This is a genomic window from Flavihumibacter rivuli (assembly GCF_018595685.2).
GTDB classification, from domain to species: domain Bacteria; phylum Bacteroidota; class Bacteroidia; order Chitinophagales; family Chitinophagaceae; genus Flavihumibacter; species Flavihumibacter rivuli.
The window spans coordinates 4,242,347-4,297,234 of sequence record NZ_CP092334.1 but is presented as its reverse complement, the minus strand read 5'-3'; the positions used below and the strand labels follow the sequence as shown (position 1 = coordinate 4,297,234).

Genomic DNA, 54,888 nt, shown 5'->3' with positions numbered 1-54,888 from the left:
TGGTGAAAAAGCAGTTTATTATAATAAGTTACGAATTCTTCTTCCTGCACTCCTGCGCAACAACGTCTTCAAAGAAATTGGATTGAAAATTTTTCGTAGGGGGACGAATATCAAATTTTTTTGTTGAAAAAAAAATTTTTTACTCACTTGATTTTTCGCCAATAACAACAGTGTGGGAAGCCTCCAAATTTTTCTTCCTATTTCGCTGAAACGCAAATTCCATGCGGCCTAGAACGATTCCACCCCATCCCACCTGATTGACCACAACATCATCACCCGAAATATTTTTATACACAACAGGTGAGTCAAAAAACGTATGTGTATGACCGCCTATTATGACATCAATATTGTCTGATTCCTTAGCTAAAACCACATCACTCACCTTATTTTCCTTATACTGGTAACCCAGGTGGCTCAAACAGATGACCATATCACATTTTTCCTTTGTCTTCAGGTGATGCGCCACCCTGTTAGCCGACTGGACCGGATCGAGGTACTTAGTGGCACCAAACAGGTTATCGGGCACCAGTCCCATTAATTCAATTCCCACTCCTGTCACACCGATCTTCAGCTTCCCCTTCTTAAATATGGTATAAGGCAGGGTCTTGTGTTCAAGCGGCGTACCGGTAAAGTCATAGTTGCTGACCAAAACGGGGAAACCGCCTTTTACCAGCTGGTTGGCAAAATTCTCCATGCCAGCATCAAAGTCATGGTTACCCATCGTACAGGCATCATAACCCATTGCTGCCATGGCCTTCATTTCCGGCTCCCCCTTATAAAAATTGAAATAAGGTGTCCCCTGGAATATATCCCCGGCATCCAGCAACAATACATGCTTGCCTTCTTCCCTCACCTTCCTGATCACCTCAGCCCTGGCTGCAACCCCGCCAAGCCCCTGGTTCCTTGATCCATCCATAGGGAAGGGTTCCAACCTGCTATGTACATCATTCGTATGAAGGATCACGAGCCGCTCCGGCTGTTCTTCTGCTTTCAATTCGTTGAGCAAGGGGCTACCAGCCAGTAATGCCCCACCGGTTAAAGCCGTTTTTTGTATGAATTTTCTCCTACTGAGCATTGACAATCCTGTTTTCCAGTTCTGCATTGATTTTCTTTCCTTCCTGGCCAAGCCTGCTAAAGTATTGGATGAAGGCGTCCCTCACCAGGTAACCTTTATTGATCTGGGGGTATTTCCTCATCATCCAACAATCATCACCGCCATTGGCAATAAAATCAGCATTTGCAATGACATATTCCTTATTTGGATCAAAAGGCTCCCCACCGATCAAAATGGACTCTGCTTTCTTGTCCCTGATCTGGAACTGCACCCCACTGCAGGGCCAGCCGCCACGAGCCGCTATATGGTCCAATAGTTCCTTGACAGTAGAGGCCGGCAGTTTCTGCAACACCAGGATATTATCGAAAGGCATTATTTCAAAAACCTTTCCAATGGTCAGCGGCCCCGCAGGAAGCTGTGTCAACCTTACCCCACCATAATTCACGAAAGCAGCGTCGATGGCCATGCCATACAATCGCTCCCCTTCCTGCTTCATCGCATCCGCCAGCACATTGCCCAGTTTGCTTTCTGGCTGCTTCTTATCTAGGGCGACTTCCACTTCAGCGATCACCTTATTCATGCTTTTGTTCACACTATCCGCATAGGGCAATAGCATATCCTGCAAAGCATTGTCTGCAGGCATGGTATTCCTGATCCGGTAAGCAGTATAATTCATGGAGCCGGCCGTGTATTGACGGGCACAAGCGCCCATCATCAAAGCCAGTGGAAGGCAGCTACTTACCAGGACCCATTTTTTCCAATTATTCATACGAATGATTAAAAGGTACAAATTATTTTTTCTTTCATACCATCCTTTTTGTAAGGGGCGCAAAGTTCCCAAACATAAATGGAAATAAAAAACTCAACCAGCCTGCTATCCAGTAAAAGACAAAGAAAACAGGGTTAAAAATTATTGACTGTAATCAAACCACACATCCTGCTAACAGTTGTTCACAATTGAAAAGCAAGGATCATTACATTATATTGCTCTACACATCGCCCGCCGAAGCTTTAGCGAAGGCGGGTCACCTCGCCCGCCGAAGCTTCAGCGAAGGCGGGCCACTTCCTCCCTCCTTCCTATCTTTGCCCAATCTTTTAGGATAACTACCTAACCATGAAGCAAGTCATCAGTCTACAGGTGAGCCCGGCTGAAGCCGCAGACCACCAGTCCATCAAGCAATATATTGCCAGCGCCAGCTCCCGAAGGCCGGAAGAGGTAACGGGGTTCCATATCCTGAAAAAATCCATTGACGCAAGAGGGAGGAATGTGCGGATCAACCTGACACTGGACGCATTCATAGGCGAGCCCTTCGTGGAAAGGACCATTCCCGGCATCCATTTTAATGATGTAAGCAAGGCCAGCCAAAAGGTGATCATCATTGGTGCCGGTCCCTGCGGCCTTTTCGCCGCCCTGCAACTTATAGAGATGGGCGTAAAACCCATTATCCTGGAAAGGGGTAAGGATGTGCGGGCGAGGAGGCGCGACCTGGCAGCCCTGAACAAGGAAGGTGTGGTCAACCCGGAAAGCAATTACTGTTTCGGCGAAGGCGGAGCAGGCACTTATAGTGACGGCAAGTTGTATACACGCAGTAACAAAAGGGGTAGCATCGACCGTATCCTCCACCTTTTGGTGCGGTTTGGGGCCGATGAACGTATCCTTTATGAAGCCCACCCGCATATTGGCACCAATAAACTCCCCCATATCATCACCGCTATCCGTGAACAGATCCAGGAGGCAGGTGGTGATTTCCTGTTCGAACAAAAAGTGACCGGCTTCCAGGTCGCTGATGGCACCATCAATGGGGTCATAACGGCAAAGGGCGACCGATTCCATGCAGATGCAGTGATCCTTGCCACCGGCCATTCGGCCCGGGATATCTTTACCCTCCTGCATGACCATCAGATCCTTATCGAAGCCAAACCCTTTGCGCTGGGCGTTCGTATAGAACATCCCCAGGAACTGATCGATAGTATCCAATACCATTGTCCTGCCAGGGGTGAATACCTGCCGCCTGCTTCTTACAGCCTGGTGCAACAGGTAAATGGAAGTGGCGTCTTCTCCTTTTGCATGTGCCCCGGAGGCATCATCGCCCCTGCTTCGACCAACCCGGGCGAATTGGTGGTGAATGGCTGGAGTCCTTCCAAAAGAAATAATCCCTTTGCCAATTCAGGCATGGTGGTTGAGATCCCGGTAGGCTCCGAATCGGCTATGCTTTCCCGTGAGTTAATGGGAACACCCCTTTCCGGAATGTTTTTCCAGGAGGCAGTGGAAAGGAAGGCCTTCGAAGCTGGCGGGGGAAAATTGGTAGCCCCGGCCCTCAGGATGACAGATTTTGCCAACAGGAAGGTGAGCACTTCCCTGCCCGATTGCTCATACCTGCCCGGCATTAATGGCGCTGCCCTGTGGGATGTACTTCCTGGATTCGTTTACACCAACCTGGCAGAAGCTTTCAAAGAATTCGGCAAAAAGATGCGGGGCTATTATACCCAGGATGCTGTTGTGGTAGCCACGGAATCGAGGACATCCTCCCCTGTCCGCATTCCCAGGGACCCCCACCGGCTGGAGCACCCACAGGTGAAAGGGCTTTATCCCGCTGGCGAAGGTGCAGGCTATGCAGGCGGCATCATTAGTGCAGCTATGGACGGGGAAAAAGTTGCCCGTGCCATCATTACCGCACTTACCGGAAAAGAATTCTGATCCCTTTGTAATAAACAGCCATTGACGGCGACCAATAAGGAAACTACCCAGTCATCGTGATTTTGGGCAGGGGAATTCCATTGCACTTATTTTTGAATCAAATCAACCTTATGGCCTTATTGGATGTCAGGAATCTCAGAAAGTATTACGCTACCCAGAAAGCGGTGGATGATATCAGCTTTTCCATCCAGCCCGGCAGCATATTCGGACTGCTTGGTCCCAACGGTGCAGGCAAGACCACTTTGCTGCGCATGATCACCGGCATTTTTCTTCCCGATGAGGGAGAGATCATTTTTGATGGCAAACCCTTCGATCCTGCCAACGACATTGTACGCATTGGCTACATGCCTGAGGAAAGGGGATTGTACAAAAAGATGAAGATCGGTGAACATGCCCTCTACCTTGCACAACTGAAAGGATTATCCAAGGCCGAGGCACTGGAAAAAGTAAAGGAATGGTTCATCAAGTTTGACATGCAAAGCTGGTGGAGCAAAAAGGTGGAAGACCTGAGCAAGGGCATGGGCCAGAAACTGCAATTCGTGACCACGGTCCTGCATGAACCCAAACTCATCATCCTGGACGAACCCTTTAGCGGGCTGGACCCCGTGAATGCCAACCTCATCAAGGATGAGATCTACCAATTGGCCAAGCGGGGGTGCACGATCATCTTCAGCACGCACCGGATGGAGCAGGTGGAAGAGATCTGTGACCATATCATCCTGGTGAACAAAGGGAAGAAGATCCTAGATGGCAATGTAGACGGTGTGAAGCAGCAATTCAAGGAGAATATTTTCAAACTGAGCTTTGACAAGGAGACAGCCCTGCATACCTCCTCCGGCTTTGAACTTATCCGCCAGAAAGGCAATGAGGCAATGATCAAACTGAAAGATGGACAGTCCACCAATGATGTCCTTTCCCAACTTATTGGCGAAGGGCATGGTATCAGGGGATTCCAGGAAGTGCTCCCCTCATTGAACGACATCTTTATCAGGCTGGTGAATGATAGCACTGCCACTACCCGCCAGTTTCTTGCCAACTAACCATTAAGCCAATTACAGACCATGAACAAGATATTGATCATCATACAAAGGGAATTTCTTTCCAGGGTGCAGAAAAAAACATTCCTGCTCTCTACGATATTACTCCCCCTATTCATTTTTGGATTCTACGCCCTTATCATTTATTTCAGTGTCAAGAGCGAGGATAACCTGAAGATCGCGATCGCCGACCAGGGTCAACAGATCAGCAACAAACTGCAGAGCGACCCTTCACTGAACTTTATCCAGGTTGACCAGGCCGATGCAGCTGCATTGCAACAACAACTCAATGAAAAGAAATTCGATGGCTATATCATCATCCCGGCCAATTACAATGCAGAGAAAGGGGACACATTGGTCTATGCCAGCAATTCCAACGTGGGCCTCATGACCAAGGAAAAGATAGAACGAAGGATCAATGCTGCTTTTGAAAAGAACAGGCTGAAGAACCTGCTTGCACCAGGGGTTACCCTGGCCCAGGTAGACAGCGCCAAATCATCCGTCAACCTGAAAGTGGCCAAGGGCGGGGAGAAGAGTGGCAGCACAGGATTTGCCTATGCATTAGGATTCATTTGCGGCATCCTCATCTATATGGTCCTCTTCATTTACGGGTCCATGGTGATGCGCGGTGTAATGGAAGAAAAGACCAACCGCATCGCGGAGGTAATGGTAAGCAGTGTAAAACCATTCCAACTCATGCTGGGAAAGATCATTGGTATCGGCGCGGTAGGGCTGGTCCAATTCCTGATCTGGGGTGTCCTGATCTTTGCACTGCAGGCATTGGTGCCGGTATTCTTCCCCGGAGCCATGGAAGTAGCCGCCCAGCATTCCAATGATCTCCCGAATATGAATGGCAATACCAAGCAGGTGGAAATGATCAGGCAGGTCATGCAAAACCTCAACTCCGTGAATATCGGGCTGATCGTCTTTTGTTTCTTCTTTTATTTCCTTGGTGGCTACCTGCTCTATTCTTCCCTCTTTGCAGCGGTGGGTAGTGCAGTTAACGAAGACCCTCAAGATGCCCAATCCCTGATGCTCCCCATCACCATGCCGATCATTTTTTCCTTCGTGATCATGACGCAGGCCATCAACAAACCAGATGGGGCACTGGCCTTGTTTGGCAGTCTTTTCCCCTTATCCTCACCCATCGTCATGATGGCAAGGCTTCCCTACGGTGTACCGGCATGGCAACTGGCATTATCCTTTGTGCTCCTGATCCTTGGTTTCATCTTTACTGCCTGGCTGGCCGCAAGGATCTATAGGGTAGGCATATTGATGTATGGCAAGAAGCCTACCTGGAAAGAATTGTGGAAATGGGCATTTGCCAAGATCTGATCGAATAACCGGCCGAGGCCGGTTATTTTTTTGCCATAATAAGGAATGATAACTTTAGGGAAGATGTCGGGAACCCAATTATATTTCATTGCCATGGTCGCACCGGAACCGGTGGAAACCAGTGTGGGTGGTTTCAAACAGTACATGCTTGAAACTTATGGTTGTAAAGTGGCCCTGAAATCACCGGCACATATCACCCTGGTACCACCCTTCAAAATGGATGAAAGGGAGGAAGAAACCCTTACTGCTACCATGGATAAAATTGTTGCCCCGCACCAGGCATTCCCTATTGAATTGAATGGGTTCGATGCATTCCCACCAAGGGTGATCTTTGTCAACATTTTGTCCAACCCACTTTTAAGTAAACTATTCGACTCCCTCCAACACCAACTGCACCATTTCAGGCCCCTGCTGTTTGAACCGGATAAGAGGCCCTTCCATCCCCATATGACCATTGCCAACCGCGATATTCCCCATCGCCGTTTCAATGAGGCATTGGCCTATTTCCATAGCATGGGTTACCAAAGCAACTGGCAGGCAGAAACAGTTTCCCTGCTGAAATACAGTCCGGGCAAATGGCGCGTCATCCACGAATCCCCGCTGGCAGGCTAAGGCCTTCCCGTCCTGTTAAAAAATCCCCAATAAAGAAAACAACCCCTTGCAATACGAAAAGTATCGTATTTTTATACGAACAAATTCGTAATTAAAACCTTTCGTATGTTACCATTCATGAAAAAAAGGGCTTACCTGACACTTCCATTCATAGCCGGCCTGGCCCTGGCCAATATCAGCTGGACTTCAGAAGTGATCCATACCAGTGCCCTGAACAACTGGTATGATACCCCGGCATCAGATACCGTACCCGGCCGCCAGGGGGAAAAGAAGGGAACCATTACCTGGTCGGGCGCTGCCACCCTGGATGACCATATCAGGAATATTGAGCAAGCAGGCAAGGACCTGGACCGCGAAATGGATAAGGACTGGGGAAAGATAGAAGCAGATATCCAAAGATCCCTGGCCAGTATTGATGATAAGGAATTGGAGCAGCAGATCCAAAAGGCGATGGAAGAAACCGAGAAGGCCATGGCCAGTTTGCAACTGGACCAGAAAAAAATGCAGGAGGACCTTGCCAAAATGCAGGAAGAGATCCAACGTGCCATGGAGGACCTGAAGAAGGAAGGCAGGTCGGCCAATTGGGAAAAGGAAATGGAGAAAGCAGTCGAAAGCGCCAGGATTGCCGCAAAGAATGCAGCCAGGATCAACGAAGATGAGATCAGGAAAGCACTATCAAAAGCAAAAGAGGATATGGCAAAGAACAAGGCCAATCTATCCGTCCACCTGGAATCAGCGCGCAAGGAAATCTCCGGGAACAAGTTAAAGATCAAGGAAAGTCTTCAGGAAGCGAAGAAAAGCCTGGAATCCGCTAAGAAGGAACTTGAAGGGTATAAGACCATGATCGCAGACATGGAAAAGAATGGTTTAATAGACACCAAAAAAGATTACACTATCGAATATAAAAGCGGTAACCTATCGATCAATGGTAAGGAGCAACCCAATACCATAACAGAAAAATACCGCAAGTACTTTAAACATAACGCTACCAGGTTGGAAAAAACCGAAGGCAAATTTGAAATCGAATCCAACCAGTAAATGCAGTTCTGCATCTAAACCTTGTCCAAAGAAAAAAAGCGGGAGTGATCCCGCTTTTCTTATAAATATAAAATCAGATTAAATGATACCATCCACCAATCGCAGTATGGGATGTTCAAATTCATGCATAGGTTCCATTCCAGCTTTCTCAACAGGCATATCCACATTAACCTTGATCACCTGGCCACTCTTCAATTGAACGGCATCTTTCTTCACATTGCGATAACCCTTCTTTTCAAACTGGAGGGAAAGGTCACCGGCTGGCACCTGTTGCAATTTGAAATAGCCGGAAGCATCTGTTGAAACTTCCTTATTGACCTTATTCTTCCCGGTGGAAGCGGAAACAATAACACCGGCTACAGGTTTTTTGGTTGAAGCATCTACAACATATCCGTGCACCACACCTTCGCTTTTCCCAGAATTCCCTTCACTGGCCATGGCGGAGCTGGAAAGCGTCCAACTACCCAAAAGAAACAGCAGGCAACCCAGTTTTCTCATGATGCAATTATTAATGGTGACCAAGCGGGGATTCCAGGGCTTCCTGAAACTCCTGCCATAAATTTCGTACAATTTTCCCAGCTGGAAGAATATCTTTTATCAGGGAACTTACCTGGCCAATTTCGAGCTCCCCCTCATCCATATCCCCCTCAAACATCCCTTTCTTTGCCCTGGCCCTTCCCAATAACTGTTTCAATTCTTCCTCAGAAGCCCCTCTTTGCTCAGCTTCAAACACTTCATGATAGAATTTGTTCTTCAGGAGCCGCACCGGAACCAGTTTTTTCATGCTTAGCTGGGTATCCCCCTCGTTGGAATGGATCACAGCATCCTTGAATGCCTGGTGGCTGGAAGCCTCCTCACTGGCCACAAAACGGGTACCCACCTGTACCCCTTCTGCCCCCAGCACCATGGCCGCCAGCATTTGCCTGCCGGTGGCGATCCCCCCGGCAGCAATAACGGGAATCTCCACTGCCTGTGCAACAGCAGGTACCAATACCAGGGTGGTCGTTTCTTCCCTGCCGTTATGGCCACCTGCTTCGAAGCCTTCGGCCACCACTGCATCACAACCTGCCTCCTGGGCCTTGAGCGCGAACTTGCTGCTACTCACCACATGAACAACCTTTATACCATTGGCCTTCAATACCGGGGTCCAGGTTTTGGGGTTTCCTGCAGAAGAGAAAACCACTTTCACCCCTTCCTCCACAATGATCCTGACCAATTCTTCCATATTGGGATACAAGAGCGGAATATTTACCCCGAATGGACGTTCTGTTGCTGCCTTGCATTTCTGTATATGTTCTTTCAACACATGGGGATACATGCTGCCTGCACCAAGGATCCCCAGGCCACCGGCATTACTAACGGCACTGGCTAAACGCCATCCGCTGGCCCAGATCATACCGGCCTGGATAATAGGGTAATCGATCTCAAATAACCTGGTAATTCGATTGGAAAAAACTGGAGGCATTTGGCAAATTTTATATGGGCGTCGTTATATGAAAACCGCTACCGGTCAAAACCTGCATCGCCGGCAGATTTTACAACAGCCGGCACGCTCACCTTCCTACCCCTTAATGACCATGGAAACCACGCGGGATTAACGTTTCCCAAGGTCAATTTCTGTATTGTCACCTATATTAAGACTACGGCTTTCCCCGCGGACTTCGGTATCACTTCCTATCAATGAATGGGTAAGAACTATATCCTTAAGGTCTGAAAAAGCGCCAATGATGGAGTCCTTGATGATCGAATCATTGATGGTAACACATTCCCCGATAGCCACATTGGGTCCAATAATGGAATTGGAAATATCGCAACCTGCTGCAATGCTGACCGGGGGAATAATGATCGTGTTCGCGAACTGGTGTTCGGCCGAAATATTCTGGCCTATCTTTCTCAGCAATGTGGCATTGCTTTCCAATAAGGTTTCCTTCTTGCCGCAATCGAACCAGTTCTGGACCTTGAAGGCATTGATCTTCACCCCTTTTGTCAACATACACTCCAAGGCATCGGTGAGGTTATACTCCCCATAACTGGTAACACCGTGGCGGATATTCTCTTCCAGGCATTCAAAAAGGACACCCGACTCGCGGATCTTGTAGATACCCACCAGCGCCATGTTCGACTTGGGTATCTGTGGTTTTTCCACTACCCTTGAAATAGAACCATCCTCGCTGATCTCCGCCACCCCAAAATCGCGCGGGTCATCCACCCGTTTTACCCCAAGCAGGGAACGGTCACTGTTCACCACCATTTGGGCATCATACTCGCAGATACTATCCCCCAGTACTACGATCATTTCATCCGACTGGACAATTTCACGGGTCAACAGGATGGCATGCCCTGTACCCAGCCTTTCATTTTGCTGGATAAAATGGGTTTGAAGGTGGGGATATTTTTCTTTCACAAAATCCTGGATCTTATCGCCCAGGTAACCAACAATAAAAATAAAGTCCCTCACCCCGGCCTCCACCAGCTGGTCCACAATGATGCTCAGGATGGTTTTACCGGCCAGTGGGATCAATGCCTTTGGCTGGGTATATGTATGGGGGCGTAGTTTGGTACCTGCACCTGCTACGGGAATGATCGCTTTCATCTGAAATTTTTTCAGTGGCCAGGGTTTGGTTGTAGGCCTTAACAAGGCGTGAAAATAACGAAAAATTACCCAGCCTTCAGTTTATGATGAATCCTAATCCAAATACTGATGAAAATCAGCCATGGAATTGACGGGGATAATTCTTTGTGGGCAAGAAGCTGGCGAACTTTAGACTTCTAAAAAAGGAGGTCTATATGGCAAACCTGACAACAACCAGCAAGTTCCCGTTGGGCAAGACATGGTCCGACTGGCTGGATATGGATCGTATTTTCAACGACAATTTCTTTTCAGAGTTCAACAAAAAAATGCCGGCGATCAATATCGCTGAAACACCCGTCAATTACCAGATTGAACTGGTGGCACCAGGGTTTAAAAAAACCGATTTCAAGGTAAAGGTGGAGGATGATATGCTGCACATCAGCGCTGAATCATCCTCAGAAACCACCAGGGAAGAAAAGAACTATACGCGAAAGGAATACCTGAGGAATAGCTTCAGCCGCTCCTTTACCCTACCCGAGAATGCACAGGATGATGGCATCCAGGCCCAATATGAAGATGGGATCCTGAAACTAATGGTGCCCAAGAAAGCCGTGGCAGCAGAAAAAAAGACAAAATCCATTGATGTTGGATAAATCATAGCAAAAGGGCGTCCTGAAGCTGAACAGCAGGATGCCCTTAGTTTATAGTGGCCATCCCGCGAGTTTGCCGTATTTTTGCGGCAAATTTTTTGACTCATGCAACACGATGCCCTGGTTTTCGACCTCATCCGCAAGGAATTGGATCGCCAACGTCACGGAATTGAATTGATCGCTTCCGAAAACTTCACCTCACTGCAGGTAATGCAGGCAATGGGAAGTGTATTGACCAATAAATACGCTGAAGGTTACCCCGGACGCAGGTATTATGGCGGTTGTGAGATCGTTGACCAGACCGAGCAACTGGCAATCGACCGCATCAAGCAGGCATTTGACTGTGAGTATGCGAACGTACAGCCCCATAGTGGTGCCCAGGCCAATGCTGCAGTAATGCTGGCCATTCTCCAACCCGGGGACAAGATCCTGGGCCTAGACCTGAGCATGGGCGGACACCTGACCCATGGTTCAGCGGTAAACTTCTCAGGAAAACTTTACCAACCCTTCTTCTACGGTGTGGAAAAAGAGACTGGCCTGGTGGATTATGCCATGCTGGAAAAAGTTGCCCGCGAGGAAAAACCCAAACTGATCATCTGTGGCGCTTCTGCCTACAGCCGTGACTGGGATTATGCCCGCATCCGTAAGGTGGCAGACGAGGTTGGCGCTTTTGTGCTTTGTGATATGGCGCATCCTGCAGGCCTGATCGCTAAGGGATTGCTTAGCTCTCCCTTCGAACATTGTCATTTTGTTACTTCTACTACCCATAAAACATTGCGGGGTCCTCGCGGCGGTATCATCCTCATGAAAAAGGACTTCGAGAACCCCTTCGGCCTGAAAGATGTAAAAGGCAATATCCGCATGATGAGCAACCTGCTGGATATGGCTGTTTTCCCCGGCACCCAGGGCGGTCCGCTGGAGCATGTGATCGCTGCCAAAGCTGTAGCCTTTGGGGAATTGCTGAGTGATGAATTCACAACCTATGCCCAGCAGATCGTGAAGAACGCCCAGGCTATGTCGACAGCTTTGGTTGACAGGGGTTACAAGATCATCAGTGATGGAACCGACAACCACCTGATGCTGATCGACCTTCGCAACAAGAATATCAGTGGTAAAAAGGCCGAACAGGTATTGGGCAAGGCGGATATTACCCTGAACAAGAATATGGTACCATTTGATGACAAGAGTGCATTCGTGACCTCGGGTATCAGGGTTGGTGTGCCGGCCATTACCAGCCGTGGCATGAAAGAAGAACATATGGAGTTTGTGATCAACGCCATTGACAAGGTATTGATGAATGCAGATGACGAAGCCATCATTGCAGCCGTAAGGAAATCAGTTAATGAATTCATGGGACAGTTCCCATTGTATCCTGAGTTAGGATAATAGTTCCGAAAGATCTTCCAGGAATGCCATCGGGTTAGCCGATGGCATTTTTTATGTACCTGCTAAGCAGCAGTCCTCACATCGATCAACTAAATGGCCGAAATACCATCATTTCCGGCCAGTATCAATTCTATTTTGTATCTTAAAGAAGAATTGTTTCCTGTCCAATATTCTCCTTCCCTACCCCTTCATTCCGGTCACACTCATTGAAAGCTACATAAGGCCTGAGCACATTAGTCATCACCCCATTTTCAAACAGACCTATATGAAAAAATCATGCATGCCAGCCTTCATTCTTATGCTTTTATTGGCGGCCAACCTGGCCCCTGCACAAGGCATCCTGAACAAAGTAAAGAACAAGGTAAACCAGGCCATTAACAAACCATCCGGGAGCACAGACAACAAATCCTCTTCCGGTAATAACCAGGGCAACAGCAGCCCAAATTCCCCGGAAAGCAACCAGGATAAATTACCCGGAGGCAATGCGTTAACTGAAAAATCTTTGGGACAATTACAAGCGGGAGAATACATCATAAGCGATGAATCACAATTGATCATTGGCAGCAATGGCGTTAATGATTACCTGATCGTTACCAGGACCAAGGAAGGCTTTTTCATCCTTAGTTCCTCCGGCAGGCAGGGTCCATTCAAGAGCCTTAGCAAAGAACAATTGGGATCAAAAAAATCTACAGGCATGGCACTGTCAGAATATAGGGAGGGGACAACCACTAACCTGAAGGACATGATGGCCTATACCCCAGACTACAAAATGGTACTGAAGTACAATGGAAAAGTATTGACCACACTTGACCAGGGCGTTACGCCTATGGCAGCAGCCTATGACCCCAACAGGGATTTCCTTACCTATATCACCATGGGACAAAAAGGAGACCGCAATAACCTCATAACGGTACACCAACCTAAAACCAAAAAGAACATTGAACTTCCGAATGCGATGATGGCCGAAGTTTTGCAGAACCGCTCATCGGGAAGGTTCCTTTACAAGATCAATTCCTTTGACCTGAAGACTGAGTACTGCAATGAAGACGGTGAAAATACAGGACCTTATTCACAGAATTCCAGGGTGTTTGAACTGGCCAATGGAAAAGACTATGTGGTGGCAGACCGGGGTGATAACGACAACACAACGAAGATCTACAAAGCCGGGAAAGTGATCCATGAACTAGACCTGGAGGACAGAACCCAGCTGGTGTTAAATGCGGATGGCAGCCAGTACTGCACTGTTTCATACCGTGGTCTCCAATTTTCTGATGGCAGCCAGGTAAGAACAGGCATCCTTCCAACGGTTGAAAGAACGGCCAACGGTAACAAACTTCATTTCCTGCGTATCAATGAAAACAAAGAGATCATACAGTGTACCATGCCCTGGTAGGCTAGGGTACCTGCTTTTTTCCTGGCTGTTGTTATTAGGAACGGCCAGCATAATGGCACAGGGTAGATTTGCTTCCTTGTTGGGTAGGGATTATCCCAAAGCTGAAAAATTCCTGCAAGAAAACGATAGCCAATTCAGGAAGCTGGCATCATTCGGGATCGTCCCCGAGGAAGCCATGGCTATTGTCTTCCCCGAGTTGATCCGGTACAGTGATATCAGCAATAGCCTTGAGGTGCTAGCCCTGCAGGTAATGTATGTTCAGTTCGGAACCCAGTATTCAGATTTCTCTGTTGGCCCCCTGCAAATGAAACCGTCCTTTGCTGAAAGGCTGGAGTCAGAACCTGGCCTCACATCCCACTGGGTTGGCCAGGGGGTGGGACCCGATCAGGACAGGGACAAGTTCAATTCAAGTTCGGGAAGGGAAAGAAGGCTGGAGAGGCTGACAAGGCTAGACGGACAATTGACCTACCTGACAGTGTTCTTCAAGTGGATGGACCAACGGTATCGAAGCCAGACCTGGGCCTCCAGGGAAGAGAAAATCAGGTTTTATGCAACAGCCTATAATAGTGGTTACTGGCTGGCGGAAGACAGGATCAGGAAACTAATGAGGCAATCCTATTTCAAAACCAGTTCAATGAGCAACACAGCCTACAATTATGGGGATATTGCCATTGACTACTACCGCCGGCTAATATACCAGCGGCAACAAAACGACAAGAAGTCGTTCGGGAGTATTAAATAAGCGCCTCAGTGAACCGATACAATATCCGCAAACTCCCCTTATATCGCACCAATATGACCTATATTTACAGCAAATAGTAACGCTTATGATTCAACGAATTCAGACGGTTTGGCTGGCCCTCGCTGCTATTTGTGGCTTCACCATGGCCAAGGTTCCCCTCTTCCATGCAACACTATCAGACGGCAGTTCGCGCAATTTCCTGGCAACGGAAAACTTGCTGGCATTTGCATTGATCGTGGGCATTGCCTGCATGTCGATCATTGCTATTTTTCTATACAAGAACAGGCCTACCCAATATAAGCTCGCCATTTCCGGCGCCCTCTTATCCATTGTCGTGATAGGCTTACAGGTATATTATATTGAAGCTTTCAAGAAAAGTACCCCCATCACCCAGGGCACCTACCAATGGGGCGGTTTATTGCCAATAGCGATGATGATACTGCTCTTTATGGCATCCGGTAGTATAAGGAAGGATGAAAAACTGGTGAAAAGCCTCGACAGGCTTCGCTAATGAAATAATATAACATAAATAAAAAAGGGAATGGAGATCATCCATTCCCTTTTTTATTGCTTTCGCTAAAGGAATTTCCCGGTCCGGCTTTCCTTAACCTTCTTCAATCCCGAAGGCACTCCCGCATAGACCAGGTTACCGCCACCGTCACCCGCTTCAGGCCCAAGGTCAATTACCCAATCCGCACATTTGATCACATCCGTGTTATGTTCGATCACCAATATGGAATGCCCCTGGTCGATCAGGGCATTGAAAGAAGCCAGTAATTTCCTTATATCATGAAAGTGCAGACCAGTCGTCGGTTCATCGAAGATGAACAGGATATGCCCCTGTGACTTACCCTTACCAAGGAAGGATGCCAGCTTCACCCTTTGTGCTTCGCCACCGGAAAGGGTATCAGAGGATTGGCCCAATTTTACATAGCCTAAACCAACATCACTAAGAGGCTTGATCTTATTGACCACATCCTTTTCTTCGGCGAAGAACTCAAGCGCTTCATCAACACTCATTTCAAGTACATCATAAATCGACCTGCCGTTGTAGTTCACTTCCAATACTTCTTCCTTAAACTTCTTACCACCACAAACTTCGCAGGTAAGGTGAACATCGGCCAGGAACTGCATCTCCACGATCTGTTCGCCTTCGCCCTTACAGGCATCGCAACGTCCACCATCCACATTGAAAGAGAAATGCTTGGGCTGGAATCCACGCATCTTGCTCAATGGCTGCCGGGCAAAAAGGTCGCGGATCTCATCATAAGCCTTGATATAGGTCACCGGGTTACTCCTGGATGACTTCCCGATCGGGTTCTGGTCCACCAGTTCTATCTGGCTGACAAAGTCAATATCCCCTTCAACGGACCGATGCAAGCCCACCTTATCAGCCAATTCCCCTTTTATCTTTTGCAAAGCCGGGTAAAGGATCTGCTTGACCAAAGTGGTCTTGCCACTTCCACTCACACCACTCACAACGGTCAATACCCCAAGCGGGAATTCCACATCAATATCCTTCAGGTTATGCTGCCTGGCACCTTTTACGATCACTGAACGGCGCCAGTTCCTGATACGGGATGGCGGCTCAATAGCGAGCTTGCCAGAAAGGTATTTACCGGTCAGGCTTTTATCATTTGCCACGATCTCCCCGTAATTACCGGCTGCCACCACTTCCCCACCCAAATGACTGGCAAGGGGTCCCATGTCAATGATATGGTCGGCCTCCCTCATCATCATTTCATCGTGTTCCACCACCACAACGGTATTGCCCAGGTCCCTAAGGGATTTTAGCACACCGATCAATCGCTCAGTATCGCGGGAATGGAGTCCAATAGATGGCTCATCCAATATATAGAGGGAATTGGTAAGATTGCTTCCAAGGCTTCGTGTTAGCTGGATGCGCTGGCTTTCACCACCACTCAGGCTATTGGCCAACCTGGATAGGGTAAGGTACCCGAGTCCTACATCCAGTAGTGTCTTTATCCTGGTCTCGATCTCGATCAGTATCCGTTTGGCAACATTGCGGTCATATTCGGTCAATGCTAACTCGTCAAACCATCGCATCAGGTCCTTTACCGGCATTTCACACAATTCCCCGATATGCTTATTGCCCACTTTCACATAAAGGGCCTCCTTCCGAAGTCTGTAGCCATTACAGTCGGGACAGGTTGTACGTCCCCGGTAACGCGACAGCAACACCCGGTATTGGACCTTGTAAAGGTTCTGTTCAACCTCCTTAAAGAAATCGTCGATCCCATAGGCGGAGCCGGAACCCTTCCATAGCATCCTGTATTGGTCCGTGGTCAGGTCTGCGATGGGCTTATGAATGGGGAACCCATTTGAACGGGAAGCCTTGATGAATTGTTCTTTCCACCATCCCAACTTCTCGCCCTTCCATGGTGCAACCGCCCCTTCGTATACACTTAAACGTTTGTCAGGAATCACCAGGTCCTCGTCAATTCCCAAAACCTGGGAAAAACCTTCACAGGTAGGGCAGGCGCCGAAAGGGTTATTGAAGGAAAAAAGGTTGGGTACCGGCACTTCAAAGCTTATCCCATCCAATTCAAAGCGATTGGAAAAGGATAGCTGGATCTTATCATTTACCTGCAGGAGCATTTCCCCCTCCCCTTCATAAAAGGCCGTACCTACGGAATCGGCGATCCGGTGCAGGTCATCCTCATCAAAATCCTTCACCACCAGTCGGTCGATCAACAGGTAAAAAGGTGACTTTGCCTTTTCGACCAGGTGCCAGTTCTGGGCATCCAACAGGTCTTCGATCCGGAAAATCTCATTATTATTATATAGCCTGCTGAAACCTTTTTGGAGCAGGATATTCAGCTCCTCTTCCACTTTCCTGTTGCTGTGCTGGCGGAAGGGTACGATGACCAGCACCTTGTCTCCCTGCTTCAATTCCTTGATGGCACTGACTACATCACTCACATCGTCTTTCTTCACCACCCTTCCCGATACCGGGGAAATGGTTTGGCCGATCCTTGCAAAGAGCAACCTCAGGTAGTCGTAGATCTCTGTCATACTACCTACCGTAGACCTGGGGGTTCGCGTGATCACTTTTTGTTCAATGGCAATAGCCGGGCAAAGGCCTTTGATATAATCCACATCAGGCTTGTTCATCCGCATCAGGAACTGACGGGCATAAGCACTCAGGCTTTCCGCATAGCGGCGCTGGCCTTCTGCAAAAAGCGTATCGATAGTGAGGGAAGACTTGCCAGATCCAGACACCCCGGTAACCACCACCAGCTTGCTGCGGGGTATGGACACACTAACATTCTTGAGATTGTGGACCCTTGCACCTTTAATATATATACCATCCCTGGGGAGGCCATCCGCTGGCTCCGGGTCTTTCTTTTGGGTCTTATTCGCACGAACTGCCATAGTAATAATGATGGGGCAAAAGTATTGGATAATTCAACAGGCAGTGATAACAACAGGGAGCTATAAAAAGTTAAAGGACGATATATACAAGGAATATGAATTGCTTATTGTGCTGTGGCCCAGTTTTATTTTATTATGATTTTCGAAAAAAAATTTTCCTAAAATCTTTTTTATTTCAAAAAATTATTATTTTAGAGTACCAATCATCCAAAAATTGAAAAACCAAAAACTCACGCCTATCGTATAGATACTCTACTCCAACTGTTTATTCCCTAATTACTGTAACCAATATCCTTTAACTTCAAAAACCGTAGAAGTTTATGAAATCACATTGCACTAAAACTGACAATGAACTGATCCATCTGTTCGTAGATGGCGACATGAACGCATTGGAAACCCTTATCCTGCGTCACAAAGACAAGCTTTACACATCCATTCTCTTCATGGTAAAGGACAAATACCTTGCCGAAGATATCTTCCAGGATGTACTGATCAAGATCATCGACACTTTACGTGGCGGACGCTACACTGAAGAAGGCAAATTCCTGCCCTGGGCCATGCGTATTGCACACAACCTCTGTGTTGACCATTTCCGTAAGGTTAAGCGCGCACCATCTATCAAGACCAGCGATGACCGCGACATCTTCGAAGTGTTGAACTTCACAGAAGCCGGCGCTGACGAAAAGATCATGAAGCGCCAGAGCCATGACAGGGTTCGCCAGATGCTGGACCTCTTACCGGAAGACCAGCGTGAGGTGATCATCCTTCGCCACTATGCCGAACTGAGCTTCAAGGAGATCGCTGCCCTTACCAATTGCAGCATCAACACAGCTTTGGGTCGCATGCGTTATGGATTGATCAACCTGCGCAAAATGATGACTGAAAAGAATATTGCGCTATAAGCTTTTAAAGAAATTTTAAGGCAGGTTGACACCGATGTATCCTTCTGTCTTTTAATTTTGGAAAGTAAATCAGACCTAAGCTCTTGTCATTCTGTACCTCCCTCTGACAACTAATTGATTCGCTTGCCCGTTAGAAGGCTGTTGCAGAATGACGCCTAATTATAAAAAAACCTCCCGATGGGAGGTTTTTTATTTTTACCTAAGGGAACTATTGTTGTTACATTTTTCATTTACGCATAGCATCTATCCCACACTTCAGCCACTCCAGGTATTCTTTTTCATCAGGAGTATAGCCCACAGGCTTGTTCAGCAATTTTTCCTCTGGTGAAAGAATAACGTAAAGTGGTTGTGAAGCATTCTTAAAGTTCTCTGTTTCCATGGTCGCAAACTTATCACCAACGGTAACGATCTTCTTCTTCACCCCCTCTGCAGTTGTATAGAGGAACTGTTCATCGTCTGGAAGCAGTTTGCGATCATCCACATACAGGGATACCAGGATAAACTCCTTCTCGATCAATTCCTTCACTTCTGGTTGGGTCCAAACATTCTCCTCCATTTTCCGGCAGTTCACGCATGCCCAACCGGTAAAGTCGATCAAGAGTGGCTTATTGCTTGCCTTGGCCATTGCCAGTGCCTTCTCATAATCATTAACCACATTGGCTTCAACCCCTTTCCCACCGGAAGCTTTTTCGCCGTATATGCTATAGGTCAGGGGTGGTGGGAACCCACTGATCAGTGCCCTGTTGGCATAGGATGTATTGGTAAGGCCAGGCAGCAGATAGATCGTAAACAATCCTGCGATCACCCCAATGGCGATCCTCAGCTTGCTTAACTTCTTCACCGGCCCTTCATGCTTGAACCTGAGGACTCCAAACAGGTATAGTGTAAGGGCAATACCGATGATGATCCAGATGGCAAAGAATACCTCACGCTTCAACAGTCCCCAGTGTTTTACCAGGTCGGCGTTGGAAAGGAACTTGATGGCAAGGGCCAGTTCAAGGAAGCCCAGTACGATCTTGACCGTGGTAAGCCAACCACCGGATTTGGGAATGGCATTGAGCCAATTGGGGAACAAGGCAAAAAGCGCAAAGGGGAGGGCTAGTGCCAAACCGAAGCCCGCCATACCTATTGTCAGCTGCCAGGCACCACCATTGGTGGAAAGTGATCCTGCCAGCAAAGAACCCAGGATCGGGCCTGTACAGGAGAAGGATACCAGGGCCAGTGTAAGGGCCATGAAGAATATCCCCAGCTTTCCCCCTACCCCAGCCTTTGAGTCAACTGAATTGGACAGGCTACTGGGAAGGGTGATCTCGTACAAGCCAAAGAATGACAAGGCAAAAGCAATAAATATAACAAAGAATACCAGGTTAAGCCAAACGTTGGTGGAAATATTATTGAGTATCTCCGGGTTCAGGCTGTCCATCAGGTGGAACGGTATCGACAAAAGCACATAGATCAGGAGAATGAAAAATCCATAGGTTAATGCGTTGGTGATTCCCTTTTTCCTGTCCTGGGTCTTCTTGGTAAAGAAAGAAACCGTCAGCGGGATCATGGGGAATACACAGGGGGTGAATAAGGCAATAAGTCCACCCAGGAAACCAAGTATAAAAATGCTTAGCAAGCCCTTCTCCTTGCTTTCTTCTATACCCGTACCGCCGCAATCGTTGACCGGAGAGTCAAGCTTTATGGCTTCCCGCTTGAGGCTGGCACCTGAACGTTCCTGCAAACCTGCTGCTTTGGCTATCACCTCTCCTGCGGTATTGATCTCTACTTTGAATGGGCTTGCCTCAGGTCCGACTATCTCCTCCCCCTTCATGGCCATATACATCAGGTTACCCTTGATAGCGCTACCGGACTGGGCATTATCCACCAGGATATCCAGTTCAACCCCGCCCTCAAAGTATTTGATCAGGGCATTATCAAACAAAGGCTCCGGCTGTGAAAGCAGTTTACCATTCTCTTTAATAGCGGCAATGGTACCCGTTGAGCCGGAATCAAGGGCTACCCTCGTATTAGGTTCATCATCTTTCATGGTAGTGGAAAAAAGCTTCCAACCCTGGGCGATCTGCCCTTTTAAAATCACATGGACCTTTCCTTCCTTCTTCACCGCTTCATAGGTCCAGTTAACCACTGTGCTGCTATCCTGAGCCCACGCGCCAACCACTGTAGCCAATAAGACTACAAGCAAGAATATTTTCTTGATCATTAGATTATTCTTCAGGTTCAAAAAAGAAACGAGTCCCTGGAAGAACTCGTTGTACTATTATTACTCGGCTTCGCCGATCATCCGCCAATTGCAATTTTGAAATCCACAGTTGAGGGAGGCAGGCATTCTTTTTCATTACATACCATGAATTCTACCTTGCCCGCCAGGTTGGTCTTGGCCTTACCTTTTACTTTCACCACCTGTACGAATTCAACAGATTTTTCATAATACCTAACCTCAGAGCCAAACGCTTCCTCGAAAACCTTTTTCATCTTGCCTACTTCCTTCACCTTTCCGTCCACAGTAAGCAAAGGGTTCTTGACAAAATTGAAGGAGGTAGAAACAGGGCCTTCACCGCCATTCTGCGCATATATATGCCAGTTTCCGTTGATATTGGCGGTCATGTGGACCTCATATGTATTCTCGGCAATTTTCTTCGCCTGGAAACTCCACTTCACCTGTTTGTCACTCTGGGCAAGCAGGATGGTAGCGGAAAAAAGGGCAAGGATCAGGGTGTAAAACCTTTTCATGAAGGACATTTTTTATCGTAAGAATGATGATGCAAATCTCCGGCAAATAGTCCTAATTAAATTCTAAAATTGGGGTAATCAGGTATTATTTCATCAGCAGGGTTTCCATGATGATGCGACCATCTATATTGCCCAGTGCACTGGTACAGGCACGTTCAGGGTGGGGCATCATGCCGAATACATTTCCTGCCGCATTCCGGATACCGGCGATATTCCTGGATGCACCATTGGGATTGGCATCAGGGGTAATATTCCCGTTGGCATCGCAATACCTATAGATCACCTGGCCATTTGCCTCAAGACCATCCAGGGTCTTTTCATCAGCAAAATACCTGCCCTCTCCATGGGCGATAGGGATCTGGAGGGCCTTTTCAGAGCCGAGGCCTTTCAGGTAAACATTCTTACAAATAAATTGCTGGTTGGCATTCCTGAGCAATACACCAGGTAGCAAATGGGATTCGCAAAGGATCTGGAATCCATTGCACACACCCAATACCTTACCGCCATTCTGGGCAAATTCGATCACACTTTGCATCATCGGGCTGAAGCGCGCAATGGCACCGCAGCGGAGGTAGTCACCGTAGGAAAATCCACCAGGCAGCACAATACAGTCCTCAGTGGAAAACATGCTCAGGTCTTTGTCCTTATGCCATAACATAATCACTTCCTGACCAAGATCGTTCTGCAGGGCGTCCTGCATATCCCTGTCGCAATTGGATCCCGGGAAAACTACCACACCGAATTTCATATTGGGTATTTATTGAAGAAAGCGCAAAGGTAGCCGTTCTGTCGGAAATCTACTCAGGTAAACTGCGGGAAATAATTGACCACCACCACAAATGCGAATACTACCCAATGGAGCACGAGCGCCCAGAGGCTGTTTCCCCCATAGTAATAGGTAGCCGCATGGAAGGCAGCAATAGGTATGGTACTCAAAAGCCAGTTCTGGTAGCTGTCGCCCGGGTTGAGCAGGATAATGATCAAGCCTACCAGCACCACTACCAGCAGGAGACTCCAGCATTTCCTCACCTGGATAAGCATTTTGTTAAGGTTATCCTGCACAAAGTAGCCACCGGCCAGGAAGGGGGCCACCATTAGCAGGATCCCCCCGGTAATCCATAAGGACCCGGGCAATTTTGGCCAATTGAAACTTACCGCCGGCAGGATCCCCGAGGTATTCCAGTTATCGGTCAAAAACAGGATGACCAGCAGGAAATAATAAGGGGCCAGAAACCCGATGATAGCAACGATCCACTCTCCCACCCTCAAAGGCCTGGTTACGATCATGGCCAGTACCACCATGATGATGTAGGCGAGTGAGGGACCGTAAACCAGGGGTAAGACCCCAATGAGCAGGCAGGTATTGAAGATGACGGCCATTGGTTTATTACTATTGTACCAACGTACCATCCCATACCATATCCACACTAATAAAAAATTGACAATCAATGTAGAAGAGAACTGGTTCCATTCCGGTAGCAAGGAAGTGACCAGCAGGTAGGACATCCCGACCAGGTACCCTGGCTTAGGGAAGAGCTTGACTGAATTGGTCATCCGGTTGAAAAGGCTGGCCTGTAAATAGAAGACCAGGAATGCCAGCAGGGGGTAAAGGAAGCCCGATTTTCCCCCGACGTTCTCCAGGAAATCCAGTAGCACTTTGTATAAATAGTTATCATCTTCCTGCCGAAGGGGAACCTTGGCATGAAGAAAGAGGGGGAACTTTAAGATAAGCGCATAAATGAGCAGAACGAGCGCATTGCCCGGATTCTTCTGCCGGAAAATTCCTATCACATGGCTGGTTTTTAGAAATCGATCTTCGCAAAGCACAGGAAATTCCTGTACAAACAAGGTACTATCATCTGCCGCGCTGCTACCTGCTTGCCAAATCTTGGCATAAACTCATAGCCCTTATCAAGGTTCTTGAACGTAGGGTAACGGGTAACCTTTCCTGAGGCATCCATACTTTGGTCGGTCAGGACGAAAGTCCTTCGCTCGAAGATATTAAAAAGAAAATGTACTTCTCCCCCTGTATTCATGGTACCGTAAGAAATCAGGTTATCCGACTCGTCATCATATTGGCTTTTGGAGATAACATTTGACCAGGTCAGGTTGGCATCCTTATCAAATGACAAAACCAGAACATTATCCGCAAAATAGCGGCTTACTGTATTGTTGTACCCATAACGATTCCAGGGCATCATCCAGGGGCTGTACACTGGCGACCAATAAGAATACGACATGGGCGACATCCAGGGGCTGCCATAGTTCCAGTAATCCCAACGATTGAAGTTATTGTAACGGGAGGAGGTGTACAAAGCCTCACTGATCACCACAAAACCGCCATCCCTTCGGGTGTAGATCCCTTTCATGAAGAAATCATTGAGTGCTGTTTTCTTGTTGCCATCGTCCCCCTTTGCCAATATCCTCAACTCATCCGTAAACACGAGGGCTGTATCAACCAGCTTTTCATTCTTCTGCTTATCCCAATCCACGATATAGATACCCTCAATATTTCCCCTTTTCTGTTTGGCATAGAAAGAAGTGAGGATCACCCGCTTATTGGTATTATCCACCTTCAGTAAAAGATTATCCAGCACCTGCTTACCCATTTGCAGCTTGCGGATGCTGAATCCGAGCGAGTCAGGGTATTTGATCATCATGTCCACTTTGGCGATGTATTCACTATTGGAGCCAGTCCTGGCATATTTCGCAACTACCAGGTCCCCATCATTGGATAGCTGGAAGTCGGTGAAGAATTCGTTCTTTTCCTCCATCTGGACCTCACTCCGGCTGCGCGACAAGAGGTTCAGCTGGTTGTTCAACAGGTAGGTGCTTATGATGAACAGCCTGGGATTGGCACTATTCACCTTGAACAGCATAATCTTTTGTTTGTCATCGCTGTGAACCACCGTGTACATCTTATTGGTCGAAGCGTAATTGATCTCTGTGGTATCCAGGGTAACCGGACCACCGATCACCTTCGCATCCCCATTGATGGCTACGGCATCGCAATAAACCACCCTTCGCTTCTGGTACTGGTAAAAAACAAGAACCCGGTCAGGATAGGTGATGTAATCCACATTCGTCACTTTCTCAGGCAGGAAATCCATGGGTACCCGCTTTTTGAGCAGCATATTTTCATCATAAATGCACAAGGCATTATCCGTCTTGTTATTCTTATAGATGAGGTAATTAGCACTGATCTTACCCACGATCTCGAAATTAGTTCGACGTGTATCATCCTTTTCCGGCTCGGAATAGGTTACACGCGGAGGGTTCTGTCCAAAAACCGCAGCGCTAAAAAGGAAAAAAAAGCCGACAACAATTCCGTACCAGATTTTCATGACGTACGCTTTATTTAAATATACTTATTCCACAAGGCAAATTCTGTACAATTTTACAAGAAACCCGCAAGTTTGTTGGGGAAACATATACCCTTTGTATCATATTTTTAACTATACCTTTGCATAGTATCGGGATAATGATGGGTTGGCCAGCCTGTCGAACCCGTTGGAGACTAACTTAATTATACCTTTTGTGGGCAAACATTTGAACAAAGCCACCTTCGCAGGGCTAATCGTTGCACTAGGCATTATTTACGGCGATATCGGTACCTCCCCGCTCTACGTAATGAACGCCATCATCAAAGACAAAGTAATTACCGAAAAACTCATCCTGGGTGGCTTGTCCTGTATCATATGGACACTCACGCTCCAAACAACGGTGAAGTACGTGATCCTGACCCTCCAGGCCGACAACCGGGGTGAAGGAGGGATTTTTTCCCTGTATGCCCTGGTGAGAAGGCAGCGGAAATGGCTCGTCATACCAGCCATGATCGGAGGCGCTGCCCTGCTTGCGGATGGCATGATCACTCCACCGATCACCGTTACCTCAGCCATTGAAGGTCTTCGCCAGATGCCCCGGCTCCACGAGATCCAGCAATCAACGGTGGTGTACATTGTACTAGCCATCATCTCACTTTTATTCTTCGTTCAGCAGTTTGGTACCGCTTCAATCGGAAAATTGTTTGGCCCGATCATGATGGTTTGGTTCACCATGCTTGCACTGCTGGGTATCATCCACCTGAGTGACGATCCGGGAATATTCAAGGCATTTAGCCCCCACTACGCAATTGACCTACTCACTACTTACCCCAAAGGGTTCTGGATATTGGGTGCCGTATTCCTTTGTACCACTGGTGCCGAGGCCCTGTATTCAGACCTGGGCCACTGCGGCAAGGAAAACATCCGCTACTCATGGATATTTGTAAAAAGCAGCCTTATCCTCAACTACCTTGGACAAGGTGCCTGGTTGCTGGCCAATTACGAAGGCAAACTTTTCGATACGGCCAACATGAACCCCTTCTATAGCCTGATGCCCCAATGGTTCGTTTTCTGGGGGATCACCATCGCTACCGTTGCAGCCATTATTGCCAGCCAGGCCCTGATCAGTGGTTCTTTTACCCTGATCAGCGAGGCTATGCGCCTCAACCTCTGGCCCCGACTGAAGATCAACTACCCTACCGAAGCAAAGGGACAATTGTATATCCCTGGCATCAACCTGATCCTCTTCCTGGGCTGTATGGGAGTGGTATTGTACTTCAAGAAATCCAGCAACATGGAAGCCGCCTATGGCCTGGCCATTACGCTGTGTATGATCGCCACTTCTATCCTTTTCTCCAATTACCTGGTATCCAAAAGGGTTAACCCCCTGTTGATCTACCTGTACCTTGCCGTTTATTTCTCCATAGAATTCAGCTTCCTTTTTGCCAACCTGGAAAAGTTTGAACACGGCGGCTATGTTACCCTGGTGATCGGCGGTGGCCTGTTTGCCATCATGTACGTTTGGTACCGTAGCAGGAAGATCAAGAACCGCTATGTTGAATTCGTCAGGTTGGAACACTATATCCCCATGATCCAGGAACTGAGTAACGACAAAACAGTTCCCAAACATGCCACCCATCTGGTGTACATGACCAGCGCCAATAACCCGAAAGAGATCGAGCATAAGATCATTTACTCCATACTGAACAAAAAGCCCAAGCGGGCCGACATCTATTGGTTCGTGCATGTGGACACCCTTGATGACCCCTATACCTGTGAGTATGTAGTTGACCATATCATCCCCAATGATATCATCAGGGTGGAGTTCAGGCTGGGATTCCGGATGGAACCCCGCATCAACCTGCTTTTCAGGAAAGTAGTGGAAGACCTGGTGAACAACAAGGAAGTGAATATCTACAGCCGCTATGAAAGCCTGGAAAGGAATAATGTCGTGGGTGACTTCCAGTTCATCGTAATGGAAAAATACCTCAGCCAGGATAATGAACTGCCATTATTCGAGCGCATCATCATGAAGACCTATTTCTGGCTGAAGGACATCAGTCTTTCAGAGGAAAGGGGCTTCGGGCTTGACCCCGCCAATGTTGTGGTAGAAAAATTCCCGTTAATTGTAGCACCGGTTACCCAGATCAAGTTAAAAAGGGTATTCCATGATGATGAAGAAGAAGTAATATAGGCATGCAACAAATCACTGCGGAACAACTCAGGCAGCAATTGCACGAGAACCAGGACCTTTTACTGGTTGATGTAAGGGAAGAGGAGGAACACGAAGCCTTCAATATCGGGGGCCTGTTGCTGCCGCTGGGTGAGCTCATGTCTTCCGCAGGATCCATCCCGAAAGACAAGCCGGTAGTGGTCTATTGCAAGAGGGGCATCAGGAGTGCCATAGCCATCCAACGCCTGCAGGAAAGGTTCGGTTATACCAACCTGTTGAACCTGCAGGGCGGTATGGAAGAATGGAAGAAAACACAGGGACATCCTTAGGCTAAAGGGCATAAAGTTTCTTATATTAGGCATAAGAATCGCATCACCTTGAACCAACTACTGCTGTATGTAATAGGCGACATAGCCGTCCTGAGTATCATCGCCTACTTTGCACAAGAGAAACTGATCTTCAAACCCGAGAAGCTGGATCAGGATTTCCAATTCAGGTATGATATCCCCTTCAAGGAACTTTTCTTTGATATTGAACCGGGGGTAAGGATCAATGGACTGCATTTTTACCGCGACGCACCGAATGGCCTTGTCCTTTACCTTCATGGCAATACCCGCAGCATCAAAGGCTGGGCAAAATATGCAAGGGATTTCTACCGCTACAACTATGATGTTGTATTGGTTGATTACAGGGGATTTGGAAAAAGTACGGGCAAGAGAAGTGAAAAGGAAATGCTGGCCGATATCCAGCATGTTTACGACAGTCTCACAGTTCAATACCCCGAACACCATATCATAGTTTATGGCAGGAGCATGGGTAGTGGTTTTGCAGCCAAGATCGCTTCCGACAATAAGCCCAGGTACCTGATCCTGGATGCTCCCTACTATAGCTTCCGCAAAGTTGTGGAACGTTTCCTGCCCATCCTGCCTGTCAGGTGGGTACTTCGGTTCCACCTCAGGACCGACAAATGGATCAGGCATGTGAACTGCCATACCTATATCATCCATGGCACCCGCGACTGGCTGATCCCCATCAAACACAGCGAGCGATTACAAAAGATCAATCCGGGGAAGATCACCCTTATCCGCATCCATGGTGGGGGCCATAATAATCTCCCTGATTTCGACGATTACCACAATTTCATCAGGGATATCCTGAAATATTGAGTAGCAACAACAATTCCGGACAAAGCAGAAATCCTCTACCTTGCGTTTCATTATGAGATGGTTCCGCTGGTTAAAATTGGCAATCTTGCTTTATGCCCTGATCGGGATAGCAGTTTATTACCTGCAGGATTATTTCCTGTTCCATCCCGAACCCCTGAACAGGTCATCCAAGCTCAATACCAACCAGCCCCATAAAGACATCAACATTCCATTTGATGCCAACTCTAACCTGAATATTGTCCAATTCACCACTGCGCAGCCAGGATCAAAAGGGGTGGTCCTTTATTTTCACGGCAACAGGAAAAATATTGAATGGTATGCCCGTTTTGCCCCAAATTTCACCCGAAGGGGCTACGAGGTTTGGATGATAGACTATCCCGGATTCGGGAAAAGTACCGGTGATTTCACCGAGGAAAGGCTTTACGCATATGCAGGGCAGTTATACAAACTGGCAAGAAACCGTTTCAACAAGAACAGCATCATCATCTACGGTAAAAGTATGGGCACGGGAATTGCCGCCCAACTGGGTTCGGTTAAGGATTGCCGTATGCTCATCCTGGAAACCCCTTATTATTCCCTTAAAGACCTTGTTGGGCATTTCCTTCCGATCTATCCCATCAGCAGGATGCTTCATTACAGTTTACCCACCAATGAATACCTGCCAAAGGTCATTGCCCCCATCATCATTTTCCAGGGCAACGACGACGGGGTCATTCCCTATTCGCAGGCATCCAGGCTGAAGCCATTGCTGAAGCAATCTGATGAATTCATCACCATTGATGGCGGAAGCCACAATGACCTGGATAAATATCCCCTTTACCAAAAAAAGCTGGATACCATCCTCACTCGCTGACCGGGATAATATTCCTTGGCTTATTCTTCCTGAGTTTGTCCGGCAGGCTGGCAAGGATCTCCTCCCTGATCGTCTGCAATAGTTTCTGTTTGACAAAGGTTTTGGTCGTAACCAGGCTCACTTCCCGCATCGGCGAAGGTGAACGGAAATGCCTGATCAGCTTCTGTTGGCTGGAAGTAAGGTCAAGGGTAGCCAGTTCCGGGAGAATAGTAATTCCCCTGTTCATCTCAACCATCCGTTTCAGGGTTTCAAGGCTTCCGGCTTCGTACTCAAATAGGAGCAGGTCTTTATGGGCTTTCTGCAGCTCACACAGGTTCAGCATCTGGGATCGAAAGCAATGCCCTTCTTCCAACAACCACAGGTCATGCACATCAATATCCTTGGCCAGCATATAGGTCTTTTTGTAGGCAGCATTCTTTTTAGAGACATAGGCTACCATCTCTTCATAAAACATGGGATACTCCCGGATAGAATTATGTTGCAATGGGGTAACGATCAACCCCATGTCCAGGTGCCCCTTATGCAAGGCTTCCACCAGACTGTCAGTGGTCATTTCCTTCACCTTTAACTGCACATCAGGGTATTTATCCAGGAAACTCTGCAGGAAAAGGGGAAGCAGGTAGGGCGCCAATGTCGGGATGATGCCCAATTTAAGCTCACCATGAATCAACCCCTGTTTTTCCTTCACTACATCTTCCAGCTGTTTCACTTCGTTGATGATCCTCCTCGCATGAACCAGTAACACCTCCCCGATTGCTGTAGGCACAACGGGTTGACGGCTGCGGTCAAATAACTTGATCCCCAGCTCTTCCTCCAGCTTCTGGATCTGCATACTCAGGGTAGGCTGTGTTACAAAGCAACTGGCGGCAGCAGTTGCAAAATGCCGGTGCTCATCCACAGCCAGGATATACTCTAACTGAACGATTGTCATCTGATAGTTTTTATCTATAACAATCCCAAAGCTAATCAATTACCAATATTGGGAATGGGCTAATGTGAAGGAGGCCGGACGCGCATAAAAACATAATGCCTTCCCTTACACGAACCGTAAGGGAAGGCATTCAGTATCTTGCTACACTAACGATAACCAATAAGTGAAAAATCCGGCTTTCGTTTTTAGGTCTAATGGTTAGGTATGATCAGCGATCCCGGCCTCTTTTTAACCCACTATTTTTATGATCTGCTGCGGGCTGCTTGACATCCTTTACCAATCCGGTGGCAGCAGTATAGAGCACTAACTCTTTAAGTTTTTCGATCTCCTTCCTCAAATGTGGATTAGCGATCAGGTACGCTTCCCAATAAGCCTGGTCCAGTTCATTTGTGCCGCTACAGAAATGGATAAAGGAGTCATCTGACAATAAGCGATCCAGTTCTCTTTCTCTCATAAGAAAAAAAATTTTAATGAAGTCTACTGCTAACTCGTCAGAGGGAAATCAGTTGGCGGTTGGTGGAACCAGATCATTAAACATGCTCAAAACCTAAATAAATATCCTTTGGTTTAACGAGAGAAAACCCTGATTTCTTTTACCAAAATAACCTTATTAAAATTAAATGTATTTACCTATTAAAAACAAATTGTTTTTAATCTTATATGTTACCATTTATTCAACAAAACATAAACGAAAAATCTAGCGTTCAGACAACCGAACAATATCCTTGCCAACTTTCAACTTATAGGGAAGGCCAACTTTCAGTGCATAGTTTTCCTGGCCATGACTTACCGGAAAATTAAAACAAACCGGATAATCATACTCCTGCACTATATCCTTAATGATCTCAATAGCGTTCTTTCCAAATGGTCGCTCAGTATCCTTACTATCTGTAAAACCACCGATCACCAATCCGGCGAGTCCATCCAAAACCCCGGACCTTTTTAACTGGTACATCATGCGATCGATATTGTATAAATATTCCCCAACGTCCTCCAGGAAAAGGATCTTACCCTTTGTCTTGTAAGCTGACCCGGTTCCAATCAAATGCGCTACCAGCGTGAGATTGCCGCCGACAAGACTTCCCTCGGCCGCACCCGGTTGGTTGAAATGATGGGGCAAGGCTGAATACTTTCCCTTCTTCCCCTCAAGCGCCTTGCGAAGGGAAAGCACATATTCCGTCTTGTCACCACCATCATTGAATGCCCCTGCCATGGGAGCGTGGAGCGAGGCTATCTTCAGGTTGCGGTTGAGGTGGGCATGTAACACGGTAATATCACTGAACCCAATGATCCATTTGGGTGATTTCCGGAAGCGTTTGAAATCGATTTGTTCAACAATCCTACCCAAACCATAGCCTCCCCTTCCACAAAGCACTGCCTGCACCTCAGGGGCATCGATCATCCGCTGGAGATCATCCAACCTTTCGGCATCCGTGCCGGAAAAATAATTGCCAGAACTGCTCATCATGGTCGCGCCAAGTTTCACCCTGTATCCCCATTCCTGCAGGACATCAGTGCATGTCTTCCATCTTTCCATCGGCATGAAGCCAGCAGGACAAACCAGGCCGATACAATCTCCTTTCTTTAGATAAGGTGGTACTACCATTTTTCAAATTTAATTAAGGTCAACAGGCGCTCCCTCTAAGCCCTTTGGCGAAGATGAAAAAAAATACGGAGCCGGGCGAAGGATTCATTGAAAACATCCGTCTAATAGGGTCGATAAGAATAAGTATGCGAATCATTGTAGTAGTATTGATCGGAATTATTTCATGCCTGGAACTACAGGCACAGCAAACCGTAAAGGGAGTGATCACGGGCAAACAGGATGGCAAGCCACTAGTCGGAGCAACCGTCAGGATCAGCAACAGCAGTTTTTCCCGCAATGTCGTTACCACAGCCAATGGCCAGTTCAGTTTTTCGGGAATCCCCAACGGCTCCTACAAAATAGGGGTATCATTTATTGGTTTTGAAGCCTGGGAAAAAGTGATCACCCTTCAGGGCAAGCCTATTGACCTGGGCACCATCACCTTGGACAAATCTTCGAAAAGCCTGGATGAGGTCGTGGTAAAAGCAACGACACCGCCAGCCCAGCAGAAAGGCGATACAGTCCAGTTCAATGCAAGCCAATTCAAGGTAAATGCGGACGCCAATGTTGAAGACCTGGTCAAGAAAATGCCGGGTGTCCAGGTAGAAAATGGCCAGGTTAAAGCTCAGGGGGAAAATGTCAGGAAGGTAACCATTGATGGCAGGGAATTCTTTGGGGATGATGCTACTGCAGCCCTGCGCAACCTGCCCGCGGATGTGGTGGACAAGATACAGGTATTTGACCGCTTAAGCGACCAGGCACAGTTGACTGGTGTTGATGACGGGCAAGGATACAAGGCCATTAATATTGTTACGAAAGAGGACCGCAGGAATGGACAGTTTGGAAGGGTATATGCAGGCTATGGAACCGATGACCGCTACCAGGCGGGGGGATCAGTCAACTTTTTCAATAAGGAACGGAGGATATCGATCGTTGGACTTTTTAACAACATCAACCAGCAGAACTTCACCGGTTCCGACATCCTAGGACTGACCGGCGGGGGCAGCGGAAGAGGCGGGGGCAGCGGAAGGGGTGGTCCCGGTGGCGGCAATAGCGACAATTTCCAGGTAGCTGGCCAAAGGGGCATCACCACCACTAACTCAGTAGGGGTCAACTTCAGCGACCTTTGGGGAAAGAATTTCAACGTATCAGGCAGCTACTTCTTCAACAACTCAAAAAACGACAATAATTCGGTTTCCAACCGGGAACAGTTCATCACACCTGACTCAAGCACGTTCTATCGTGAAGTGTCCTCTGCCCGGAATAATACCAGCAGCCATCGGATCAATATGCGGATGGAGTATAAGATAGATTCCAACAACACCCTGATCATTACCCCATCTTTCAACTTCCAGGAAAACAATAACAGGTCTGACCTTAGTGGTCTCCAGAGCCTCCAAAGCTCCAATCCGATCAGTGCTACCCAAAACCTTAGCAGGACCACTGGCAATGGTTACAACTTTAATAATACTGTCCTTTTCAGGCACGCCTTCCACAACAGGCGAAGGTCTATCGCCGTAGGGATCACAACAGGGCTGAACAACCGAAATTCAACGCAGGAGGTAACAGCCATTTCAACCTTCTACAAAACAATCCCCCCGGATGTGGACTCCCTCCTGCAACAGCAGATAGCTGAAACAAAAGGGTATTCCCTTTCCACCAATATCACGTACAATGAACCGATTGGTAAGAAAGGGACATTGCAGGTCAGCTATAACCCTTCCTATTCCAACAGCGATGCAGACCAGCGGACCTGGAAGTTTGATGAGTCGACCGGAAAATTCAGCCAACTGGACACCAGCTTATCCAATGTTTTCAGCAACCAGATTACTACACAAAGGGGAGGTATTACCTACCGCTACGGCGACAGGGATAAAATGCTAGCCATCGGCCTGGATGCACAGGAAGCCACACTGAAGAACAACCAGACCTACCCGCAGCAAGGTGTCCTGAATAAAAAATTCAGTAACGTATTACCCAATGCCATGTTCCGCTGGAAACTCAGCGACAAGAGCAATATCCGTTTGTTCTATCGCAGCAATACCAATAATCCGGGTGTGGGACAATTGCAAAATGTGATCAACAATACCAATCCATTGTTCCTGACAACCGGTAATCCGGAACTCGAACAGTCGGTGACCAACCGTTTTGGCGGCAGGTATAGTTATACCAATAGCCGTAAGGGCACCAGCTTCTTCGCTAACCTTTTCGCTAACCAGACAGATAACTTTATCACCAACGCAACGTATACAGCCTTCCAGGATTCAGTACTTACCCCTACAGTTACGCTTTTCAGGGGATCGCAATTATCAAAGCCTATTAACCTGGATGGCTACTGGAATATCAATTCACTGCTGACCTATTCCTTTCCAATAAAACCGATCAAATCAAACCTTACCCTGAATGGAGGCCTGACCTTTGTTCGCACGCCCGGTCTCATCAACAATGCCAGCAATATTGCCAATAGCATTACCTATTCCGGGGGACTGGTACTGGCCAGTAACATCAGTGAGTATGTCGACTTCAACCTGAATTACACGGCCAATTACAGCGAGGTAAAGAACAGCTTCCAGCAAACACTTGACAATAATTATTTTTCCCAGCTTGCCGGACTTTCGGTTAACCTTACCAGTAAGAAAGGCTGGTTGTTCCAGACAGAGATCAACAATCAATTGTATCGCGGTTTAACAGCAGCTTTTAACCAGGATTTCTGGCTCTGGAACATGGCCATTGGCAAAAAATTCCTGAAAGACCAGAAAGGGGACCTCAGGCTATCCGTATTCGACCTCCTGAAGCAGAACAGGAGCATCAGCAGGACCATTGCAGCCAACTATATAGAAGATGTACAGACGCAGGTGCTGACCCAATACTTTATGCTTACTTTCTATTACCGGATCAAGAATTTTGGCAAGGCTCCCGCCGCCCCAAGAAGGCAAACGGGACCTGGCAACCCATTCTTTTAGGCCGGGTGGAAAAAGCTAAATTAGCAGATCAGCAAACTGCCGCAATTGAACGAAAAGGAACTGTTCGAAAGATTAATTCAGCGAGATGATTCAGCCTTCAGGATCCTGGTAGAAGGCTGGAAGGACAGGATATATAATACCGCCCTGGGTTTGGTACAGGATGAAGAAGATGCAGCAGATATCGCCCAGGAAGTATTCGTATCGGCTTGGTTAGGGTTGAATTCCTATAGGGGTGACGCTGGCATTACCACCTGGCTATACAGGATAACCGTAAACAAATGCATGGACCTGCTACGGAAGAGAAAAAGGAAGTTACTGTGGAGCAAGCTCTTTCATTCGGGACGGGAAGAGGACCCAGAGGAAAATAATGCTTTGGAATTTCACCATCCGGGGGTATTGCTGGAGAAAAAGCAGGAGGCTGCCATCTTATTGACAGCGATCAGGCAATTACCCGGCAACCAACGGATAGCTTTCAGTTTGCAGAAAATTGAAGGCTTAAGCCAACAGGAGATCAGTGCGATCATGGAGATTTCGGAAGGCGCAGTGGAATCGCTGTTACAACGGGCTAAAACGAACCTGAAAAAATACCTGAACAGTTACTTGAAACAAAATAACCAACTATGACCGGCAACACACCTGAAGAGCAGAAGATTAACTCCATCCTGGATAGCCTTGACGGGATCCAGAGAGCTACTGCCCCATCGCACCTTTACACCAGGGTGAGTGCCCGGCTTTCCACTACCGGAAAATGGTGGAGCAGGCCGGCGGAATTCCTTTCAAGACCCATGGTTGCTTTTACGCTGGCACTGCTGTTGATCCTTGTCAATGGCTGGATCATCTTCAAGGAGAACGCCTCTACTGCAGAGGAAAAAACAGAACCATTAACAGCGCTTGCCCAGGAATACAATTTTGACCAGTCATCATTAGCAGACGCCAATACCCTCACCCCATGAAACAAATGAATCCCAAAACCCTGCTGGTGATCATCACCGTTTTACTGGCATCGAATATCATCTTGCTGGGAACTTACTTCATCCGAAACCGCAGCCAGCATGGAAGATCGGGCAGCGACAGGTCGCCCGTAGAGTATATGACCAGGGAATTGAAACTGGACCAACAACAAACCGAACAGTTCAGGAGTTTATGGGAGGCTAACCGTAATAGGAACAAAGCCCTGTATGACTCATTGAGAACAGCCAGGGAAAGGCTTTATGGTTACCTGAAACAGGAGCCACAGCCGGATAGCCTGATCACAATTACCTCAGCCTCCATGGCAGGAATGGAACAAACCCTCATCCTGAATAATTACCGGCATTTCAGGGAACTCAGGAAGATCTGCAACCCGGAACAACAGGTAAAGTTGGATACCCTTATTACCAGGATGGGCAAAAGGGGTAGCCGAAGAAAATGAGGCAGGTGAAAATTCTGTTTATTTTATCTCCCTCAAAGTTGTACCAATTTCGGTGACCTGTAACTGGTGCCTTAGGCCGCATTTTAAGGCGAAATTATTTTTCTGGTGACCAACCGGAAAATCAAAGCATACCGGATAGGAACAATCCTCCATCTTCTCCAGTACAATTTCCACCAGGTTCTTCCCAAATTCTTCTTCCGGCTTCTCAGCAGGCTTGACCTTAAAGCCCCCCACTACCAAGGCGGCAAGATGCTCCAACTTCCCGGAACGCTTCAGGTTCCAAAACATCCGGTCAATACTGTATAGATATTCTCCCGTATCCTCCACAAAAAGGATCTTCCCACGGGTATGGATATCCGAAGCAGAACCGGCAAGGTTTTCCAAAATCCTCAGGTTTCCTCCAACCAATACCCCTTCTGCCCTACCCTGCTTATTCTGCGGATGGGCCGGCGCTGTATACAACAGGTGCTCGCCCATGATGGCCCGCTTGATAGACAGGATGGTCTCCATCTGGATCGGCTCAGCTGCATTCCAGTCTGTGGGGAAGCTATTGCACATCTTGGAATGGAGGGTCGCGATACCATAATGCCGGTTCACGTGGTTATGCAAAACTGTAATATCAGAAAACCCAATAAGCCATTTCGGATGGCGGCGAAGGTGCCCAAAATCGATCCGGTCAATGATCCGGACAAAGCCATAGCCACCCCTTGCACACATTATGGCGCTAACAGTGGGATCTTTCAGTAATACCTCAAAGTCGGCGGCCCTTTCTTCATCCGTACCGCCAAAAGTCCCATCTTTCTTACCAATGGTGCTTCCCAGTCGAACATTAAGCCCCCATGATTCCATTTGCCTGACTGCCGGGATCACTTCTTCAAGGGTCACGAATCCGGCAGGAGAGGTAATGGCAATAGTATCCCCAGGCTTAAGGAAAGGAGGCTGCTTCCCCGGGAGTTCAGGTTCAGGGGAGCTGCTGACCAGAGGCAGTCCAAGGCCCAACAATAGCCCGTTTCCAATAAAATCCTTGCGTTTCATTATCTTCTAAAATAACCCTAAATCCGAATTCAGCCATCAGCAATAAGCGCTGATAAGGGTTTCGGAGCTATCCACCACCAGGGATTGCCCCCGTTTTTTGGGGCATCCCCTGCTTTACGGTATTTTTGCCCTCCCCCAAGGAGGACCGGACCATGTTCGTCTCCACGGGGAAACAAAAGCAAGACAATGAATCAACCAAAAAGATACCTGATCACCGCGGCACTGCCCTATGCCAACGGATTGAAACATATTGGTCACCTGGCAGGTGCTTATCTTCCGGCGGATATCTATGTCCGTTACCTCCGGGCACAGAAAAGGGATGTAGTATTTGTCTGTGGCTCTGACGAGCATGGTACGGCTATTCCCATCCAGGCCATGAAGGAAGGCAGTACCCCCCAGGCCATTATCGACAAATACCATGGGATCATCAGGGAGAACTTCCAGGACCTGAGCATTTCCTTTGATATTTACCACAGGACCAGCTCCCCCATCCACCACGAAACCTCGCAGGAATTCTTCACCATGTTGAATAATGCAGGCGAGCTGGAGACCAGGGAAACTGAACAATACTATGATGAGGCAGCCAAAACCTTCCTTGCGGATCGCTATATTAAAGGCACCTGTCCCAAATGCGGGTTCAACGGAGCCTATGGCGACCAGTGTGAAAAATGTGGGACTTCACTGAGTCCGGACGAATTGATCAACCCGATCAGTACCCTCAGCGGCCAGCCCCCGGTGAAAAAGAAGACCACCCATTGGTACCTTCCACTCAACAAGCATGAAGACTTCCTGCGGAACTGGATCCTGGGGGAACACAAAGAAGATTGGCGGGCCAATGTTGTTGGGCAATGTAAAAGCTGGATAGATGGCGGCCTGCAACCGAGGGCAGTTACCCGCGACCTGGATTGGGGGATCAAGGTACCACTCCCGGAAGCGGAGGGGAAAGTGCTGTATGTCTGGTTCGACGCACCAATCGGTTATATAAGCGCCACCAAGCAATGGGCGATCGATAATGATAAGAACTGGGAACCCTATTGGCAGGATAAGGATACTAAACTGGTTCATTTCATCGGGAAGGATAATATTGTATTCCATTGCATCATCTTCCCTGTAATGCTGAAGCTGCATGGCAATATCCTGCCCGACAATGTCCCCAGTAATGAGTTCCTGAACCTTGAAGGTGACAAAATGAGCACCAGCCGGAACTGGAAGCTCGATATGCAGGACTATATTGATGATTTCGTGAAGAAGGAGAATGGTGGTCCCCAATTGGTGGACGCCCTTCGTTATTACCTGACCCAGATAGCACCCGAGACCAAGGACAGCGAGTTCATCTGGAAAGGCTTCCAGGATGCAGTGAACAGCGAGTTAGTGGCCATCTTCGGCAATTTCGTGAACCGTGCATTTGTCCTGATGCATAAACTCACCTCCGGAAAAGTTCCGCCACTGCATGAACACCTGTTGGATGAGAAGGATAAGGGCATGCTGCAAGAGTTCTCCTCAACCAAAGAAAGGGTTGAGCAGCTGCTGGAACAATACAAGTTCCGCGAGGCACAGTTCGAAGTGATCGACCTTGCCCGTAAAGGCAACCGCTATATGCAGGAAAAAGAGCCCTGGATCAAGGCCAAGCAAGTAGATGAAAACGGGAAAGTATTGCCCGCTGCGCAAGCCCTGATTGATAATTGCATGCACATCAGCCTGCAGTTATGCGCCAACCTGGCTATCCTCATCAACCCCTTCCTGCCCAATACGGCCAGGAAAATGCTGCACATGATGAAAGTGGTGGAAAAGATGCTGGATTGGGAAAACGCAGGCAAGACCAAATTGCTCAGTGTGGGTTATAGCCTTAGGGCCCCGGAATTGTTATTCAGAAAAATAGAGGACGTGGAAATACAAGAACAAGTAGAAAAATTAAAAGCCAATAGCCAGGCTACCCTTGCCGCCGCATCAACAGAACAGCCGGCCGCAGAATCTAATCCCCCCGCAGCAATCAAGGAAAGTCCCGTGAAACCTGAGATCGTGTTTGACGACTTCGCCAAGATCGACCTGAAAGTGGGAACTATCCAGGCTGCTGAAAAAGTGGAAAAGGCAGACAAGCTCCTGAAGTTGTCCGTAGACCTGGGCTTTGAAACCCGCACCATTGTTAGTGGAATTGCCTTGCACTTCAAACCGGAAGAGATCGTAGGCAAGCAGGTGGTAGTAGTAACCAATCTCGCACCGAGGAAGATGAGGGGCATCGAAAGCAATGGAATGATCCTGATGGCAGAAGACAGCAAGGGCAAATTGCATTTTGTTCGACCCGAAAATATAATCAACCCGGGAGCGGGAGTAAGCTAAAGATTGCATAAAATAAGAAGGCGCCGACCAATGATCGGCGCCTTCTTATTTTAAGTAATTACTCATTTCCCAATATTCAGGCGTAAACCAGCCTGGATATAAAGGGACCTGGCCTTTCCAACATCAATGGCTTCGACATCCTTTTGGACATTCGTTAACGACCACTCATAAGAAAGGTCAATGAAAATTTTCCAGATATCAACACCAGCTCCTGCAAACAGGCCCCAGTTTGTTTTCTCTATAGCATCTTCATCCAGCTCATCACCAACACTAGTGATGAAAAACCCGGAAACCCCGCCAAAACCCCTTAACTGGACAGCGGTCTTCTGATCACCTAATAAACGGATACCCACGGCAAGGGGCACACGGATACCGTTAACATCAGCATCAAAATTCAGTTCTGTTTCCTGGTCTATGACAGAAACTTCCGTTTTCTTACCAACGTAATACAAACCAGGCTCAAAATAAATTTTCTTTCCAATCTCAGCGCTTAATCCGATCTGCCATCCGGTCTTGGACTTGACGGTACCGCCCTCATCCTTGGACCAATCAGTAAAATTCAAACCAGCTGTCGGCTTTAATACGGTTTGGGCTGAAACGAATGATACGGTAAGCAGTGTTACCAATGAAAGCAGGAGTGATCTCATAAATAAAAGTTTAGTGGGTAATGAATATGAAAAAAGTTCCATTAAAACCTTATTCTACTATGCAGCCACTTAACCATTATCCATTCAGAGGGCGGGGTCTATAACCGATCGAAAAGGAAGTGATTGATCAGGAATTAAAAACCACACAAAACAACATTACACTATACAAAACTTAAACATTTTCAATTATTAACAAAATAATTTTATATTCATGTATAGACTTTGCGGTGAAACCAGGCCTACTTGTAAAGCGCCATTCAACATGCCTGCTGACAACCGTCCACCAATCAATACACCCTAAATGACAAAAGAATAGCGGAACTTGGGAAGGAGAATTAAAATATTCCTGGTTATCCTGTTGAGTTTGGCTGCTATCCTTACCATTCTCCGGCCTGTTATCAACCGCCAGCTTGAAAAGGCAGTGATCAGGTACATCAACACCAATGCCACTGACCATGAAAAGGCCAATACAACCATTAAAGACCTTAAGCTCAACCTACTAAAGGAGCGAATAACCATTTATGGACTTAAAGTAAATGCCACCGCCACCCAGGATCAGCCTAACGCTTACAGTATGGACATCCCCAGGGTGACCATACAATTGAAAGCAATACTGCCTCTTTTAAGGAAAGAATTACTCATAGATTCCATTTACTGCGACCAACCTTCCATTAAAGTCGATTTACTGAAAGAAAAGGAACAAAAACCGGTCAGCACCTCTCAGGTCATAGGTAATACCTACAGCAGCCTGCGCTCCATTCTTAAACTACTTTACTTCGACCGGTTCATTATTCATGAGGGCAACCTGCAAATCATTAAAAAATTTGAACGTGGGGGCACCCCATTTCACCTCAAAAAATTCAACCTGCTGATCAGTAGCTTTTCCAGCGAATCCCTGAAAAGATTCGAACGTGAGGGAAAATATGGTGACGAGGTTGTCATATTTGAAGCACCCCGTCAAAAAATAGATCTTTTGAACAACCGGAATTCAATAGCTTTCAAAACAATCCTATTGCATTCAGGCAGGCACCTCATAGAAATGGACAGTTGCACCATTCTCCATTACGGGAAAGACCAGGCGGGCAACCAGATGAAGCTCTTCCTGGACACTGTCAGGATCAGAAGGCTTCGTCTTGACAGGCTTTACCATGAAAGCTTCTTTGAAGCAGACACCATAGAATGTTACCGTCCGGACATCAAGCTATTCCTTGTTTCCAGGTCGCATGTAAGTGATACCATTGATACCAGGAAACACCGGAATTTTCTTTCCAGGCTGGCTAATAATTACCTGATCCATCACATTATCCTAAAAGACGCGGCGACCAGTCTTGAACATAAAGCAGGCCTTCGGACCAACAGGCATAAACTGGACCAATTGGATATTTTAGCGAAAGAAATCCATAGGAGCGACTCAACCCATCAACTCGTGAGGATTGACAGCCTTGCCATAAACCTGAGCGACTACACCCTTTATTTGAATGACAGCAGCAGGAGCATGCACTTTGACAGCCTGCTCATCTCCAAGAATAAAATCCACCTGATCAATTATGTTGGGCTCCCACTCAAACCCCAGCTTAAAGGTTTGGAAAGAACATTATACGTAGACCAGCTTGATATTGCAGACATTGACTGGATAGAATTACTGGCACATAGAAGAGTCGTGGCTGGTTCGATCACTTTGCAAAGGCCCAGGATACAGCTTGTGCAGAGAGAACATGCAACGAATCCCAGGGCAGGGACCGACCTATTCAGGATCCTTTCCAATATTGGATTCCGGACCGATGTGCGTGCCCTTTACATGCATGACGCAACTGTCCTATACAAGGATCCCCGAAAAGGATCAGCAATGAACCTGCAAAACCTTGACATATCGATTTCCCCCGAAAAAGTTTTCTCAGCAGGCGATATCAGCAGCCTGGAAAGATCGGTCAATACTTTTCAATTTAGCAAAGGCGATCTCACCAGTAAAAAATCAACGATCAGGATGGAGGGCCTCCGATTTGATTATAAGGGGAAATCAACTACGATCAATAATATCCTATTCAGGTCTGCGAATGGCGCTATAGAAGCCAGGCTAATGAAAGTCAGGGGGGGAATCATCAATATTAAACCGGCTCAGCAAACCATCAATACAGACCACTTATATTGGGATAGCGCCCATATATCCATCCAACAGCCAAACCATACTGTTCGGCCATCGACAAAGCAGGCACAAAATATTTCCCTAAACGAGATCAGGGGCAGGCGGACAACCATTGAGCTGAGCCTGCACCAAAACCACCTCACCACCAAGCTCAATAACCTGTCCGTTGGCGGGTTTGAATGGAAGAACAAAAAGCCCAAGTTCCAATGGCTAGAACTAAGCGGTGAAAACACCAAAGCAACACTTGCCAATAATACAACTATTCAGGTAGCTCAATTCAGGTTAGACAAGGATGGCAGGATGGACATCAGTAACGCGGGATTCATCCAGGGGAATAATAGCGCATCAGCAGAAAAGGTGATGGCTGCACTACAACCCACTGGGTTCCTCAACAAGGACTATAAGCTGAGCCACCTGACGATCATCAACCCGGTGTGGAAAGGAAGCACATCAGCAAGCATTCATCCTCCAAATGCTTCACCCAAAAAACAACTTCCTGATTTCAGCATCACCAGACTGGAAATTGTCAACGCAACGATCGATCACCAAACCCAAAACAACAAGGGCAATTCTGTCATCCAATCCAATGGCCTGGAAATAGCGGCTAATGACATCAGGCACACTAATGGAAAAATCACAGCAGGAGAAACACTAACCAACTTCCATAATTTAATTTTTTCCCAGCAAGGGGGAACAGGCATTGATATCAGGCAGCCAGGCATGATGCAATTGGAAGGACTAGCCCTTGATCGAGGTTCAGTAGACAGGCCGGGAAAAAGTTGGGAGTTCAAATTATCCGCATCCAAAATAAAGGGGTTGCAACTGGCCCTTCAAAACAAGAGCAAGCCCCACCATTTTGATATCCCTGATGTAGTCCTTAAGGATTTCTTGCTTTCGAGTGACAAGATCAGGAATCCTGCTGCATTGATACAGTCAAATCCGGGACTCGAACTGACGGCAAGGGCGCCGGTCCTAACGCTAAACGGGACCAGGATAGACCTTGGCACCCTTCATCTCAATATGCGTCAGAATATGGCCAGTATGGAAAACATTAGTATCCGGCCAGTATTGGAACGGGATAGCTTTATGGCAGCAAGCGCTTTCCAAAAAGACCATATTTCCATTCAGGCCAATCAGGTCACCCTGTCCACCAACCATATTCAACAAATATTCAGGGATAGCTTAGTTGCCATCCAAAACATTCACATTTTGCAGCCCCAGGTATCTATTTACCGGGATAAAAACCTGCCGGCAGAACACGGAAAGACCAAACCTTTGCTGACGAGGACGATAAGGAACATACCTATACGAATGGCCATTGATTCCATTCGATTGCACGATGGGAAGGTAACCTATGAAGAGAAAAGCAGTAAAACCGGCAAGACAGGTTCCGTTTATTTTACCAGGCTAAACGCTACTGTTGGCAAGGTCAAATCCTTTGGGCATACTGGAACTGACTCCCTTAGTGTAAATGCAGATGGCAAACTGATGGACAGCATTCGAATCAATGTAGCCATCAAAGAAAGCTACCTGGATTCACTGGCAGGATTCTTGATCACAACCAGGATGGCACCTGGCTCTGTTACGGTATTGAACAATATGATCCTTCCCACTACATCAATTGAGATCAAGTCAGGATGGATCGACAGTCTCTATATGCGAGCGGTTGGAAGGGAGTATTTATCATTAGGGGAAATGACTTTTTACTATCACCGCTTAAAGATAAAGCTCCATAAAGGAGGGGATATCAGCCAAAGGACATTACTAACTGACCTGGCCACATTTGCCGCCAACTCTTTGGTGGTAAGGACCAATAACCATCGTCGGAAAGGCATCATTTATTACCAGCGGAACAGGGAAAAAGGCATCGTCAACTATATCGTTAAAATGGCCATAAGCGGGGCGGCAAGCAGTGCCGGGGCAAAGAGCAGCAAGAAATACCTAAAGCAGTACAGGAAGGCATTATCTGACTATAACCTCCCTCCTATCGAATAAAACCCCTTGCTCATTCAGCCGATCAATTAGGGTGATTCCGTTAACTAACTTAACTTTAGGCAAGAGTTTCAAGCCCGGAATCGGCGAACAACTCATTGGGCAGATCCGCTCTTTGGGAACCTGGTGGAGGCAAGGTTAGCATCATCATTCATTACCAAAAAATAAAGCACATGAAAAGGTTCTTCTTTATCGGATGCCTGCTGATGCTCGTTGTTTGGGGATACTCCCAGGTTGTGAAAGTACCAGACAATGCCAGGAAGGATTTTGCAAACAGGTATAAATCCGCCAAGAGTATAGACTGGTCGAATAAGGTAACCAATTACCAATGCAATTTCATGGAAGGCAGCATTGCTTGTACTGCATTTTACAATTTAGATGGCTACTGGTCTTATACAGAGAAAAAGATCACCGATGAAATGATACCCCAAAAAACGGCGGATAGTTTTTCAAAAAGTAAGTACCGAGACTGGGAAAGCAAGTCGAAAGTATTCATTGAAAACAATAATGGCCAGAAAATGTATCGTTTTGAGGTAAAGAAAGGGATTGAGAAAAAATACATTTTCATAGACGAGGATGGCAAGACCATAAAGGAAACTAGTTCTATCTAACAACAATTTCAATTGCGAACCATCCACTATTGCCATTGGAGTCTGCTCCAATGGACGTTTACCTTTTACCCTTAATAGAAGAGCGTATCCGGCATCCAGGTATGTTTCCTTAAAATTTGAACTCCCCATTAATTTTTTCACTTTTTTCCTGTTATATCCTATCTTCGAATTAAATAGTTGTTTAGCTAACTAATTTTACGAAACTGTCTTGACATATGAAAAGAACGATCAAAAAAGTTGCCGTACTGGGTAGTGGGGTTATGGGTTCCCGCATTGCCTGCCACTTTGCCGGAGTAGGCTTACAGGTATTGTTGCTTGACATGGTGCCCAAGGATGCTGTGGAAAGCAGCAGTAAGGCAGCCAGGAACAAACTGGTAAATGACGCCCTGCAGGCGGCCATCAAAAGCAATCCCTCCCCTGTCTACACGAAGGATGTGGTAAAGCGAATTACGACCGGAAACTTTTCGGATAACATGAAGGAGATAGCCGGGTATGACTGGATCATTGAAGTAGTGGTAGAGCGGCTGGATATCAAGCAACAGATCTTTGAGCAGGTTGAGCAATACCGCAAGCCGGGTACCCTGATCACCTCAAATACTTCAGGCATTCCCATCCATATGATGGCAGAAGGCAGGAGTGAAGATTTCAGGAAGCATTTTTGCGGAACCCACTTCTTCAACCCACCTCGTTACCTGCGCCTCCTGGAGATCATTCCCACACCGCATACAAGCCCTGAAGTGATCGATTTCCTGATGGAATTCGGCAGCCTGCAACTGGGCAAGACTACCGTTCTATGTAAAGACACCCCGGCTTTTATTGCTAACAGGATTGGCGTATACGGAATCATGGCCATTTTTGGCCTCGTAGAGAAAATGGGTCTGACCATTGACGAAGTGGATGCACTTACAGGCCCCATTATTGGAAGGCCTAAATCAGCAACATTCAGGACAGCAGATGTGGTGGGTATTGACACCCTGGTTAAGGTCGCGAAAGGCGTGGCTGATAATTGTCCAAATGATGAACAAAGGGCAGCCTTTGCCATTCCCGCATGGTTGGATAAAATAATCAGCAATAATTGGCTGGGTGACAAAACTGGTCAGGGATTCTTCAAGAAAACCAAAGGTGCGGGAGGGGAGAAAGAGATTCTTACCCTTAACCTGCAAACGATGGAATATGGAGCCAGGAGCAGACCGAAGTTCGCTACCATCGAAGCGGCAAAGCCTATCGATGACCTGAAGACGCGATTGCAAATGCTGGTACAAGGAACAGATAAGGCGGGAGAATTTTTCCGTCATTTCCATTATGGTTTATTCTCCTACATTTCACATCGCATTCCTGAAATATCTGATGACATCTATCGTGTAGATGATGCCATGATGGCTGGCTTTGGTTGGGAGATCGGAGCTTTCGAAAGCTGGGATGTAATGGGGGTGGAGAAGACCATCGGGAAAATGAAAGAAGCCGGCTACAGTGTTGCCCCATGGGTAGAAGAAATGATAGCCGCCGGTTGCAAGACCTTCTTTAAAGTAGAAAATGGCAGGAGATTGTACTATGACCTGGAATCAAAATCCTATAAGGCCTTACCGGGTGGGGATGCCTTCATTGTAATGAAGCATTTCGAAGGTCAAACAGTCTGGAAGAACAGCGCCTGCCGAACCTACCACCTTGGTGATGATGTATTAGGCCTGGAGTGGAATACCAAAATGGGAAGTATCGGGGGCGAAGTACTGGAAGGGATCCAGAAATCTATTGCACTGGCGGAAGAAAAATATAAGGGATTGGTGATCGCTAACGACACGGCTAATTTCAGTGCCGGTGCCAACGTGGGTATGATCTTCATGCTGGCCATTGAACAGGAATACGATGAACTGGATATGGCCATTCGCATGTTCCAGAACACCATGATGCGAGCAAGATATTCTTCCATTCCTGTAGTTGTAGCGCCTCACGCACTAGCGCTGGGCGGGGCTTGTGAATTGACCCTTCATTCAGACAAAGCCTGCGCAGCTGCGGAAACCTATATCGGCCTGGTAGAACTCGGTGTCGGCTTAATTCCTGGGGGTGGCGGAACCAAGGAATTCGTATTACGTGCAGCAGACGAAATGCATGAAGATGAACCAGAGAATATTACGCTAAAGAATCGCTTCCTCACAATTGCTACCGCAAAAGTGGCAACATCCGCCCATGAAGCATTTGAACTGGGGATCTTAAGGAAAGGGCTGGATGAAGTGGTGATCAACCAGGGCCGCAGGATTGCAGAAGCGAAAAAAAGTGTGATAGAATTGTACGACAGTGGCTATATCACCCCAGTTCAACGCAATGACATCAAGGTTCTTGGTCGATCTGCCCTGGGTGCACTCTATGCGGGCATCAATGGTATGTGGAGGGCCAACTATGCCACCGACCACGATGCAGTAGTGGCCAGGAAGCTAGCTTATGTAATGTGTGGAGGCGACTTGAGTGAACCCACCCTGGTTAGCGAGCAATACCTCCTTGACCTCGAAAGGGAAGCCTTCCTTTCCCTTTGCGGCGAGAAGAAGACGCTCGAACGCATCCAGAGTGTCCTCAAAGGCGGGAAACCTGTAAGGAACTAAACAACACACAAGCCAATAATGAGCGCCGGTTATGCCGGCGCTTTTTTCTTAAATATTCAATGTTTAAACACAAACAGTCGGAGACGGGTCGGAGACGGGTCGGACTATCGCCCGACCCATCTCCGACCGCTGATGGAATAATTGGGATAAGTTGGGCTACTCGTGGTATATTAAAAGAAAAAACTGTGTCAGTATTAACGCTCAATCAAATATTTAAATCCTATGGAAAAGTGCAAGCCCTGAAAGGGGTTTCCTTCGAAGTTCCACGGGGAAGTGTTTTTGGCATTCTTGGACCCAATGGAAGTGGAAAAACCACCCTGTTGAGTATCATTCTTGATGTTCTGAATGCGGACGGAGGAGCCTATTCCTGGTTCGGTCAGCCGGGATCTAAATTGCAGAGGCGTGGTATTGGATCCTTGCTGGAAACACCCAATTTCTATCATTACTTATCAGCTGTCAATAATCTCAAAATCACCCAAAGTATTAGTGGCAGGGGAAATGAGGAACAGATCATGGGAGTCCTTAAGAAAGTCAACCTCTTTGAAAGGAGAAACAGCCGGTTCAGCACCTATAGCCTGGGCATGAAACAAAGGCTGGCTATCGCCGGGACCCTACTCGGCAACCCGGAAGTCCTGGTATTCGACGAACCCACCAATGGTCTGGATCCGGTGGGCATTGCAGAAATCCGGGATTTGATCAGGGAATTACACGAGCATGGACACACCATTATCATGGCCAGCCATTTATTGGATGAGGTAGAGAAAGTTTGCTCCCATGTGGCCATCCTGAAAGCCGGGGAATTGATCACAACAGGAACTGTTGATGAAGTGCTGGCTGATGAAACCATTGTGGAAGTAAGCGCAGAAAACATGACCGCCTTAAACGAAATCCTCAGTGCCTTCCCGGATGTAAAAAACCAACAATGGCAAGAGCATCAGATCACCTTACACTTCAATAAGGGCGAGGACCCCGCCGAGAACCTGAACAAATTCTGTTTCGAAAGAGGAATTGTCCTCAAACAACTTCACACGAGGAAGAAAAAACTAGAGGCAAGATTCTTTGAACTCACCAACAACTAACGAGTCCCATATGCGTCAACTGATAAAAACCGAATGGTTAAAGATCCGCAACTATCCGGCCTTCTGGATCATGATTGGCATGATCGCCCTCTCCTACCCCGGAGTGAACTATGCTTTTTTCAATGTGTACAAAAAGATCACCACTGATAAGAACAACACGGCCCAGATGGCGAAAATGCTGCTGGGTGAGCCATTCAACTTTCCTGAAGTATGGCGTACTACTGCCTTTTTCTCCTCCTGGTTCGTATTCATCCCTGCTGTTATCGTGATCATGCTGATCACCAATGAATACAGTTACCGGACACACCGGCAAAACATCATTGATGGCTGGGACAAAAAGGATTTCCTGATGGCCAAATGGATAGATGTTTTAATAGTATCCTTATTGGTTACCGCTTGTTATGCTGCTACAACCATGATTATTGGCATCACCCAAACATCCGATCCTAAAGCCGATCCATTTAAACTCATACATTATACCGGGTTGTTTGCCTTACAAACCTTCTCCCAATTGTCCATTGCGTTCATGGTTGGATTACTCGTAAAAAAATCATTTATCGCACTAGGGGTATTCCTGTTCTATGGGCTCATTGTTGAAAATGTATTAGTGGGGATGTTCAAACACCTGATCTTTAAAAATGATATAGGAAGATACCTGCCCATGGAAGTTTCTGACAGGCTACTCCCCCAGCCCGCTTTCCTGGGCAGGCTTGATGAAAAAGGCTACCAGGCCATGTTGGATGCTATCCCAACCCATGTCGGGCTGACCTTCCTTGTTATCCTTATCACCTGGGCGGTATGCTATTTTGTTTACCAAAAAAGGGACCTGTGAGAACACAATTACAAATTCTGGTATTGCTGTTGGCAATCAGCCTGCAGGTATTCTCCCAACCACCGCCTGAATCAAGGGCCAAAGCCCAGGCGATGGAAATGGCAAAAGCATTACTCAACAAGGACTATAAGAATTTTGCCAGATACATGCACCCCAAACTGATCAAGGCTGCCGGCGGAGAACAAACACTGATGCAAAGAATGGATAGTACTAACCAGTTGGCGCGGCAGTTAGGTGCTGAAATAAAAAAGATACTGATCGGCAACCCGGAAAAAATCCACCTGTATAATCAACAGCTTCAATGCATCCTTCCCCAAACCATCACCCTTTCCAGTCCAATGGGCACAATTGAACTGGAAACCTCACTAATCGCCATTTCTGATGATAAAGGCAACAATTGGCACTTTCTGGACGCGCTGTTGTATCAATCAAAAGAGTTGAAAGAAAGCATGCCAGTCTTGGGCGAGGGCCTTAAAATACCTCTAATGAAGCCCCCTAAATTCACACCCGCTGCCTCAGGACAGCAATAATATTTATTTGGGGAGAAGCGCTGGAATAGCTGCATTGACCGTAGGATAAACAAAATCAAAACCGGCTTTCCTGATCTTGTCGGCACTAACGGTGGTACTCTTGAGGACTTCAATACTCATTTCACCCAGGACAGCTTTCAATACAAAAGCCGGCACATGCATGGGAATGAAGGTCCTACCCTTAAGATGTTCTGCAATGGCCAATGTCAAGGTCTTGTTATCTACAGGATATGGAGCAACCGCATTGTAAATACCATTCCAGTTTTCCTGCTGCAGGGCTTCCATATACATCCTCACCATATCTTCCATATGGATCCAACTGATCACTTGTTTACCGGAACTCAGGATAGCAGCCATTCCGAACCTGATTGGTTTGACAAATTCCGCAAAAGCACCTCCTTCAGGTGACAAGACAATCCCTGTGCGAAGGATCACCAAACGCTTTCCCAGTTCCCTGACCGGCTCAATGGATTGCTCCCATTGCCTGCAGGTATCACCAAGGTAATCGGTATTGGCAGGTGCAGACTCAACAAAGGGATGAGGGTTAGGAACTGTGGGATCTGGTCCATACCATCCAATGGCTGAGGCATTCACAACAGTCTTTACCTGGTTGGGTATTTCTTTTAAGGCCTTAACAATGGTATTGCCAGCATTCACCCTACTGAGCAGTATCTCCTGCTTGCGTGCCTTTGTCCAGCGTTTATCTGCCACACCTGCCCCAGCAAGATTGATGATATGATCCGCCCCGGAGATAGCTTCCGGCGCAATTGTACCAACCGCTGGATCCCAGTGCATATAACGAACCTGGTCGGTATCCTGCTGGCCCTGTTTGTTCCTGGTAAGGACAATTACCTTATACCCTTGTTTTACCAGTAAATTCACCAGGGCTTTACCAATCAAGCCTGTTCCTCCTGTAATACTTACTGTAGCCATAGTTCTAGTATGGTTGGGAATTTTTCAGCTGGCAATATAGAAGTTTTTACCCCGGAACCCCAACAATCATCACTACAACTTCCCACAGGAAAAATTGTTCACCGGACATGCTGGCCAGATTGATAAATGACTTCCCTCATACAATCAACAGGAAAAGCGAATCCAATTTTGACCTATCTCACCCTGGAACAAGCCATCATCTTTAAAAGATCATTGCGGGGTGCCATTCAGAAAGAGGCAAGTACAGCTATAACTGACCTTACCTGATAGTAGCCTTAGGATAAATTGCCTAAGATCAATTCTTATGGATACCCCTAATCAAAAGCCCCCTGCGAAAGCAGGGGGCCGACTATCCTGAGGAGGATAAACAACTAAAAACAAACTCGTTTTCAAAAGACGGGCATAAAGGCTTTAGTCAGGCTTCTTACCATCAAGGAAAGTATTGATGGTACTGATCTGGGTATTATTGTTATCATCTGTCCTCACCTCATAGTTGCTGTAGAAGTTCTCAGCAGGTGATACAGTGTTATAAAGTTCAAGATTGCGGCGGATATATGCCGGCACAGTTTCAAACTCGTTGTTTGGATCGGCTGCATTGATGTTGAATGACAGATTACGTAATTTCTGTATCCGCTCAGCAGCCTTTCGTTTTTGTTCCTCCGCTTCGTCCAGCATCGCCGGCTCCTCAGCAGGAGAGGTAAAAGAAGGTTGAGTTTGTGGTGCCCCAGGCTGATCCGCCGCTGGAGTTTCATCTTTGATCACCAATTGCATATCGAAAGAAGGTTCTTCCTCTTTCTGTGGCATTGCCGGCAATTGCTGACTGATGGGTTCGTTCACAGGAGACGTTTGTTCGGTGTAAGTTTTTACCTCTGACCGACTCTGAGGTTCTGCATAAATATTGGAAGGCTTGGCCAAGTATCCTCCTGATGCTGCAGACACCGGAGAATTATTTTCAGTTAGTTTCAGTTCGATCCTTTCGGGCTCAACCTGGTTGATCACCGGTTGCGAAGCTACCGGCTTTACTTCATGTTGGATATATAAGTTATCAACATTAGTAGTTGATGGTTCATCATCCGTAAACATCACTATCGGCTGTACATTAAGGGTAGATTCAGGCTCTACCAATTTTGGCTGAAGCGCTTCAGGAAGCGGGTTATCCACCACTGGAGCCACCGGTGCAGCCGGCTTCTTTTCTTCCACGAGAAAGGGTAAAACCGTTTGGTCATAGACTTTCGCCTCTTCATTCCTGGCACCAAGGGTCATCACAATCTTCTCTTCCTTCTTCACCTCAGGCTTCACTTCTGCCTTTTTTGCAAACGGATCCTTATACTCAAAACCTGTAGCGATCAAAGTGATACCGATCTGGTTGCCAAGGCTATTATCGTAGCCCAAACCAAGTATAACATCGGTGTCTTCGCCAGCCTGGCTTAACAGGTAATTCTGGATGATATCTACCTCGTCCATGGTAAATTCATGCTCCCCTTCAGCAGAGTTGATATTGATCAGGATCCACCTTGCCCCACGGATATCGTTATCATTCAGTAACGGTGAATTCAGCGCTTCTTCAATGGCTTTCTGTGCGCGATGTTCACCTGCAGCAGCGGCATTACCAAGGATGGCAACACCACCATTGCGCATTACGGTACATACGTCGGCAAAGTCAACGTTGATCTGGCCGGTGCTGCTGATCACATCGGTAATACATTTGGCTGCAGTAGCCAATACGTTATCAGCTTTCGCAAATGCCTCCTTCATTTTAAGGTTACCATACTGGTGACGGAGTTTATCATTGCTGATCACCAAAAGGGTATCCACATGCTGCTTCAGGGTTGATATCCCTTCTTCAGCCTGCAACTGGCGCTTCCTTCCTTCATAGGAGAAAGGTGTAGTAACGATACCAACTGTCAGGATACCAAGATCCTTACATATCCTTGCAATGATAGGGGCGCCACCTGTACCGGTTCCGCCACCCATACCCGCCGTAATAAATGCCATCTTGGTATTCACTTCCAGTATGCGCTTGATCTCTTCCAGGCTTTCTTCAGTAGCCTGTTTGCCAATCTCCGGATTGGCACCAGCCCCCAGCCCCTGGGTAAGATGGGGGCCAAGCTGTATCTTATTAGGCACATGGCTCAATGCAATAGCCTGTGCGTCGGTATTACAAATAATAAAATTCACCCCGTCAATACTTTGACTGTACATGTGGTTTACAGCATTGCTGCCACCGCCGCCCACACCAATCACCTTAATGATGGATGATTTTTCCTTCGGTAAATCAAAGTGGATCATAACACAAATTTTTTCGGCAGGCTAACCTGCCAATTTTAGAATAATGGGTTAATGAACCCGGGTCTGTTTTGGCCCAAACACCGGGAGGTTATTAAGAACTTATTTTTTGGGAGAAGGCCTATTAAAGCTGCTGGTCTTCTTCTTCCTTGAACAAATCGATCAGGTTATCCTTGAACTTACCCCAGAACTTGCTGATTCCAAGTTCAGAACGCTTCCGTACAACAGGGGCTTGTTCCTGGGCAACCGGCTCAGGCATTACTTCGGCCTGCTTTTGCAATTCCCTTGGCACTTCCACCGGCTTGAACACCCTCTCGAACTGCTTCCTGTTGCGCTCATAATCATCATAACCTTTCAGGATCAAACCGATACAGGTAGCATACATGGGCTTGGTCAACTCATCAATATGACCTGCTGCCAGGTGCTCATTGGGATATCCGATCCTTGCATTCAGGCCTGTGGTATACTCGGTCAACTGGATCAGGTGCTTCAACTGGGAACCACCACCGGTAAGTACGATGCCACCGTTCAGTACCCGGCTATCCATTCCTACCTGCTTCAGGTGATAACTAACAAAGTCCAGGATCTCACTCATCCTGGCCTGGATGATGTTGGCCAGGTTCTTTACACTGATCTCCTTGGGCGGCAATCCGCGCATTCCCGGAATCGTAATGAATGCATTCGCCTTAGCTTCATTCGCCAATGCTGACCCAAACTGTACTTTCATCTGCTCTGCCTGGGTCTTCAGCACTCCCAGTCCGGTCTTGATATCATTGGTGATATTCTCCCCACCAAAGGGAATAACGGCTGTATGCTTCAGGATGCCTTCATAAAAAACAGCCAGGTCAGTGGTACCACCACCAATATCCACGATCGCCACTCCTGCTTCAATATCCTCCATACCCATTACGGCAGCGGCTGATGCCAGCGGTTGCAACACCATATCCTTGGTATGCAACCCGGATTTTTCCACCGCCCTGTTGATGTTGCGGATGGCATTCTTATCACCGGTGATGATATGGAAGTTGGCTCCCACTTTCACACCGCCATAACCGATGGGGTTGGGGATATTCTGGAAATTATCTACAGTATACTCCTGTGGGATCACATCAATGATCTGGTCGCCTGCAGGAATATAGGTCTTATACTGATCAGCGATCAACTGGTCGATCTCCCGCTGTGAGATCTCCTCCTCTGTATTCTGGCGTACGATATCTCCCCTGGTCTGCAAACTCTTGATATGGTGTCCCGCAATACCTACATACACTTCACTGATCTCCAGGTTAGGATTAGAAGCATAGCAGTTTTCCAGGGCAGCGGCAATAGCCTTGATGGTTTCGTCGATATTCAAAACCTGGCCATGTTTCACACCATTGCTATTGGCCCGACCAAACCCAAGTATCTCCAGCTTTCCAAACTCATTTTTTCGGCCGGCGATGGCAGCGATCTTAGTCGTACCAATATCCAGGCCTACAATAATGGGTTGTTCGTTGTTCATAGTTGTATGTTGTTTTTAGTTGTTTCCGTCTTCATCAAAACCATGGCTTTCACCACGGATATTCGGTTTCAGGATATGGATGGTCTTCTGCTACTCTTGCTCATGGGCTTCTTCTACCCTTTCTTTCCCATTACTGCCTTGGGTTTCCGCTCATTGCTAACTGGTGGCGGTCCAGATGGTGTTTTCGGAGAGGATGGATTCGGGGATCTTTTTACTTCGCTTAAGGATGCCTGTGAGCCAGTATTGGCGCTGGTTTGAGGCCTATCCTTAACAGCTAAAGATGTACCAGCATTTTGGTCTGGCAATCTTTTGTTTTCCACAGATGTGGATATTGTATCAAGGGGTAATTCCCGTGCAACCTTTAGCAGTTGCTCAATGTTCTTTACCGCCTTAATGGAATCAACTTTTGAATACT

46 protein-coding genes (1 of these 46 running past the window's edge) are annotated in these 54,888 nt (G+C 47.2%); 26 read left to right on the top strand and 20 right to left on the bottom strand.

What is annotated here, in order from left to right; all coding sequences use genetic code 11:
• Window positions 1-139: 139 nt before the first annotated feature.
• Window positions 140-1,075, bottom strand: coding sequence for a metallophosphoesterase (locus KJS94_RS18190; RefSeq protein WP_214446716.1), 936 nt, complete (start codon window positions 1,073-1,075; stop codon window positions 140-142).
• Window positions 1,065-1,823 carry a 5'-nucleotidase C-terminal domain-containing protein gene (locus tag KJS94_RS18185; RefSeq protein ID WP_214446715.1) on the bottom strand — a complete coding sequence of 253 codons (759 nt, stop codon included), beginning with the start codon at window positions 1,821-1,823 and terminating at the stop codon, window positions 1,065-1,067. Before KJS94_RS18185 ends, KJS94_RS18190 begins: the two co-directional genes overlap by 11 nt.
• Window positions 1,824-2,168: 345 nt before the next feature.
• Between KJS94_RS18185 and KJS94_RS18180 the strand changes: the two genes are divergently transcribed.
• The 5 genes from KJS94_RS18180 to KJS94_RS18160 all read left to right on the top strand — a co-directional run bounded on the left by KJS94_RS18180 (window position 2,169) and on the right by KJS94_RS18160 (window position 7,774).
• Complete coding sequence (locus tag KJS94_RS18180) at window positions 2,169-3,752, top strand: NAD(P)/FAD-dependent oxidoreductase (RefSeq protein WP_214446714.1); 1,584 nt, start codon at window positions 2,169-2,171, stop codon at window positions 3,750-3,752.
• A 110-nt stretch (window positions 3,753-3,862) separates the two neighbouring features.
• Window positions 3,863-4,792 (top strand): ABC transporter ATP-binding protein, encoded by a 930-nt coding sequence (locus tag KJS94_RS18175; RefSeq protein ID WP_214446713.1) that lies wholly within the window; start codon window positions 3,863-3,865, stop codon window positions 4,790-4,792.
• A gap of 21 nt (window positions 4,793-4,813) precedes the next feature.
• On the top strand, window positions 4,814-6,124 hold the full coding sequence (locus KJS94_RS18170) for an ABC transporter permease (RefSeq protein ID WP_214446712.1): 1,311 nt from the start codon (window positions 4,814-4,816) through the stop codon (window positions 6,122-6,124).
• 63 nt (window positions 6,125-6,187) lie between these two features.
• A complete protein-coding gene (locus KJS94_RS18165) occupies window positions 6,188-6,736 on the top strand; it encodes a 2'-5' RNA ligase family protein (RefSeq protein ID WP_214446711.1) in 549 nt (182 codons plus the stop codon).
• Window positions 6,737-6,841: 105 nt separating this feature from the next.
• Window positions 6,842-7,774, top strand: a complete 933-nt coding sequence (locus KJS94_RS18160) for a hypothetical protein (RefSeq protein WP_214446710.1) — start codon at window positions 6,842-6,844, stop codon at window positions 7,772-7,774.
• 78 nt (window positions 7,775-7,852) lie between these two features.
• On the opposite strand, the gene KJS94_RS18155 is transcribed toward KJS94_RS18160, so the two are convergent.
• From KJS94_RS18155 to KJS94_RS18145, 3 genes are all read right to left on the bottom strand, one after another.
• Window positions 7,853-8,272 carry a carboxypeptidase-like regulatory domain-containing protein gene (locus tag KJS94_RS18155; RefSeq protein ID WP_214446709.1) on the bottom strand — a complete coding sequence of 140 codons (420 nt, stop codon included), beginning with the start codon at window positions 8,270-8,272 and terminating at the stop codon, window positions 7,853-7,855.
• A 10-nt stretch (window positions 8,273-8,282) separates the two neighbouring features.
• Window positions 8,283-9,239, bottom strand: coding sequence for an NAD(P)H-dependent flavin oxidoreductase (locus KJS94_RS18150; protein WP_214446708.1), 957 nt, complete (start codon window positions 9,237-9,239; stop codon window positions 8,283-8,285).
• A gap of 129 nt (window positions 9,240-9,368) precedes the next feature.
• Complete coding sequence (locus KJS94_RS18145; RefSeq protein ID WP_214446707.1) at window positions 9,369-10,367, bottom strand: sugar phosphate nucleotidyltransferase; 999 nt, start codon at window positions 10,365-10,367, stop codon at window positions 9,369-9,371.
• Window positions 10,368-10,561: 194 nt separating this feature from the next.
• On the opposite strand from KJS94_RS18145, the gene KJS94_RS18140 reads away from it, so the two are divergent.
• The 5 genes from KJS94_RS18140 to KJS94_RS18120 all read left to right on the top strand — a co-directional run bounded on the left by KJS94_RS18140 (window position 10,562) and on the right by KJS94_RS18120 (window position 15,028).
• Window positions 10,562-10,999, top strand: coding sequence for an Hsp20/alpha crystallin family protein (locus KJS94_RS18140; protein ID WP_214446706.1), 438 nt, complete (start codon window positions 10,562-10,564; stop codon window positions 10,997-10,999).
• Between the two features lie 102 nt (window positions 11,000-11,101).
• Window positions 11,102-12,382, top strand: coding sequence for a serine hydroxymethyltransferase (glyA, locus tag KJS94_RS18135; protein WP_214446705.1), 1,281 nt, complete (start codon window positions 11,102-11,104; stop codon window positions 12,380-12,382).
• Between the two features lie 280 nt (window positions 12,383-12,662).
• Entirely contained in the window at window positions 12,663-13,775 is a 1,113-nt protein-coding gene (locus KJS94_RS18130; protein ID WP_214446704.1) for a hypothetical protein, read from the top strand.
• A 52-nt stretch (window positions 13,776-13,827) separates the two neighbouring features.
• Window positions 13,828-14,517, top strand: coding sequence for a hypothetical protein (locus KJS94_RS18125; protein WP_214446703.1), 690 nt, complete (start codon window positions 13,828-13,830; stop codon window positions 14,515-14,517).
• An 85-nt stretch (window positions 14,518-14,602) separates the two neighbouring features.
• Window positions 14,603-15,028, top strand: coding sequence for a DUF4293 domain-containing protein (locus tag KJS94_RS18120; RefSeq protein WP_214446702.1), 426 nt, complete (start codon window positions 14,603-14,605; stop codon window positions 15,026-15,028).
• Between the two features lie 65 nt (window positions 15,029-15,093).
• On the opposite strand, the gene uvrA is transcribed toward KJS94_RS18120, so the two are convergent.
• Window positions 15,094-17,913 (bottom strand): excinuclease ABC subunit UvrA, encoded by a 2,820-nt coding sequence (gene uvrA, locus KJS94_RS18115; RefSeq protein ID WP_214446701.1) that lies wholly within the window; start codon window positions 17,911-17,913, stop codon window positions 15,094-15,096.
• Window positions 17,914-18,233: 320 nt separating this feature from the next.
• Here uvrA and KJS94_RS18110 point away from each other — a divergent pair, with 320 nt between their 5' ends.
• On the top strand, window positions 18,234-18,815 hold the full coding sequence (locus KJS94_RS18110) for an RNA polymerase sigma factor (protein ID WP_214446700.1): 582 nt from the start codon (window positions 18,234-18,236) through the stop codon (window positions 18,813-18,815).
• 226 nt (window positions 18,816-19,041) lie between these two features.
• Here the strand turns inward: KJS94_RS18110 and KJS94_RS18105 are convergent, their stop codons facing one another.
• The 5 genes from KJS94_RS18105 to KJS94_RS18085 all read right to left on the bottom strand — a co-directional run bounded on the left by KJS94_RS18105 (window position 19,042) and on the right by KJS94_RS18085 (window position 24,895).
• Window positions 19,042-21,021: a protein-disulfide reductase DsbD family protein gene (locus tag KJS94_RS18105; RefSeq protein ID WP_214446699.1), complete on the bottom strand. Its 1,980-nt coding sequence runs from the start codon at window positions 21,019-21,021 to the stop codon at window positions 19,042-19,044.
• A gap of 77 nt (window positions 21,022-21,098) precedes the next feature.
• Complete coding sequence (locus KJS94_RS18100) at window positions 21,099-21,551, bottom strand: protein-disulfide reductase DsbD domain-containing protein (protein WP_214446698.1); 453 nt, start codon at window positions 21,549-21,551, stop codon at window positions 21,099-21,101.
• A gap of 85 nt (window positions 21,552-21,636) precedes the next feature.
• Entirely contained in the window at window positions 21,637-22,299 is a 663-nt protein-coding gene (gene purQ, locus KJS94_RS18095) for a phosphoribosylformylglycinamidine synthase subunit PurQ (protein WP_214446697.1), read from the bottom strand.
• A 53-nt stretch (window positions 22,300-22,352) separates the two neighbouring features.
• Window positions 22,353-23,342 (bottom strand): hypothetical protein, encoded by a 990-nt coding sequence (locus tag KJS94_RS18090; protein WP_214446696.1) that lies wholly within the window; start codon window positions 23,340-23,342, stop codon window positions 22,353-22,355.
• Between the two features lie 11 nt (window positions 23,343-23,353).
• The gene (locus KJS94_RS18085; protein WP_214446695.1) at window positions 23,354-24,895 is read right to left on the bottom strand and encodes a hypothetical protein; all 1,542 of its coding nucleotides are present in this window, start codon (window positions 24,893-24,895) and stop codon (window positions 23,354-23,356) included.
• Between the two features lie 193 nt (window positions 24,896-25,088).
• Between KJS94_RS18085 and KJS94_RS18080 the strand changes: the two genes are divergently transcribed.
• From KJS94_RS18080 to KJS94_RS18065, 4 genes are read left to right on the top strand one after another with little or no spacing between them, the layout of a single operon-like run.
• Window positions 25,089-27,068, top strand: coding sequence for a KUP/HAK/KT family potassium transporter (locus KJS94_RS18080; RefSeq protein ID WP_214446694.1), 1,980 nt, complete (start codon window positions 25,089-25,091; stop codon window positions 27,066-27,068).
• Between the two features lie 2 nt (window positions 27,069-27,070).
• Window positions 27,071-27,376, top strand: coding sequence for a rhodanese-like domain-containing protein (locus KJS94_RS18075; RefSeq protein WP_214446693.1), 306 nt, complete (start codon window positions 27,071-27,073; stop codon window positions 27,374-27,376).
• 48 nt (window positions 27,377-27,424) lie between these two features.
• The gene (locus KJS94_RS18070) at window positions 27,425-28,213 is read left to right on the top strand and encodes an alpha/beta hydrolase (protein WP_214446692.1); all 789 of its coding nucleotides are present in this window, start codon (window positions 27,425-27,427) and stop codon (window positions 28,211-28,213) included.
• A gap of 52 nt (window positions 28,214-28,265) precedes the next feature.
• Window positions 28,266-29,066: an alpha/beta hydrolase gene (locus KJS94_RS18065; protein WP_214446691.1), complete on the top strand. Its 801-nt coding sequence runs from the start codon at window positions 28,266-28,268 to the stop codon at window positions 29,064-29,066.
• Here KJS94_RS18065 and KJS94_RS18060 read toward each other — a convergent pair.
• The 3 genes from KJS94_RS18060 to KJS94_RS18050 all read right to left on the bottom strand — a co-directional run bounded on the left by KJS94_RS18060 (window position 29,056) and on the right by KJS94_RS18050 (window position 31,603).
• Window positions 29,056-29,997 carry a hydrogen peroxide-inducible genes activator gene (locus KJS94_RS18060; RefSeq protein WP_214446690.1) on the bottom strand — a complete coding sequence of 314 codons (942 nt, stop codon included), beginning with the start codon at window positions 29,995-29,997 and terminating at the stop codon, window positions 29,056-29,058. The genes KJS94_RS18065 and KJS94_RS18060 overlap by 11 nt on opposite strands.
• A gap of 208 nt (window positions 29,998-30,205) precedes the next feature.
• Complete coding sequence (locus KJS94_RS18055) at window positions 30,206-30,451, bottom strand: hypothetical protein (RefSeq protein WP_214446689.1); 246 nt, start codon at window positions 30,449-30,451, stop codon at window positions 30,206-30,208.
• 243 nt (window positions 30,452-30,694) lie between these two features.
• Complete coding sequence (locus KJS94_RS18050) at window positions 30,695-31,603, bottom strand: S66 peptidase family protein (RefSeq protein WP_214446688.1); 909 nt, start codon at window positions 31,601-31,603, stop codon at window positions 30,695-30,697.
• Window positions 31,604-31,728: 125 nt separating this feature from the next.
• On the opposite strand from KJS94_RS18050, the gene KJS94_RS18045 reads away from it, so the two are divergent.
• The 4 genes from KJS94_RS18045 to KJS94_RS18030 are packed head-to-tail and all read left to right on the top strand — an operon-like array spanning window position 31,729 to window position 35,956.
• Window positions 31,729-34,545 (top strand): TonB-dependent receptor, encoded by a 2,817-nt coding sequence (locus tag KJS94_RS18045; RefSeq protein WP_214446687.1) that lies wholly within the window; start codon window positions 31,729-31,731, stop codon window positions 34,543-34,545.
• 45 nt (window positions 34,546-34,590) lie between these two features.
• Window positions 34,591-35,169: an RNA polymerase sigma factor gene (locus KJS94_RS18040; protein ID WP_214446686.1), complete on the top strand. Its 579-nt coding sequence runs from the start codon at window positions 34,591-34,593 to the stop codon at window positions 35,167-35,169.
• On the top strand, window positions 35,166-35,498 hold the full coding sequence (locus KJS94_RS18035) for a hypothetical protein (RefSeq protein ID WP_214446685.1): 333 nt from the start codon (window positions 35,166-35,168) through the stop codon (window positions 35,496-35,498). The genes KJS94_RS18040 and KJS94_RS18035 overlap by 4 nt, the downstream gene beginning before the upstream one ends.
• Window positions 35,495-35,956 (top strand): Spy/CpxP family protein refolding chaperone, encoded by a 462-nt coding sequence (locus KJS94_RS18030; RefSeq protein ID WP_214446684.1) that lies wholly within the window; start codon window positions 35,495-35,497, stop codon window positions 35,954-35,956. The genes KJS94_RS18035 and KJS94_RS18030 overlap by 4 nt, the downstream gene beginning before the upstream one ends.
• A gap of 18 nt (window positions 35,957-35,974) precedes the next feature.
• Here KJS94_RS18030 and KJS94_RS18025 read toward each other — a convergent pair whose 3' ends face one another.
• The gene (locus KJS94_RS18025; RefSeq protein WP_214446683.1) at window positions 35,975-36,991 is read right to left on the bottom strand and encodes a S66 peptidase family protein; all 1,017 of its coding nucleotides are present in this window, start codon (window positions 36,989-36,991) and stop codon (window positions 35,975-35,977) included.
• A 186-nt stretch (window positions 36,992-37,177) separates the two neighbouring features.
• Between KJS94_RS18025 and metG the strand changes: the two genes are divergently transcribed.
• Window positions 37,178-39,328, top strand: a complete 2,151-nt coding sequence (gene metG / locus KJS94_RS18020; protein WP_214446682.1) for a methionine--tRNA ligase — start codon at window positions 37,178-37,180, stop codon at window positions 39,326-39,328.
• 62 nt (window positions 39,329-39,390) lie between these two features.
• On the opposite strand, the gene KJS94_RS18015 is transcribed toward metG, so the two are convergent.
• Window positions 39,391-39,975, bottom strand: coding sequence for an outer membrane beta-barrel protein (locus KJS94_RS18015; protein WP_214446681.1), 585 nt, complete (start codon window positions 39,973-39,975; stop codon window positions 39,391-39,393).
• Window positions 39,976-40,297: 322 nt separating this feature from the next.
• Here KJS94_RS18015 and KJS94_RS18010 point away from each other — a divergent pair, with 322 nt between their 5' ends.
• The 6 genes from KJS94_RS18010 (at window position 40,298) to KJS94_RS17985 (ending at window position 49,756) form a co-directional block, all read left to right on the top strand.
• A complete protein-coding gene (locus KJS94_RS18010; protein WP_214446680.1) occupies window positions 40,298-44,113 on the top strand; it encodes an AsmA family protein in 3,816 nt (1,271 codons plus the stop codon).
• 170 nt (window positions 44,114-44,283) lie between these two features.
• Window positions 44,284-44,721, top strand: a complete 438-nt coding sequence (locus tag KJS94_RS18005) for a PepSY-like domain-containing protein (protein ID WP_214446679.1) — start codon at window positions 44,284-44,286, stop codon at window positions 44,719-44,721.
• 215 nt (window positions 44,722-44,936) lie between these two features.
• A complete protein-coding gene (locus KJS94_RS18000; protein WP_214446678.1) occupies window positions 44,937-47,315 on the top strand; it encodes a 3-hydroxyacyl-CoA dehydrogenase/enoyl-CoA hydratase family protein in 2,379 nt (792 codons plus the stop codon).
• 185 nt (window positions 47,316-47,500) lie between these two features.
• Window positions 47,501-48,394 (top strand): ABC transporter ATP-binding protein, encoded by an 894-nt coding sequence (locus KJS94_RS17995; RefSeq protein ID WP_214446677.1) that lies wholly within the window; start codon window positions 47,501-47,503, stop codon window positions 48,392-48,394.
• 10 nt (window positions 48,395-48,404) lie between these two features.
• Window positions 48,405-49,226: a DUF2705 family protein gene (locus KJS94_RS17990; RefSeq protein ID WP_214446676.1), complete on the top strand. Its 822-nt coding sequence runs from the start codon at window positions 48,405-48,407 to the stop codon at window positions 49,224-49,226.
• A gap of 92 nt (window positions 49,227-49,318) precedes the next feature.
• Window positions 49,319-49,756, top strand: coding sequence for a hypothetical protein (locus tag KJS94_RS17985; RefSeq protein WP_214446675.1), 438 nt, complete (start codon window positions 49,319-49,321; stop codon window positions 49,754-49,756).
• Window positions 49,757-49,759: 3 nt separating this feature from the next.
• On the opposite strand, the gene KJS94_RS17980 is transcribed toward KJS94_RS17985, so the two are convergent.
• The 4 genes from KJS94_RS17980 to KJS94_RS17965 all read right to left on the bottom strand — a co-directional run.
• Complete coding sequence (locus tag KJS94_RS17980) at window positions 49,760-50,689, bottom strand: TIGR01777 family oxidoreductase (protein WP_214446674.1); 930 nt, start codon at window positions 50,687-50,689, stop codon at window positions 49,760-49,762.
• 411 nt (window positions 50,690-51,100) lie between these two features.
• On the bottom strand, window positions 51,101-52,978 hold the full coding sequence (gene ftsZ, locus KJS94_RS17975; RefSeq protein ID WP_214446673.1) for a cell division protein FtsZ: 1,878 nt from the start codon (window positions 52,976-52,978) through the stop codon (window positions 51,101-51,103).
• A 121-nt stretch (window positions 52,979-53,099) separates the two neighbouring features.
• Window positions 53,100-54,473 carry a cell division protein FtsA gene (gene ftsA / locus KJS94_RS17970; RefSeq protein WP_214446672.1) on the bottom strand — a complete coding sequence of 458 codons (1,374 nt, stop codon included), beginning with the start codon at window positions 54,471-54,473 and terminating at the stop codon, window positions 53,100-53,102.
• Window positions 54,474-54,586: 113 nt separating this feature from the next.
• On the bottom strand, window positions 54,587-54,888 hold the 3' portion of the coding sequence (locus KJS94_RS17965; protein WP_214446671.1) for a cell division protein FtsQ/DivIB. 784 nt of this gene lie beyond the right edge of the window; the window shows 302 of its 1,086 coding nt (coding positions 785-1,086); its start codon lies off the right edge, out of view — the gene reads right to left on this strand; its stop codon occupies window positions 54,587-54,589.

What these genes read in the sequence shown, in the direction of transcription:
- KJS94_RS18190 (WP_214446716.1), bottom strand. Translation starts at nt 1,075, where the DNA reads ATGCTCAGTAGGAGAAAATTCATACAAAAAACGGCTTTAACCGGTGGG.
- KJS94_RS18185 (WP_214446715.1), bottom strand. Translation starts at nt 1,823, where the DNA reads ATGAATAATTGGAAAAAATGGGTCCTGGTAAGTAGCTGCCTTCCACTG.
- KJS94_RS18180 (WP_214446714.1), top strand. Translation starts at nt 2,169, where the DNA reads ATGAAGCAAGTCATCAGTCTACAGGTGAGCCCGGCTGAAGCCGCAGAC.
- KJS94_RS18175 (WP_214446713.1), top strand. Translation starts at nt 3,863, where the DNA reads ATGGCCTTATTGGATGTCAGGAATCTCAGAAAGTATTACGCTACCCAG.
- KJS94_RS18170 (WP_214446712.1), top strand. Translation starts at nt 4,814, where the DNA reads ATGAACAAGATATTGATCATCATACAAAGGGAATTTCTTTCCAGGGTG.
- KJS94_RS18165 (WP_214446711.1), top strand. Translation starts at nt 6,188, where the DNA reads ATGTCGGGAACCCAATTATATTTCATTGCCATGGTCGCACCGGAACCG.
- KJS94_RS18160 (WP_214446710.1), top strand. Translation starts at nt 6,842, where the DNA reads ATGTTACCATTCATGAAAAAAAGGGCTTACCTGACACTTCCATTCATA.
- KJS94_RS18155 (WP_214446709.1), bottom strand. Translation starts at nt 8,272, where the DNA reads ATGAGAAAACTGGGTTGCCTGCTGTTTCTTTTGGGTAGTTGGACGCTT.
- KJS94_RS18150 (WP_214446708.1), bottom strand. Translation starts at nt 9,239, where the DNA reads ATGCCTCCAGTTTTTTCCAATCGAATTACCAGGTTATTTGAGATCGAT.
- KJS94_RS18145 (WP_214446707.1), bottom strand. Translation starts at nt 10,367, where the DNA reads ATGAAAGCGATCATTCCCGTAGCAGGTGCAGGTACCAAACTACGCCCC.
- KJS94_RS18140 (WP_214446706.1), top strand. Translation starts at nt 10,562, where the DNA reads ATGGCAAACCTGACAACAACCAGCAAGTTCCCGTTGGGCAAGACATGG.
- glyA (WP_214446705.1), top strand. Translation starts at nt 11,102, where the DNA reads ATGCAACACGATGCCCTGGTTTTCGACCTCATCCGCAAGGAATTGGAT.
- KJS94_RS18130 (WP_214446704.1), top strand. Translation starts at nt 12,663, where the DNA reads ATGCCAGCCTTCATTCTTATGCTTTTATTGGCGGCCAACCTGGCCCCT.
- KJS94_RS18125 (WP_214446703.1), top strand. Translation starts at nt 13,828, where the DNA reads ATGGCACAGGGTAGATTTGCTTCCTTGTTGGGTAGGGATTATCCCAAA.
- KJS94_RS18120 (WP_214446702.1), top strand. Translation starts at nt 14,603, where the DNA reads ATGATTCAACGAATTCAGACGGTTTGGCTGGCCCTCGCTGCTATTTGT.
- uvrA (WP_214446701.1), bottom strand. Translation starts at nt 17,913, where the DNA reads ATGGCAGTTCGTGCGAATAAGACCCAAAAGAAAGACCCGGAGCCAGCG.
- KJS94_RS18110 (WP_214446700.1), top strand. Translation starts at nt 18,234, where the DNA reads ATGAAATCACATTGCACTAAAACTGACAATGAACTGATCCATCTGTTC.
- KJS94_RS18105 (WP_214446699.1), bottom strand. Translation starts at nt 21,021, where the DNA reads ATGATCAAGAAAATATTCTTGCTTGTAGTCTTATTGGCTACAGTGGTT.
- KJS94_RS18100 (WP_214446698.1), bottom strand. Translation starts at nt 21,551, where the DNA reads ATGAAAAGGTTTTACACCCTGATCCTTGCCCTTTTTTCCGCTACCATC.
- purQ (WP_214446697.1), bottom strand. Translation starts at nt 22,299, where the DNA reads ATGAAATTCGGTGTGGTAGTTTTCCCGGGATCCAATTGCGACAGGGAT.
- KJS94_RS18085 (WP_214446695.1), bottom strand. Translation starts at nt 24,895, where the DNA reads ATGAAAATCTGGTACGGAATTGTTGTCGGCTTTTTTTTCCTTTTTAGC.
- KJS94_RS18075 (WP_214446693.1), top strand. Translation starts at nt 27,071, where the DNA reads ATGCAACAAATCACTGCGGAACAACTCAGGCAGCAATTGCACGAGAAC.
- KJS94_RS18065 (WP_214446691.1), top strand. Translation starts at nt 28,266, where the DNA reads ATGAGATGGTTCCGCTGGTTAAAATTGGCAATCTTGCTTTATGCCCTG.
- KJS94_RS18060 (WP_214446690.1), bottom strand. Translation starts at nt 29,997, where the DNA reads ATGACAATCGTTCAGTTAGAGTATATCCTGGCTGTGGATGAGCACCGG.
- KJS94_RS18055 (WP_214446689.1), bottom strand. Translation starts at nt 30,451, where the DNA reads ATGAGAGAAAGAGAACTGGATCGCTTATTGTCAGATGACTCCTTTATC.
- KJS94_RS18050 (WP_214446688.1), bottom strand. Translation starts at nt 31,603, where the DNA reads ATGGTAGTACCACCTTATCTAAAGAAAGGAGATTGTATCGGCCTGGTT.
- KJS94_RS18045 (WP_214446687.1), top strand. Translation starts at nt 31,729, where the DNA reads ATGCGAATCATTGTAGTAGTATTGATCGGAATTATTTCATGCCTGGAA.
- KJS94_RS18035 (WP_214446685.1), top strand. Translation starts at nt 35,166, where the DNA reads ATGACCGGCAACACACCTGAAGAGCAGAAGATTAACTCCATCCTGGAT.
- KJS94_RS18030 (WP_214446684.1), top strand. Translation starts at nt 35,495, where the DNA reads ATGAAACAAATGAATCCCAAAACCCTGCTGGTGATCATCACCGTTTTA.
- KJS94_RS18025 (WP_214446683.1), bottom strand. Translation starts at nt 36,991, where the DNA reads ATGAAACGCAAGGATTTTATTGGAAACGGGCTATTGTTGGGCCTTGGA.
- metG (WP_214446682.1), top strand. Translation starts at nt 37,178, where the DNA reads ATGAATCAACCAAAAAGATACCTGATCACCGCGGCACTGCCCTATGCC.
- KJS94_RS18015 (WP_214446681.1), bottom strand. Translation starts at nt 39,975, where the DNA reads ATGAGATCACTCCTGCTTTCATTGGTAACACTGCTTACCGTATCATTC.
- KJS94_RS18005 (WP_214446679.1), top strand. Translation starts at nt 44,284, where the DNA reads ATGAAAAGGTTCTTCTTTATCGGATGCCTGCTGATGCTCGTTGTTTGG.
- KJS94_RS18000 (WP_214446678.1), top strand. Translation starts at nt 44,937, where the DNA reads ATGAAAAGAACGATCAAAAAAGTTGCCGTACTGGGTAGTGGGGTTATG.
- KJS94_RS17990 (WP_214446676.1), top strand. Translation starts at nt 48,405, where the DNA reads ATGCGTCAACTGATAAAAACCGAATGGTTAAAGATCCGCAACTATCCG.
- KJS94_RS17985 (WP_214446675.1), top strand. Translation starts at nt 49,319, where the DNA reads ATGGAAATGGCAAAAGCATTACTCAACAAGGACTATAAGAATTTTGCC.
- KJS94_RS17980 (WP_214446674.1), bottom strand. Translation starts at nt 50,689, where the DNA reads ATGGCTACAGTAAGTATTACAGGAGGAACAGGCTTGATTGGTAAAGCC.
- ftsZ (WP_214446673.1), bottom strand. Translation starts at nt 52,978, where the DNA reads ATGATCCACTTTGATTTACCGAAGGAAAAATCATCCATCATTAAGGTG.
- ftsA (WP_214446672.1), bottom strand. Translation starts at nt 54,473, where the DNA reads ATGAACAACGAACAACCCATTATTGTAGGCCTGGATATTGGTACGACT.